The sequence below is a fragment of the Alkalibacillus flavidus genome (assembly GCF_040545925.1).
In the GTDB taxonomy this organism is placed as follows: Bacteria; Bacillota; Bacilli; order Bacillales; family Alkalibacillaceae; genus Alkalibacillus; species Alkalibacillus flavidus.
On sequence record NZ_JBEPMX010000017.1, the window covers coordinates 1 to 41484 of the forward strand.

At 40.4% G+C, this 41484-nt stretch carries 35 protein-coding genes, 9 tRNA genes, 1 rRNA gene, 3 pseudogenes and 1 riboswitch; of the genes and pseudogenes, 33 read left to right on the top strand and 15 right to left on the bottom strand.

Translation table 11 applies throughout. The features are described 5' to 3' along the window. The 3 genes from rrf to ABID56_RS12300 form a co-directional block, all read left to right on the top strand. A 5S ribosomal RNA gene (gene rrf, locus ABID56_RS12290) occupies positions 1–93 on the top strand; the annotation flags it as partial. Between the two features lie 77 nt (positions 94–170). Continuing rightward, a tRNA-Asn gene (locus ABID56_RS12295) sits at positions 171–245 on the top strand. An 18-nt stretch (positions 246–263) separates the two neighbouring features. After that, a tRNA-Thr gene (locus tag ABID56_RS12300) sits at positions 264–339 on the top strand. A gap of 120 nt (positions 340–459) precedes the next feature. On the opposite strand, the pseudogene sph reads toward ABID56_RS12300, so the two are convergent. The 5 genes and pseudogenes from sph to ABID56_RS12325 form a co-directional block, all read right to left on the bottom strand. After that, positions 460–1443, bottom strand: a pseudogene (gene sph / locus ABID56_RS12305) (sphingomyelin phosphodiesterase). Continuing rightward, positions 1440–2504, bottom strand: coding sequence for an ABC transporter ATP-binding protein (locus tag ABID56_RS12310; protein ID WP_354221659.1), 1065 nt, complete (start codon positions 2502–2504; stop codon positions 1440–1442). Before ABID56_RS12310 ends, sph begins: the two are co-directional and overlap by 4 nt. Positions 2505–2533: 29 nt before the next feature. After that, on the bottom strand, positions 2534–4174 hold the full coding sequence (locus tag ABID56_RS12315) for an ABC transporter permease (RefSeq protein WP_354221661.1): 1641 nt from the start codon (positions 4172–4174) through the stop codon (positions 2534–2536). Positions 4175–4286: 112 nt separating this feature from the next. After that, complete coding sequence (locus ABID56_RS12320; RefSeq protein ID WP_354221663.1) at positions 4287–5276, bottom strand: ABC transporter substrate-binding protein; 990 nt, start codon at positions 5274–5276, stop codon at positions 4287–4289. A 21-nt stretch (positions 5277–5297) separates the two neighbouring features. Beyond that, complete coding sequence (locus tag ABID56_RS12325) at positions 5298–6062, bottom strand: HAD family hydrolase (protein WP_354221665.1); 765 nt, start codon at positions 6060–6062, stop codon at positions 5298–5300. 332 nt (positions 6063–6394) lie between these two features. Between ABID56_RS12325 and ABID56_RS12330 the strand changes: the two genes are divergently transcribed. The 14 genes and pseudogenes from ABID56_RS12330 to ABID56_RS12395 form a co-directional block, all read left to right on the top strand. Continuing rightward, a tRNA-Glu gene (locus ABID56_RS12330) sits at positions 6395–6466 on the top strand. Positions 6467–6495: 29 nt separating this feature from the next. Then, positions 6496–6571 (top strand) — tRNA-Val (locus ABID56_RS12335). 11 nt (positions 6572–6582) lie between these two features. Continuing rightward, positions 6583–6659 (top strand) — tRNA-Thr (locus ABID56_RS12340). Between the two features lie 6 nt (positions 6660–6665). Continuing rightward, positions 6666–6751: transfer RNA gene (locus ABID56_RS12345), tRNA-Tyr, on the top strand. A 4-nt stretch (positions 6752–6755) separates the two neighbouring features. Continuing rightward, positions 6756–6830, top strand: a tRNA-Gln gene (locus ABID56_RS12350). Between the two features lie 9 nt (positions 6831–6839). Further along, a tRNA-Lys gene (locus ABID56_RS12355) sits at positions 6840–6912 on the top strand. A gap of 26 nt (positions 6913–6938) precedes the next feature. Beyond that, a tRNA-Ala gene (locus ABID56_RS12360) sits at positions 6939–7014 on the top strand. Positions 7015–7412: 398 nt separating this feature from the next. Further along, positions 7413–8315 (top strand): arginase, encoded by a 903-nt coding sequence (gene rocF / locus ABID56_RS12365; RefSeq protein WP_354221667.1) that lies wholly within the window; start codon positions 7413–7415, stop codon positions 8313–8315. A 236-nt stretch (positions 8316–8551) separates the two neighbouring features. Beyond that, positions 8552–9373, top strand: coding sequence for a diadenylate cyclase CdaA (gene cdaA / locus ABID56_RS12370; RefSeq protein WP_354221669.1), 822 nt, complete (start codon positions 8552–8554; stop codon positions 9371–9373). Beyond that, entirely contained in the window at positions 9366–10607 is a 1242-nt protein-coding gene (locus ABID56_RS12375; RefSeq protein ID WP_354221671.1) for a CdaR family protein, read from the top strand. Before cdaA ends, ABID56_RS12375 begins: the two co-directional genes overlap by 8 nt. Before the next feature lie 49 nt (positions 10608–10656). Further along, positions 10657–12012, top strand: coding sequence for a phosphoglucosamine mutase (glmM, locus tag ABID56_RS12380; protein WP_354221673.1), 1356 nt, complete (start codon positions 10657–10659; stop codon positions 12010–12012). A 428-nt stretch (positions 12013–12440) separates the two neighbouring features. Further along, a complete protein-coding gene (gene glmS, locus ABID56_RS12385; RefSeq protein WP_354221675.1) occupies positions 12441–14243 on the top strand; it encodes a glutamine--fructose-6-phosphate transaminase (isomerizing) in 1803 nt (600 codons plus the stop codon). A gap of 272 nt (positions 14244–14515) precedes the next feature. After that, positions 14516–14638, top strand: a complete 123-nt coding sequence (locus tag ABID56_RS12390; protein WP_354221677.1) for a hypothetical protein — start codon at positions 14516–14518, stop codon at positions 14636–14638. After that, positions 14625–15640 (top strand): annotated as a pseudogene (locus ABID56_RS12395) (aldehyde dehydrogenase family protein); the annotation flags it as partial. The gene ABID56_RS12390 and the pseudogene ABID56_RS12395, both read left to right, overlap by 14 nt. Positions 15641–15682: 42 nt before the next feature. Here ABID56_RS12395 and ABID56_RS12400 read toward each other — a convergent pair. Continuing rightward, complete coding sequence (locus ABID56_RS12400) at positions 15683–16111, bottom strand: YkvA family protein (protein ID WP_354221679.1); 429 nt, start codon at positions 16109–16111, stop codon at positions 15683–15685. Positions 16112–16166: 55 nt separating this feature from the next. Next, on the bottom strand, positions 16167–17354 hold the full coding sequence (locus tag ABID56_RS12405; protein ID WP_354221681.1) for a PD-(D/E)XK nuclease family protein: 1188 nt from the start codon (positions 17352–17354) through the stop codon (positions 16167–16169). Between the two features lie 583 nt (positions 17355–17937). On the opposite strand from ABID56_RS12405, the gene ABID56_RS12410 reads away from it, so the two are divergent. After that, positions 17938–19119, top strand: coding sequence for a class I SAM-dependent rRNA methyltransferase (locus tag ABID56_RS12410; protein WP_354221683.1), 1182 nt, complete (start codon positions 17938–17940; stop codon positions 19117–19119). A gap of 74 nt (positions 19120–19193) precedes the next feature. Here ABID56_RS12410 and ABID56_RS12415 read toward each other — a convergent pair whose 3' ends face one another. Beyond that, positions 19194–19334 carry a hypothetical protein gene (locus tag ABID56_RS12415; RefSeq protein WP_354221685.1) on the bottom strand — a complete coding sequence of 47 codons (141 nt, stop codon included), beginning with the start codon at positions 19332–19334 and terminating at the stop codon, positions 19194–19196. Positions 19335–19518: 184 nt separating this feature from the next. Here ABID56_RS12415 and ABID56_RS12420 point away from each other — a divergent pair, with 184 nt between their 5' ends. Then, a complete protein-coding gene (locus ABID56_RS12420) occupies positions 19519–20022 on the top strand; it encodes a GNAT family N-acetyltransferase (RefSeq protein WP_354221687.1) in 504 nt (167 codons plus the stop codon). A gap of 88 nt (positions 20023–20110) precedes the next feature. Here ABID56_RS12420 and ABID56_RS12425 read toward each other — a convergent pair whose 3' ends face one another. Next, positions 20111–20683: a thioredoxin family protein gene (locus ABID56_RS12425; protein WP_354221689.1), complete on the bottom strand. Its 573-nt coding sequence runs from the start codon at positions 20681–20683 to the stop codon at positions 20111–20113. A 218-nt stretch (positions 20684–20901) separates the two neighbouring features. Between ABID56_RS12425 and nhaC the strand changes: the two genes are divergently transcribed. Continuing rightward, a complete protein-coding gene (gene nhaC / locus ABID56_RS12430) occupies positions 20902–22320 on the top strand; it encodes a Na+/H+ antiporter NhaC (RefSeq protein WP_354221691.1) in 1419 nt (472 codons plus the stop codon). Positions 22321–22401: 81 nt separating this feature from the next. On the opposite strand, the gene ABID56_RS12435 is transcribed toward nhaC, so the two are convergent. Both ABID56_RS12435 and ABID56_RS12440 read right to left on the bottom strand, forming a co-directional pair. Further along, positions 22402–23556 carry an MFS transporter gene (locus tag ABID56_RS12435; protein WP_354221693.1) on the bottom strand — a complete coding sequence of 385 codons (1155 nt, stop codon included), beginning with the start codon at positions 23554–23556 and terminating at the stop codon, positions 22402–22404. A gap of 197 nt (positions 23557–23753) precedes the next feature. Next, complete coding sequence (locus tag ABID56_RS12440) at positions 23754–24404, bottom strand: SDR family oxidoreductase (RefSeq protein WP_354221694.1); 651 nt, start codon at positions 24402–24404, stop codon at positions 23754–23756. Positions 24405–24571: 167 nt separating this feature from the next. On the opposite strand from ABID56_RS12440, the gene ABID56_RS12445 reads away from it, so the two are divergent. Together ABID56_RS12445 and ABID56_RS12450 are read left to right on the top strand one after the other, a co-directional pair. Next, a complete protein-coding gene (locus ABID56_RS12445) occupies positions 24572–25795 on the top strand; it encodes a dicarboxylate/amino acid:cation symporter (RefSeq protein WP_354221696.1) in 1224 nt (407 codons plus the stop codon). Between the two features lie 103 nt (positions 25796–25898). Then, positions 25899–26306: a nucleotidyltransferase substrate binding protein gene (locus ABID56_RS12450; protein ID WP_354221698.1), complete on the top strand. Its 408-nt coding sequence runs from the start codon at positions 25899–25901 to the stop codon at positions 26304–26306. 8 nt (positions 26307–26314) lie between these two features. Here ABID56_RS12450 and ABID56_RS12455 read toward each other — a convergent pair whose 3' ends face one another. Beyond that, positions 26315–26803, bottom strand: coding sequence for a DUF1189 family protein (locus ABID56_RS12455; protein ID WP_354221700.1), 489 nt, complete (start codon positions 26801–26803; stop codon positions 26315–26317). A 39-nt stretch (positions 26804–26842) separates the two neighbouring features. Next, positions 26843–27097 carry a YuzB family protein gene (locus tag ABID56_RS12460; protein ID WP_354221702.1) on the bottom strand — a complete coding sequence of 85 codons (255 nt, stop codon included), beginning with the start codon at positions 27095–27097 and terminating at the stop codon, positions 26843–26845. 241 nt (positions 27098–27338) lie between these two features. Between ABID56_RS12460 and ABID56_RS12465 the strand changes: the two are divergent. The 5 genes and pseudogenes from ABID56_RS12465 to ABID56_RS12485 form a co-directional block, all read left to right on the top strand. Further along, a pseudogene (locus tag ABID56_RS12465) lies at positions 27339–27995 on the top strand (EAL domain-containing protein); the annotation flags it as partial. A gap of 66 nt (positions 27996–28061) precedes the next feature. Then, positions 28062–28304, top strand: coding sequence for a ferredoxin family protein (locus ABID56_RS12470; RefSeq protein ID WP_354221704.1), 243 nt, complete (start codon positions 28062–28064; stop codon positions 28302–28304). 132 nt (positions 28305–28436) lie between these two features. After that, a complete protein-coding gene (locus ABID56_RS12475) occupies positions 28437–28763 on the top strand; it encodes a YrhK family protein (protein ID WP_354221706.1) in 327 nt (108 codons plus the stop codon). 288 nt (positions 28764–29051) lie between these two features. Continuing rightward, positions 29052–29657, top strand: a complete 606-nt coding sequence (locus ABID56_RS12480; RefSeq protein WP_354221708.1) for an alpha/beta hydrolase — start codon at positions 29052–29054, stop codon at positions 29655–29657. 147 nt (positions 29658–29804) lie between these two features. Beyond that, entirely contained in the window at positions 29805–31868 is a 2064-nt protein-coding gene (locus tag ABID56_RS12485) for a methyl-accepting chemotaxis protein (protein WP_354221710.1), read from the top strand. Between the two features lie 183 nt (positions 31869–32051). Here the strand turns inward: ABID56_RS12485 and ABID56_RS12490 are convergent, their stop codons facing one another. Beyond that, on the bottom strand, positions 32052–33092 hold the full coding sequence (locus ABID56_RS12490) for a C45 family autoproteolytic acyltransferase/hydrolase (RefSeq protein WP_354221712.1): 1041 nt from the start codon (positions 33090–33092) through the stop codon (positions 32052–32054). 184 nt (positions 33093–33276) lie between these two features. Here ABID56_RS12490 and trhO point away from each other — a divergent pair, with 184 nt between their 5' ends. The 6 genes from trhO to ABID56_RS12520 all read left to right on the top strand — a co-directional run bounded on the left by trhO (position 33277) and on the right by ABID56_RS12520 (position 40628). After that, positions 33277–34251: an oxygen-dependent tRNA uridine(34) hydroxylase TrhO gene (gene trhO / locus ABID56_RS12495; protein WP_354221714.1), complete on the top strand. Its 975-nt coding sequence runs from the start codon at positions 33277–33279 to the stop codon at positions 34249–34251. 76 nt (positions 34252–34327) lie between these two features. Further along, a riboswitch (SAM riboswitch) is annotated at positions 34328–34440 on the top strand. 90 nt (positions 34441–34530) lie between these two features. Next, positions 34531–35568, top strand: coding sequence for a homoserine O-acetyltransferase MetX (gene metX, locus ABID56_RS12500; RefSeq protein ID WP_354221716.1), 1038 nt, complete (start codon positions 34531–34533; stop codon positions 35566–35568). Positions 35569–35580: 12 nt separating this feature from the next. Further along, a complete protein-coding gene (locus tag ABID56_RS12505) occupies positions 35581–36900 on the top strand; it encodes an O-acetylhomoserine aminocarboxypropyltransferase/cysteine synthase family protein (RefSeq protein ID WP_354221718.1) in 1320 nt (439 codons plus the stop codon). Between the two features lie 12 nt (positions 36901–36912). Next, positions 36913–37887, top strand: a complete 975-nt coding sequence (locus tag ABID56_RS12510; protein WP_354221720.1) for a homoserine dehydrogenase — start codon at positions 36913–36915, stop codon at positions 37885–37887. 89 nt (positions 37888–37976) lie between these two features. Then, a complete protein-coding gene (yfkAB, locus tag ABID56_RS12515) occupies positions 37977–39110 on the top strand; it encodes a radical SAM/CxCxxxxC motif protein YfkAB (protein WP_354221722.1) in 1134 nt (377 codons plus the stop codon). 369 nt (positions 39111–39479) lie between these two features. Beyond that, positions 39480–40628, top strand: a complete 1149-nt coding sequence (locus tag ABID56_RS12520) for a dicarboxylate/amino acid:cation symporter (protein ID WP_354221724.1) — start codon at positions 39480–39482, stop codon at positions 40626–40628. 51 nt (positions 40629–40679) lie between these two features. Here ABID56_RS12520 and ABID56_RS12525 read toward each other — a convergent pair whose 3' ends face one another. Then, positions 40680–41069: an ectoine synthase gene (locus tag ABID56_RS12525; RefSeq protein ID WP_354221726.1), complete on the bottom strand. Its 390-nt coding sequence runs from the start codon at positions 41067–41069 to the stop codon at positions 40680–40682. Positions 41070–41484: the final 415 nt, after the last annotated feature.

A 41484-nucleotide genomic window follows, 5' to 3' on the forward strand; every position in this document is an offset into this window, starting at 1 on the left:
CACACCTGTTCCCATGCCGAACACAGCAGTTAAGCTCTCTAGCGCCGATGGTAGTTGGGGTTCTTCCCCTGCGAGAGTAGGACGCCGCCGGGCAACTCATTTTTCTTATTAGTTGCAAATAAGATTATGTTTGTTATAATGACAATTAGCTTAATAATACTTCATTATATTCCAGCGTAGCTCAGAGGTAGAGCAATCGGCTGTTAACCGATTGGTCGCAGGTTCGAATCCTGCCGCTGGAGCCATTTTTTTATTTTCTATGCGCTTCCATAGCTCAGCCGGTAGAGCACTTCCATGGTAAGGAAGGGGTCAGCGGTTCGAGTCCGCTTGGAAGCTCCAATCCAATATAGATATGTAAACTTATGAGGGCACTTAATCGGTGTTCTTTTTTTGTATTGGTTTCATTATAGTAGAGAAAAAAGTCAACCTATTAATTTGAATAGGCTGACTTTAATACTTTTAATTATTTTGAATTGAACCGAAGACTGGATAATGATCAGAGTAATCATTATATTCATAAGTTGTTCCCCAAGAAGACACAGACCATAATGGTGATTTAATATTTTTAGCTTCTACAGTTAAAGAGTTCGGTTGTGCATGATTATTTGACGTGAATATATAATCTAGAAATTGTGAGTCTAATTCAGGATAATTATATTCAGCAATCGAATTACTTTCTGGGTCCCATGTGGCACCAAACCCTGTGTAAGTTGGTTCTTTTACATTTAATTGATTGATCATTGAATTGTATTCTTCAGAGCTTTTCTTGACGTTTAAGTCTCCACTAATAATAAGCATTTCTGATTCAGGAATATTTTTAGATTCGATAAAGTCTTTTATTTCTTGCATTTGAGCCGTTCTTACTTCTTCTGGCTCACCCTCCGAACAATTAGAATCAGTAGATTGAAGATGTGTTCCAATCACATGATAAGGGTCGTCATTTTTTAGAATTTTTGTGTAAACAAATCCTTTATTACTTAAGCTTTCCGGTCCGCATGCATCATCAAAAACATGCTGTATCTTTTCTTCAATTGGCCACTTACTTAAGACTGATACACCACCACTTTCTGGTGTGATATAAGAGTAGCTACCACGTGTTTCATCCCAGTTGTTTGTCGTGCTACCTAATATGGGTGTTTGATAAGGGTACTGGTTACTTAATTGGTTTAATAATTGATCTGAAGCATTGTTATTAAACAATTCGTTGAGTACCACTATGTCTTGATTCTTCATAAAATCCGCTTCACTTATCAAGTTAGCTCGTTGGTCTTGGCCCTAATTAGGCTCTATAGCGCTAGACATTAAATAGGCATTATATGCAACAATGTCTAGGTTCGTATCATACGAATGCTGATTAGTTGTTTCTGCTGTGAGTAGAGTACTGTTAAATAATAAGCTCATAGCTAAAATGATCATAGTCATTTTAAACAATTTCGTGTTTATACCTCCTTATGGATGAAATGGGGAGTTTCAGGGAAACTGATTGTAATGGAATCGTTACGCTTATACTCTCCCAAACCATGTGCATTAAAATCGTCAACAATTATCTCAGTATCATTGATTAATACGAAATAACGTGTGAAATTGCCGTTATATATAATTCGATTAACGACCCCTTCAAAGTCACCATTTGGGTTGATCTTAATTTTTTCAGGACGAATGACTGCTTTTAATTGTTGGTCATGATCTATGTTATTCGGATGCACTATTCGGAATTGGAAAGAAGGGGTAACGAAATAGGATTGTTCATTTTCGATTGTAATCTTTCCTTCCAAAATATTAGCGTGACCGACAAAGTTGGCAACAAATTCATTGCTTGGTTCATTATAGATGTTATCTGGTCGATCGAGTTGTTGCGCGGTTCCATCTTTCAAAACGATGACACGATCTGAAATACTCAATGCTTCTTCCTGATCATGAGTGACGAAAATAATCGTTAAGTTTAATTCATCTTTTAACCGCCGAATTTCTTCCCGCATAATCATACGTAAGTTAGCGTCTAAATTAGATAAAGGTTCATCAAGTAGTAACACTTTAGGTTGAAGTACCAAACAACGGGCTATTGCTACTCGTTGTTGTTGCCCACCACTTAATTCACTAGGCTGTCTATTTTCATAGCCTTCTAATTGTACTTGTTTTAAAGCTTCTTTAATACGACTATCACGTTCTTGTTTTGGTACTTTTTCAATTTTAAGACCATACTCCACATTTTTATAAACAGACATATGTGGGAATAGAGCATAGTTTTGAAATACCATTCCTGTTGGGCGGTTTTCAGGAGGTAAATGATCAATTGATTGGTTATCAAGGGTGATCGAGCCTTTATCTTGATTATGAAAGCCACCAATCATTCTTAATAATGTTGTCTTACCACAACCACTAGGCCCGATAAATGAAATAAGTTCACCTTGTTCAATATCAATAGAGATGTCATTAACTGCTGTAACATCATCAAAAAACTTATAGAGGTGGCTTAATTGTAAAAACTGTTCTTGTCCGCTCAAGTTATTTCACTCCTTAATTAAACTGTGTTCTATATGCTGACCCCTGTTTTTTTCTCAATATACTTAAGTAGTCCCATACAAGATAAAACAATAACAATTAACACAAATGACATGGCGGAGGCCATACCAATTTGAGCTTGTTCAGCTAGATTTAATATGTGAACAGCTGCTAAGTTTGTTCCTGGTGCAATTAAAAAGATAACAGAACTGATCGATACCATCGCTGTCATAAATGTATAAACAAATCCTGCTATGAACGCTGGACTTAATAGAGGAACAACGACTTTACCGAATGTACGATATGGTCCTGCACCTAGGTCGTTCGATGCTTCTTCCATGGATGAATCAATTTGGTGCATTTTACTAATACTAGCTTCAAGACCAACACCAATTTTTCTGAACGTCATGTTAAGGACGATTAATAGTACGGTACCTGTTAAGAAAAAAGGAGAGCCGTTGAATATAAGTACATAACCAATACCCATAACTGTACCTGGGACTGCTAGACCAAACAAGGTTAAGAATTCTAATGCTTTTTTTCCTGGAATCGGTTTTCGCGCAAATAGATAACCTTGCAGCATTCCAATTGTGGCCGCTAAGATAGCCGCTAAGAACGATACGATTATACTGGTGTATAACGAGTCCCAGCCGTTTCGACTTTGGAAGTGCTCTAGTGTAAAGCTATTATCAATACCAATGATTTTCACAAATGCTCCAAGAACGACCATAATGAACATGAGTACGATAAAAGACACAAACAATGTGTTAATCGTCATAACAACCGATTTAACCCGCTTAGTCAGGGGTGCATTACTTGCGCCTGACTCGCCACTGATCGTCTCTAATCCTGAATCTTTCATGACATAAGTTTGGAATATAAATACGATTAAACTCGGTATAATAAGGAAAACGCCGAGAACAGCTGCTTGTTCTAAGTTTTGTTGTCCTACAACGAGTAGGTAAGCTTCAGCTGCAATAAATGTTTCGCCACCACCGATAATCAAGGGGTTTGAAAAATCAGCCAAAGCCATGACAAACACTAATAACCCAGCTTTCGTAATCCCGGATTGGGAGAGGGGTAGTGTGATCTTTCTTAATGTTTTGGACTGATTTGCACCAAGGTCTCTTGATGCGTTCTCTAAACTAGGGCTCATATTACGCATCGTACTCTCAACTAACATGTAGCCAATAGGGAAGTAACCCAGTATTTGTGCTAAGACGACGCCCCAGAATCCGTAAATACTAAATTCTAACCCAAAGGCATCATTGAGCAGAGAAGTGACGACACCATTACGCCCTAATAATATAATTAAAGACAATGAAAAGATAAAAGGTGGGGCAACTAGTGGTAATAAAGCTGCGCCACGATAGAACTTAGATAAAAAAGATGTTGATCGTGTAACATATAATGAGATACTTACACTTAATAAAACAACCACAATGGTTGAAATAATCGCAGCTCCTAAGCTATTTAACAAAGAATTAAGGTAATAAGATCTTGCGAAGAATTCTTTGTAATACTCAAATGTAAATCCTCCTGATCCTATACCAAAACTTTTAAAGAAAACAGCGAACACAGGGATTACGATAAACAACAGAATTGCCGCAGCTAAGATCATCGTTAGGATCGCAAACCAAGGTTCAGACAAAAATTGGCGAAATTCAGACACGAGTTTCTTACTCCTCGTTGTTCTAGTTGTTTCAGTAGTCAATTAGATCACCTCAGCTTTATTCAATAAATATGGAGAGGCCAGCGCGTGGTGACGCTGGCCAATCTCTTCATTAGTTAGAAAATTTATTCTGCCATTCTTCCATGATACGATCACGATTATCCGCATCCCACTGCGCGTCATAATCAATGAAATTGTCGGAAACATTTGAGTCATCTGTAATGCCAGGCTTAGTTACCATAGAACGGTACTCAGCAGATAATTCCATGAAGTCTTGTGAACCTAAGTAGTCCATGACTTCTTTTGCTTTTTCAGGTTGATCCGTGTTTTCGAAGATCCAAGCAACATCTAAACTGTAACCTACACCTTCTTCAGGCATGACACTTTTAATTGGATAGCCCTCATCAATGTAGTCAAGGACAGCTTGGTCCCAAGATACCCCAATAGCATACTCACCTTGAGCAACTAATTGGGCAGGTGCTGAACCAGATTTAGTATATTGACCAACATTTTTATCTAATTGTTCAAAGTAATCCCAGCCTTCTTCTTCGCCCATTTGTTGCATAATTGTTGAAACGATTAAGAATGCTGTACCTGATGTACCTGGATCCGGTAGTGCAATTTCGCCTTCATATTGAGGGTCTAATAAATCCTCCCAAGATTGAGGGACGTCGAGCCCTTTGTCTTCGATAATATCTTCATTGACAGCAATCATGTTATACCAGAAAGAAGTACCATACCATTCGCCATCTTCTTGTTTAAACTTGTCAGGCACATCTTCCCATTGTTCTGATTCATATGGTAATAAATAGCCTTCTTCTTCAGCTTTCATACCGAATCCGTGAAGCATACCGATTTGCATATCAGCACCAATTTCTGGGGCTTCAGCTTCAATACGGCTCCAACCTTCACCACTTGATAAACGCAGCACGTCTAGTTGGACTCCAGTATTTTCTTCGATATTTTCTACCATTGCATCCATCTCTTCAGAATCATTGTGAGTATAAACTTGTAACGGTTCATCGCTTGAACCTGATTCCCCACAAGCTGTAATGATGACCATTGTTGTCATTAAAACCAAAAACATGATGGTTTTCTTCATGTAAACTCTCTCCCTTTTTGATTAATTTATATAACACCCTCGATAATCTTGGATCACGAGGTCGGTATCGCGTAAATAGAAAGCGTTATCAATACTCGTTTGTGCAATTCCAATTCCGGCTTTTAACTTAGCATTTTTAGCTAAAGTCATGTCTCCATTAGAATCACCAAATAAAATTGTTTGTTGTGGTGAGACTAATAAACGTTGACAAGCTGTATAAGCCATTTCCGGAAATGGCTTGCCTTTTGTTACAGAATCAAATCCAATAACAGTATCGAAATAGTGATCAATTCCGAGTAACTGTAAATGATATAAAGCATTTTGAGTGGAATCAGCTGTAACCACAGCCATTTTGATCTGTTGTTGATTGGCTTCATTGATAAATTCAATTAATCCATCAATGGGTTTAATATATTGTTTCCAATCAATAGTAGATTCAATGTTTTCTAGGCTTTTAGTGAGGTATGTAACAGCTTCATCCCATGGGATCCCAAGTTGATATAAGTAATGAGTTAGTATGGTGGCTGAATCATCAGGGTTACCGATTGCTAACGGACCGACTGGATCCCAAGTTTGGTTCACTATATCAAGACCTATACGTTCACAAGCATGGTGGGGGTCATAATTAATTGTTTCAGGAATCTGAATGGCAATTTCTTTAGTTAATAAGTCGCCCCAAACACCCCATATAGAATAAAAGTTAATGAGTGTGCCGTCTTTATCAAATAATATAGCTTCGGTATCAAAACGCTTTCCCTCTACGGTAATAATAGTGATGGTTGTCACCTCCTCATTTTTTGAAATAGTAAAACGTTAAATTTAAATTTAACAAAATTAATAAACTTAACGTTGCTTAATAGATTAATAAGAAATGTGAATATTGTCAAATCAGTTATGAATTTTTTGTGAAGATAAATGAACGTAACCTCAGTGATGAGCAGGGTTAGAAGATTTTAGAAAAAATCGTTTTTGAAAATAGTATTGTTGGGTTTGTGGGTAAGAAGAGGTATTGTAAGTACAATTCTGAAAGTTAAAAATTTCTTTTTTCCCTTTACAATGTTTTAGGTAGTCGCTATAATAATACTTGTCCTTTTCAGATAAAGGATCGTGATCAACATGGCCCGTTGGTCAAGTGGTTAAGACACCGCCCTTTCACGGCGGTAACACGGGTTCGAATCCCGTACGGGTCATCTACATATTTTTGCACGTTATGTGCTGCGGAGGATTAGCTCAGTTGGGAGAGCACTTGCCTTACAAGCAAGGGGTCGGTGGTTCGAGCCCGCCATCCTCCACCATCTTTTCAAACGCCGGCCTAGCTCAATCTGGCAGAGCAACTGACTTGTAATCAGTAGGTTGGGAGTTCGAGTCTCTCGGCCGGCACCATTGTTTGGAGGGGTAGCGAAGTTGGCCAAACGCGGCGGACTGTAAATCCGCTCTCTCCGAGTTCGGCGGTTCGAATCCGTCCCCCTCCACCACTATTGGGCCATAGCCAAGCGGTAAGGCAACGGTTTTTGGTACCGTCATGCGCTGGTTCGAATCCAGCTGGCCCAGCCATCATATTATGAGCCATTAGCTCAGCTGGCAGAGCATCTGACTTTTAATCAGAGGGTCGGTGGTTCGAATCCACCATGGCTCATTTTTTACATAATAAATAATTGATATGGGGCCTTAGCTCAGCTGGGAGAGCGCCTGCTTTGCACGCAGGAGGTCAGCGGTTCGATCCCGCTAGGCTCCACCATATCTCTTAGCTAAAGTTGTTCTCTGTTGGGGAGCAACTTTTTTATTTGGTTAGCCTGATAATTGGCAATACATAAGTGGAGCCATTTTATGAATCGATCTTAACTAATTTGATTAACTTCTCGATTTGAGCGTCATACTACGTAAATGAGAGACTTTGTGTGTCAAAAGAGCGACTGAGAACGAAATAGTGCGACTACAAATCGTAATTGAGCAAGCTGTATGATAAATGATTGACTATGACCCATAATTGAGTGACTTTTTTAGGGCTGGTTGATTACTGAATCATGCTCATGCAAGGCTGCCGGCGCGTGCATATTTATTCACGTTTTTGTCCAGTTGAACCATTCTGTGCTGGCTTATAAAATGAATGGAGGCAAAATGAAGGAGGAAATGACGATGAACAATAGACTAGGAATCCTTGGTGCTCCGTTAACGGTCGCTCAACCTAATGAAGGCGTTGACTTTGGTCCTGGGTCGATTCGTTATGCTGGCTTGTTTGATCGATTAAATGATTTAGGCCTAGCTTATAAAGATTATGGTGATGTACCAGTTATTAATAAACGGACAAACGGGGTAGACCCGAAGACGAATTTGCGCAATCTAGACCATGTCGCTTCAGCTAATGAAATGATTGCGGATTATGTTTATGATTTAAAAAAACAAGGTGATGTACCTTTAATTTTGGGTGGTGACCATAGTATCGCCATTGGAACACTTGCTGGATTGAGTCAGTTTTATAGTAACTTGGGTGTCATTTGGTTTGATGCACACGCTGATTTAAACCGAGGTGAGACATCTCCATCTGGCAATATTCATGGGATGTCGTTAGGTGTCAGTTTAGGTATGGGGCATGAACGTTTAACGTCGATTCACGGCCAAGAAGCGAAAATAAAGCCTGAACATACCATCATCATTGGGGCGCGGTCGGTTGATGAGGGAGAGCGCCAAGTGATTCGTGAACAAGGAATTCGTGTCTATACGATGCATGATATTGAAACGCACGGTATAACGTGGGTGATGAATGATGCATTAGAATACTTAAACGGGAAAGTGGACGGCGTTCATTTAAGTTTGGATGTCGATGGTATTGACCCAAATCACACCCCAGGAACAGGAACACCTGTCGTTGGAGGTCCGAGTTACCGAGAGGCTCATTTAGCGATGTCGATGTTGTATAATGCTGGTGTGTTGACGTCAGCTGAGGTCGTCGAGGTAAATCCGTTATTAGATGAAGGGAATCGGACGGCAGAAGTAGCTGTTGATATGATCGCTTCATTATATGGTGAAAAACATGTCTAATGATAATCAAGAGTTATGTCTGTCGATTTATGTGATAGCATAACTCTTTTTTTTACGCAAAAAATGTCAGTCTAGAGGCGAATCAATCGTTACCGAGCCATTTCAGATGTAGTAATTTGTGATATAATAGTGACAGATGATTGTGTGTCTCGCAATTTTACGTATCCGTTTTACATATGGACTGTTTCGGGCAATAAATAAAAAGAGACAAAATAGTGCGTGAAGGAAGTGTCAACATGTCGTGGGAAGAGCTTGATTTCCTGCAAGTGTTACGGATTGTCGTTGATATAGCGCTTGTATGGTTTGTTATATATAAATTATTTTCAGTCATTCGTGGGACGAAAGCGGTTCAGTTACTGAAAGGGATCTTTGTCGTCTTAGGTATATGGTTCTTGAGCTCGATTTTAGAGTTGAAAACGGTCCAGTGGCTCGTTTACCAAGCGATTACGTGGGGGTTCCTCGCTGTGATCATCCTTTTCCAGCCTGAAATTCGCCGAGCGTTAGAGCAATTAGGGCGAGGAAGCTTTTTTTCACGTCATACACAATCAGAAGAGAAGGCTGTTTATGATGCGATTGATTCGATTGTGAAGTCGTGTCATTACATGAGTAAACGTCGTATTGGTGCTTTAATGTCGATTGAACGTGAGACAGGTCTAAGTGAATACGTTGAAACAGGTGTGCCTGTGAACGGTCAATTGACGAGTGAGTTGCTGACAAATATATTCATACCGAATGCACCGTTACACGACGGTGCTGTCGTCATTAGCGAAAACCAAATTGTCGCTGCCGCTTGTTATTTACCGTTAAGTGAAAGCCCGTTTATTTCAAAAGAATTAGGTACGAGGCACCGAGCGGCCATGGGGGTTAGTGAAGTCACAGATGCCCTAACGATTGTTGTCTCAGAAGAAACGGGTAATATATCGGCAACGAAAAATGGCGAATTGTATCGCAAATTAGATGAAGACGGGTTACGTCAGTTATTAATGCAAGACTTAAGTCCATCCGAACAAAACGGATCATCAAAGGCATTGAGTTGGAGGGCAAAGCGTAATGGATAATTGGTTGAGAAGTCCTTGGTTTACGAGAATTGTGTCGTTATTTTTAGCCATTTTATTATATACAACAGTTGCCATTGATGATGCGAATACATCACGCTCTAGCGATATTTTCTTACCGTCCGGCTCTACGGAGACGCAGACGGTTGAAAATGTGCCGCTGCAAGTTCAAATAGATGAAGAAGATAATTATGTTGTCCGCGGTGTTCCGGATACGGTCGATGTGACGCTTGAAGGACCGCGCAGCGTGATTACACAAACGGTTAGGCAGCAAAATTTTGATGTCGTTGTGGATTTAAATGATTTGGGGCCCGGTGAACATCAAGTTGATGTGACACATGAAGGGTTTTCGAGTCAGTTATCGGTTTATATTGAGCCGAATGTTGCGAATGTAACGATTGAAGAACGGGCAACAGCAAGTTTTCCGGTTGATATAGATTATGTGGAAAGTGACGGTTTGAATCCGGACAATGTCTTTGCGAGTTCGCCACAACTATCGCCGGCTGAAATTGAAATTACAGGCTCACAAAATGAAATTGATCAAGTCGCGATTGTTAAAGCCATTGTGAACTTGCCTACTTTAGCGCAAAATGGCGAAGTAACAGGTGCGCCTGTTCGTGTATATGACGCTGCCGGTAATGAACTGAGTGTACTCGTTGAACCGTCAGAGGTAGACGTGACAGCAGATGTGTCGATTACGGATAAACGCTATCCTGTTACTTATGAAACGACGGGGGATTTAGACGAAGAGTTAGTGTTACAAAGCATCGATCTAAACCCGGTTTCAGCGACGTTATATGGTAGTGTAGATCGTTTAGATGAGATTGACCGTTTAGAACCTGTCGATGTTGATTTGTCTGATGTAACTGAATCGACGACATTGGAGGTTGATTTGTCAGTTCCGTCGGGTGTTAATCGTATCGAGCCAGAAACAGTTGAAGCAGAAATTGAAGTCGAAGAGGCTGTGGAAACGACGTTAGAAGACGTTGAATTAGAAGTTGATAATTTAGCGGAAGACCGTGAAATAACGTTTATCGAACCAGAAGAACCTCAAATTAACGTGCAATTAGTTGGTACGGAAAACGACCTTAACAATCTGTCGCGTGATGACATTCGTGTGTCGATCGATGTGGAAGGTCAAGTTGAAGGGGAATTTTACGCCGATGTGCAGTTTGAAGGGCCTGATGGTGTCAGATTATCTTCTGAACAAAGCCGAATTAGAGTGAGAGTTGAATAAAACATCTTATTGATAGACATGATTGATAATGTGAAGGAGCGGAAAGATTATGGGAAAATATTTTGGTACTGACGGTGTTCGTGGTATTGCCAATACAGAATTAACACCGGAGTTAGCCTTTAAACTTGGACGATATGGGGCTTATCACCTAACGAAAAGTGCATCTGAGAAAGCGAAATTACTCGTCGGCCGTGATCCGCGCATTTCTAGCGAGATGCTAGAGAGTGCCTTAATTGCTGGGGTATTATCTGTCGGTGTTGATGTCATGCGTCTTGGCGTTATCTCAACCCCCGGTGTCGCTTATTTAACGAAAGCATCAGGCGCGCATGCAGGTGTGATGATTTCAGCTTCACACAATCCGGTTGAGGATAATGGTATTAAATTCTTTAGCGAAAATGGCTTTAAATTGAACGATGAACAAGAGCAAGCAATTGAAGCGTTATTGGATGAAGAAACAGACGACATTCCACGACCGACTGGTGCTGGTGTCGGTCAACCGATGAATTATTTTGAAGCGGGTCAGAAGTATTTACAACATTTAAAACAAACGATTGATACCGACTTTGATGGTATGAAGATTGTAATCGATTGTGCGCACGGTGCGACGTCATCGATTGCGAATCACTTGTTTGCTGACTTAGAAGCCGATATTATATCTATCGGTTCGTCACCTGATGGGACGAATATTAACGACGGCTATGGTTCAACAAGTCCGGAAAATCTTCGTCAAACCGTGATTGAAGAAAAAGCTGACGTAGGTTTAGCTTTTGACGGAGACGGTGACCGCCTCATTGCCGTTGATGAAAAAGGCAATATCATTGATGGCGATAAAATTATGTATATTTGCGGTCAGTTTTTGAAGAAGAAAGGCCGTTTAAAACAAGACACTGTCGTCACAACCGTGATGAGTAATATCGGCTTGTATCGTCAATTTGACCAAATCGGTATCGACACGGTAAAAACATCAGTTGGCGACCGTTACGTGATGGAGAAAATGTTAGAACGTGACTTTAACTTCGGTGGCGAGCAGTCAGGCCATATTATTTTCCTAGATTATAATACAACAGGCGATGGTATGCTGACGGCGTTGCAATTATTGAATGCGATGCGCGAAACGGATCAGCCGTTATCAGCCTTAGCGGACGAAATGGAGAAATTCCCGCAAGTGATGCAAAACATTCGTGTCATCGATAAACAGCAAGTGCAAATTGATCAAACGGTGCAGGAAGCGATCAACCGCGTGGAAGAAGAACTTGGCGATAAGGGCCGCGTGCTCGTCCGTCCATCTGGTACAGAACCAGTTGTGCGTGTGATGGTCGAAGCGCCGACGAAAGAAGATTGTGAGAAATATGTATCTGAAGTTGCGACGATCATTGATGAAACGTATGGCTTAAAAGATGCATAAGATATTAGGGCATAAGGGTGATGGTATTCATTCCTTATGCCTAATTTATGCGATAAAACGATAAAAAGCGTACAAATAATTGACCTGCCAGCGTAATAGCAGTAAAATAATGGGTAGCCGTTTGCACACGGCTTCATTCAAAGAGAGAAAGGAGCGTAGCAGGGGAGAAAAACAGAAAGCGCCAGGGCTATTTCTTAGACCGCTTATTAAGAAATAGTTGACGAGGTGGAGGTTCAATCGAGTATTCGGCGGATGCCTCCCAGTTGCCGCATCTCAACTGTCACGTATGCCGTGAAAACATAGAGGCGACTCTATGCACAACCACGTCATATAAGATGCCTTAAAATACACGAGAAAGGGGCAAACAACTGCCCCTTACGAAAAGGATGCTGTGGTTTGCCTCTTTCAACTACAGGAGGATATACAGTATGTGCGGAATTGTCGGTTATATTGGACAGGAAGATTCGAAAGAGATTTTATTAACAGGATTAGAAAAGTTAGAGTATCGTGGGTATGACTCAGCAGGTATTGCGGTTCGCGATGAAGCGGATATGAATTTATTCAAGGTTAAAGGGCGTATTGCGAATTTACGCGAAGAGGTTGATGAATCCGTATCAGCGAATATCGGGATCGGCCATACACGTTGGGCAACACATGGTGAGCCAAGTACGGCTAACGCTCACCCTCACCAAAGCACGTCAGGTCGTTTCACGTTAGTTCACAATGGTGTGATCGAAAACTTTGAAGAACTGAAACGTGACTACTTAGCTGACGTCAACTTTGTGAGCGAAACAGATACTGAGATCATTGTTCAATTGATTGAGAAATTCACAAATGAATTAGGCGATAGGCTTCAAGCTTTTCGCAAGACGATTAGCTTGTTACACGGGTCTTATGCGTTAGCTGTTTTAGACCGTGAACAACCAGATGTCGTGTTCGTTGCGAAAAATAAGAGTCCATTACTTGTCGGTTTAGGCGATGATTTTAACGTGGTAGCAAGTGACTCGATGGCGATGTTACAAGTAACAGATCAGTTCGTTGAATTAATGGACGGCGAAGTAGTACTCGTTAAACAAGATGAGGTTGAAATTCAGAAACTTGACGGTACGACTGTTGAACGCGATCCATTTACAGCGGAAATCGACGCAAGTGACATCGAAAAGGGCACTTACCCGCATTTCATGTTAAAAGAAATCGATGAGCAACCGTTCGTGATGCGTAAAATTATTCAAGAGTACCAAGATGAAAACGACGACATTAAACTAGAAGAAGACGTCCGCCAAGCGATGGCTGCTTGTGATCGCGTTTATATTATTGCAGCGGGCACGAGCTATCACGCTGGTTTAATCGGTAAAGAATTTTTAGAGAAAATCGCGCAAGTACCAACTGAAGTACACATTGCGAGTGAGTTCTCTTACAATATGCCATTATTATCTGAGAAACCACTCTTTGTGTTCATTTCACAAAGTGGTGAAACAGCGGACTTACGTTCAGTACTCGTTGAAACAAAACAATTAGGTCACCCGGCACTCACGATGACAAATGTGCCAGGATCAACCCTTTCTCGTGAATCAGATTACACGTTACATTTACACGCAGGACCAGAGATTGCTGTGGCGTCGACGAAAGCTTACACAGCACAGATGGCGGTTTTAGCAATCTTAGCTGTTGATACAGCACGTGCAAAAGGTCTAACGCTAGAATTCGATCCATTAAAAGAACTCGGCATCGTCGGTAATGCGATGGAAGCTCTTTGCGATCAGAAAGAAGAATTCGATCAAATCGCACGTGATTATTTATCAACAACGCGCAATTGTTTCTTCATCGGCCGTGGTTTAGACTACTTCGTCGGTTTAGAAGGCGCGTTAAAACTAAAAGAAATCTCATACATTCAAGCAGAAGGTTTCGCAGGTGGCGAGTTAAAACACGGAACAATTGCCTTAATTGAAGACGGCACACCAGTGATTGCCCTTGCGACACAAGAACACGTTGACGGTTCGATCCGTTCCAATGTGCAAGAAGTAGTCGCGCGCGGTGCGAATGCGTGCGTCATCAGCCCAGAGCACTTAACCCGTGAAGGCGATGCATTCTCCATTCCAACCGTGCATCCACTATTAGCACCACTTGTGTCTGTGTTACCAATGCAATTGATTTCGTATTACGCAGCCCTACACCGTGATTGTGACGTGGATAAACCACGTAACTTAGCGAAGAGTGTGACGGTTGAGTAGTAACTGATTAAGGAAGATGGAATGTTGTCTCCCCAAAACTCAAACTTACCAGAAGAGAGTAGAGCGTAGCAGGTAAGAGCAGGAATAGAGAAGGAAAACAGGAAGAGCTGATGTCGTTTCAACAGACGATGTCAGTTCTTTTTTTATATTCAATTAACTTCTGATTTGTCATATTGGCTTTGTAAGGCTCTTCCTTACCTCATGAACGAAAATCATATGAAATCTGTTTTTGGGTATAAATAAAATTAGTGACATCCGAGGAGGGTTAGAGCATGGAACAAGAACAATATATCGCCCATGCGATTATTGATGGTGAGAAATTTGAAACAGAAGAACTGGCTTCAAGGGAAAATCCGACGTATCCAAACCAGGTCGTTGGTCATTACCCTTTCTAGCATCAAAATTGCGCCTGCACTATTAACAGGTAATACCTTAGTACTTAAGCCGAGCCCACTTGCACCTCTTATGCTAAGCAAATTTTTTGAGAACATTGCTGAAGAATATCCCAAAGGTGTTCTAAACTTGGTAAATGGTGAACAGGAAGTAGGCGAAGAACTCACAAGTCATCCAAAAGTCAAAAGATTGCATTTACAGGTGGTACAGAGACAGCGAAACATATTATGAAAGCGGCTACGGATACGATCAAGGATTTAACACTGGAGTTAGGTGGTAATGATGCTGCCGTTATTTTGAAGGATTTTGATGTTAATGATGAAGCCGCTATGCGTCGTTTAGTGATTTCTAATTTCCTAACGGCCGGGCAAATATGTATGATTGCAAAACGGGTTTATGTGGACCGTTCGACTTACGATGAATTTGTTGAGAAATATATTGAAGCGGCGAATGACTGGATTCAAGTCGGTGGTCCATTCCATGATGATGTAACGATTGGTCCTGTTAATAACAAGAATCAAAAGGAATATGTCCAAAAGCTCGTGAATGATGCAGAAGAAAAAGGTGCTAAAGTCATTAAATTAGGTGACATTTTAGACGAGGATTTGATGGGCGAGGGTTATTTCTTACAACTTACAATTGTGTTAAATACTGATTATCGTGACCCGATTGTTGTTGAAGAACAGTTTGGACCAACGCTTCCGATTTTGCCGCTTGATGATGATGAGCATGCTATTGAATTAGCGAATGACAGTATTTATGGACTGACGAGTTCTGTCTGGGGTGAAGAAGAACACGCCATTGAAGTGGCGAAATATATTGAGGCTGGTACGACGATGATTAACACCGCAGCCGTACAAGGGCTGGACGTGGGTTTTCCATTCGGCGGTGTGAAGCAGTCTGGTATTGGACGTGAGTATGGTGAACAAGGGTTGTTAGCTTATACGAATACACATGTGATTAATATACCAAACGATGGCGATTTGCCGTATATCCCAGAGTAGAAAGCGAAGAACTGAGATGAGCTCTCAGTTCTTTTAGTTTCTTTATTCTTTTGTCACAAACTCATTGTTATTTCCATACTTCCAAGCTTTAAATTTATCCAGATCGTCTTTAATGCTTTTATAGACATACCCCAATAAAGCTATATCATCAACATAACCTAGAGGGAGGAAGTCTGGATAGGCATCTAAAGGCGATACAAAATAAAGCAAGGCGACGATAATCCAAACGATTGTTTGTTTTGAGACGTCACGGTATTCATTGTTTTTCCAGGCCTTTAAAAATTCTACTAGCAACTTGATTTGATCCAAGGCGTTCGATAGAGATTTGCTATTTTCGCGCGCTTTTTCTTCAGCATTGTTAGCTAAGGTTTTTAACTTTTGAGGGCTGTTGGCGTATTCTTTAATTTTACCTTCGTTTTTGGTTTTAAAGTCTTCGAACAGTTTCTTCGGGTTAAAGTTCTTCTTATTCATAAAATACCTCCCATAATTATATGTTAATTAATTGTTGATAGCGGACAATCCTCACTCATTGTTTTTCATTAAACGCTTTCACAGCTTCATCGATTGGTTCAATAAAGGCAAGGAAATCTTTGATCATGTCTTGTAAGCATTGTTCTAGTTTTAAGCCGTCTTTTAATGTGTTTTTATCTAGAAAGTGATAAGTTTTGGCTGCGAATGTATCAGCTCGTCTACCTTTAATTTTGGCTCCGTCTCTGTATTGAATGCCGTTCTCATTTAACGTGTCTTTGAGTGACATGATTAAGTCGTTTTCATATGCATGATTAAACTCGTCTTTTCTTTTACCCTCAATATCCACGAGGAAAGAAAGCTTATTCTCTATTAAACTGCTTTGATTTAATGATAGTTCAAAATGAATATCTAAGCCATTTTTCTTCCAGTTTTGTTTGTAAATTTGGTGATAATGTCTTCCGTGTTGAAACTTGATATTCCATTCTTTATTAAAATAATTTTTAATATAAGATTCAATAAAATCAAATATGTCTTTATAATCATCTTCCAAGTTCTGCAGTAAATCGTTGATCATGCCAGAGTAGTCCATTAATAATTCGGTTTTTTTAGATATTTCTAATGTCTTATCATTCAAGAAGTGTCCCTCCAAGTGTCTTATGATTTCGTTATATAATACGGCCTTACGAATATCTCTCAAGACGTCGGTCGTTACTTGTTTAAGTGCATCTACTAATTGAAAATAATCAATTGGAGTAAAGCTCGGATTCAACGGTGTTTTGCCATGTGGTGATAATAAAACATAGTGAATTTCGTAGTGTGAGTTGGGAAATTCATGATTAATTTGTTGTTCGTAATCCCAGGTTTGATCGCCGTGTTCGCCTGTGAAAACTTTGTGTTCTATGGCGATAATGGTTTCGTCACTAATGGTAATAAGAAAGTCAATTCTTCTCTTATTAGTCAACTCATGTTCTCGTTTGATTTCAATTTTATCTGTTTCTGATAAATCGGCAGGGTAGTTTATTAGATTCATCAAATTATTTAACGGCTGTGTCCCTACACCGTTAATTTCAGGGTTTAATATGTAAGCTAAATAATCACTGATGGCATTTTCGTCATGAAATTTATTGCCCATGACAGTAATGATGCTGTCCAATTCTTGCTTAGACTCATCTTTTATATAGCTGTGAATTTCCTTCATTCTATCAAGCTGGTTCTCGGTTTCTTCTTTCGAGATGGAAGACATGTTATCACCTACTAATATAATTTAATATAATATCCACATTCATTTGGGCATACCTGTGCTTCAAACGCGTCTAATATATAATAACCATGCCGATCTTCTGTGACCGTATCCATAAAATCATAAATAAGCTTGCTGTGACACGTTGGACAATGGTCTGTGTGGTGGGAGATAGCCAAATATACCACTTCCGATACGTAATAATAAAATGACACATAATACTTCATATGACATATTTCTACATAAATATATAATATCCTTCTTAAATTTTGGCTCTGTTAAAGTTTAATGTTGAGTTTAAAATGATAGTAGCACTGAGTTGTTGAATTGTGAGGAGTGAAGGTGGCGACTCCAGCGGGAACAGCACGAGTCTCGAGACCCCGCAAGCCCCGCTTTTTGGGCTGAGGAGGCTCGAGCCGTGCCCGCGGAAAGCGTCCACCGAAAGCGGATCACAATATCAACAACGGACTTTAACATAGCCTGAATTTTAAATATTTCATCATTACTTGCAATGTCTTACCATTTTTACTTTTAACCCCCTATGTGGGATAATGATGTGAGAGTTAGAGAGAGGACGGTTAAAAACATGAAGGAATTAGTAATAAATCCGACGTTTGTGAAGCAATTTCAACATAAATTTCCGCTAATCCATAAAGATGCGGTTCAAAATGTGCAAGACCTTAGTGATGAAGGTGAGATCGTTCATTTAGTGGACGGGAATGGTGGCTTTATCGCGAAAGGGTATTATGGTAAGCAAAATAAAGGACTTGGTTGGGTGTTAACGCATAGCATAGATGAGCCGATCGATGTGACGTTTTTCCGGACGAAGATTTTGACTGCGATTAATAAGCGTAAGGCATATTATGAGGACCCTAATACCACAGCGTTTCGTTTGTTTAATGGTGAAGGCGATGGCATTGGTGGTCTAACGATTGATTATTACAATGGCCATTATTTGTTGAACTGGTACAGTGAAGGCATTTATGCGTTTAAAGAGAAGGTCGTGACGGTGCTAACGGAGTATGGTGAGTGCGAATCGATTTATGAGAAGAAGCGGTTTGATACGAAGGGGTCTTATATTGATGATGATGACTTCGTTTACGGCGAACGACCAGAATTCCCGCTCATTATTCAAGAGAATGGGATGAATTATGCGGTTGATTTGAATGATGGGGCAATGACAGGGATTTTCTTAGATCAACGTGATGTGCGTCGTGCGCTTCGTGACCGTTATGCGAAGGGCAAGCATGTGCTCAATACGTTTTCATATACTGGCGCATTTTCAGTTGCAGCAGCATTAGGTGGCGCAGAAAGTACGACGAGCGTGGACCTCGCTAAGCGGAGTGAGCCGAAAACGATTGAGAATTTCAGTTTGAACGGGATTGATTTGGAGCAACAATCAATTTATGTGATGGATATTTACAGTTACTTTAAATATGCTAAGCGCCATAGCCTCATGTACGATACGATTGTATTGGACCCGCCGAGCTTTGCGCGTAATAAAAAGAAAACATTTTCTAGCGCGAAAGACTATCCGTCGCTTATTAAGCATTCAGCTGAGATTATCAATGACGGTGGCATCATTGTCGCCTCGACGAACAATGCCTCATTCGATATGAAACATTTTAAGAAGCTTGTCGCTCAAGGATTTAAAGAAGCGGGTGTGTCTTACAACGTAAAAGAAGAATTCGGTTTGCCGAGAGATTTCCCGGCACATAGTCTGTATAAACAGAGTGATTATTTGAAAGTGCTCGTGTTAGAAGTGTGACTTTTTCAAAACAAAAAATACTAATCTTGGACTCAGTATAATGTGTTGTACTGAGTCCAATTTTTTACGATGACTTAATATAACCAAACTCTGACTAACCACATAATGCCACGGGCCATATATTTAAGCGGTATCACAATTAATTCAGGTATAAATAATAAAATGTCGATCCATTTTTCAATATGGCTTCGGCGCTTCGGTTGGCTTTCACTCACGTTCGTCACCTCATTTTTTGAAATAATCCTTATGGGTCGCTCTGATTGACTGTTTCGTGTTCATTATTATAACATAATTTGGAATAAAGAGTGATAGTTGAATATATCTCATGATAAGATGAGTATGATCATATGAAAAACAGTTATCAGAAAATGCTTCGGAATAGGGAAAGGAGTTGTAAACATGAGCGAGTCATTATCGGTTCAACCACTACAAAAAGATGATCTCGATTTTCTATATCAAATGCGGGTGAATTCGGATGTGATGGATTATTGGTTTGAAGAGCCTTATGCGTCGAAAGCACAAATGATTAAATCGTATGAAGCGAATCTGGAGAGAGACACGCATCGATCGTTTATATTATATTACGGTGAAGTTAGAGTTGGTTTCTTAGGGTTGTTTGATATCGACTGGCGCCATCGTCATGCGGAGTTTGCGATTATGATTGACCCAGCGTTTCAAGGGAATGGGTATGCGACGTGTGCAACAGAATTAATGGTGGACTATGGGTTTTATCAGTTGAATTTACATAAGTTGTTTTTGTTTGTGGCTAAATCGAATGACAAGGCGGTCTACATTTATGAAAAGGTCGGATTCGAACGAGAAGGTGTTCTAAAACAACACTTCTTCATCAATGGGCAATACTGCGATGCGATTATGATGGCGATGCTTCGTGAAAACAACTAAATGTTATACAATATGATTGAATTTCTGCAGTCATATCAAAGGCCCGAACGATTTCCGTGTTAGAATCGTTCGGGCCTTTGTGAAGTCATTAGTGTTTTTGTTTATCATTAATAGCTTGTTGAACGGTTTGTTTAAAGCTTTCGTAAACATCATGCCACAACGTTTCATCTGTTGTGAAGCGGTATGTTAAGGCTTTAATCATATCTTTTTGAGCTGCTTGAAATTCAGGGTCATCTTGATCAGGTAATGCCGCCGCATATTCATCAATGAGTGCTTGTGCTTTCGGCGAGCGAGGTCCCCATTTCCCGATAACTGTCCCATCATAATCTAAAATTAAAATAATCGGAATGGAACGGCTGCTGTTCGTTAAGTGACGATCGATTAACTCGGGTTCTGAATCTCGTAACACGACACGCATCTCCATGTTTGCTGCTTCAGCAATTTGGCGGATAATCGGATTAATCATCATCGCGTCGCCGCACCAGTCTTCCGTAATGACGAGGAAATGAAGTGACTGTTCGCGTAAGGTTTCAGCTAACTCATCGTCAGGTAATGCGAACGATTCGTAAACGGTAAAACTTTTATCTTGTAATTGGCTCATTTTGTTCATGTAGCTTTCAATTGATTCAGCCTCATTAAAATAGTGTTCTTCAGATTTCATCATGTTTGCCCCCTTTAAATCAATGCTTGTATCCCTATCATATCATCTCGCTCATAGCTTGTAGACGAATTAGCTTAAGCCAATAAATTGGTAAAAATGATTGACAAGTGTCTAGAACTCTATTATGATAGCACTTAATTACTTTTATATATAAAAGCGTTTAAGCGTTTAAGTGGTTAAACTATATCATTTTATAAATAGAGAAGGGGGAGTTTACGATGCAAGACAATCATGACTTTCGTATTTCGGGGTGGGAAGCAGCATTTATTCTACTATCGATGTTGGCGATCATTGGGGTGTCGCTTATTTCGTTTAGTGCTGATCCGCACGTGCCGATTTTGTTGATCATTATGGGATTAATTGTATGGGGTAAATTACGTCGATTTGATTGGAAGACGATCGAAAATGGGATGGTAAAAGGTGTGCAATCAGGTATTGTGCCGGTCATTATCTTTCTATTAATCGGTGTGCTTATTGCGGTTTGGATGAAGTCAGGAACGATTCCGACGCTTATTACATACAGCTTTAATATTATTTCGGTCGATTATTTCTTAGTAAGCGTCTTTATCGTCACGTCGATTATTGCGGTGTTTGTCGGCAGTTCATTTACGACGGTATCAACGATTGGTGTGGCTTTCATTGCGATTGCGACGGCACTTGATTTTAATTTAGCCATGACAGCGGGTGCGATCGTGTCAGGTGCGATGTTCGGAGATAAGATGAGCCCGATGTCAGATACGACGAACTTAGCGTCATCGGTTAGCCAAGTTGACTTATTCGAACATATTCGTCATATGCTTTGGACGACGATTCCAGCGTTTGTCATAACGGCGATTGCGTTTGTACTAATAGGTTTTGATGGTGGTGAAGCTAATTTAGGGCAAGTTGAATCGTTAATGCAAGTGTTCCAAACGGAGACGACGGTGCATTGGGTCGCGATTTTACCAGCCGTCGTGATGTTAGTTGCGGCTGTGAGAAAGATGTCAGCGATCCCGACGATTTTGTTAGGTATCGTCAGTGGTTTTGTCGTATCGCTCATCTTACAAGCGGGAGCGGTGAACATCACGGAATGGATGGCTGTCGTTCAAGGTGGATTCGAAGCATCAACAGGCAATGAACAAGTGAATTCAATCGTGAACCAAGGCGGTATTCAAAGCATGATGTGGGCTGTATCGTTACTATTGCTCGCCTTATCGATGGGTGGCATGTTATCGGAATTGAACGTGATCGATTCATTAATGGCGGCGATTCATAGCTGGGTGGAAACGCGTGGCAAAGTCGTTTTATCAACGGTTCTAACAGGAATTGGTGTGAATCTGACGCTAGGTGAACAGTACATGTCGGTTATTTTACCAGGCGAAGCGTATGCGAGCCGTTATAAGGAAATGGGTTATGAAGGCAAACATTTATCTAAAGTGTTAGAATCAGGTGGGACGGTCATTAATCCACTCATTCCTTATGGGGTTAGTGGTGTGTTTATGACGAGTGTACTAAACGTGTCGGTGTTATCGTATATGCCGTTTGCGTTCTTCTGTCTCATCTGTCCAATTATTACGATCGTTTACGGTTTTACGGGCATTTCGATGAAAAAAGAAACGGAATACACTGCGAATTCTCATGCTTCCGTAACTACTTAAAAGATGATAAAACATGGTGTGTTGATAAAAGTTTCGAAAAAGAAAAACCGTTTTGACCAACTAAAGGCCAAAACGGTTTTATTATGCGTGACGTCTGCTTATAACAATGTGGAAAATCGTTAAGCTAATTGTGCCGATTAAGGCAAGACCGGCTAAGATTAAGTAAAGAGCATGAACCCCTAGGTAATCAATGATTGATCCGCCTGCTAGTGAGCCGATAATACCGGAGATCCCGAAGAAGACGGTGTGGAACATTAAGTGCCCGGTACCTTCTACGACTTTTGGAATGAGTCGCGTTATATAATCGAAGGCTGTTAAGTACATGACGGCGAACGTTAAACCGTGCATAAATTGTAGTCCAATAGCGATCCAAGGATCATCGATGATTCCGAATAAGAACCAACGCAACGTGTATAAAGCGCCAGCCGCAATGATGAAGAATAATGTTTTATATTTGCGGAACCAATAACCAGCAGTTGCAAAAATCGCAGCCTCACTAATGACACCGACAAACCATGCGATACCGACTAAACTTTCGGTGCCGCCTAGGTCATTAATATAGATTCCGATATAGCTATCGCTCGTACGGTGTGTAATCGTAATAAACATGATTAAGACGAGAAATGTCATGAGCTTCCCGTTTTTAAACAGTTGTTTTACACTTTGCAAATTCACCGGTTCTTGGGCGGGTTCAGCATCTGTTAATCTAAGAGACACGATTAACGCAATCACGCCGAATAATAGATACGGCCAAATGATGTTTTGAATGTCTGTTAATGTTAAGTACTGGCCAACGACGAGGGATGATGTAGCGAACCCGATGGACCCCCACATTCTAATCGATCCGAATGAAATATGTAATTCATCCGCCCGTCTCTGCGATAAACTATCCCCGAATGCTGTAATCGGAGCAGAGAAGAAATAAAGTAAAAAGGCCAAAAGTAAAATAAGAGCTAAACTATACACATTGAAAAAGACCATACTGACAGGGAGTAAAATGGCCAATAATAAAAGTACAATGCGCTTAACTGTTTTATATTTGTCGCTAACATAACCCCAGAAAGGTTCTGAAATGAGGGCAGCGAGTGGCCCGATAGCAAGAACCCAACCAATCTCGGTCCCAGATAGTTTTAAATCTTCTAGATAGAGAGGGATGTAGCTTAATATAATCGTATGTGTTGCGTAAAACGCGAATAGAAATAGTTTTAATGGTGTTAGTGATTGATTCTGTGCCATAAGTCATCTCCATTATCTATGATTATAAATACTTTAGTTATCGTAACATGTATAGTTGTCACGAAACAGGTATATGTTTTGAATCGCATACGTTATTGGATGAATTAGTGTAAACACGAAAAAGCATAAAGGAAGACGTAATTAAAGGCGGTCGCTTGTTTATAGGCGACCGCCCTTTAATTAGTAGTATTTGCGATTTATAATGATTGAATCGCGTCGTCAATTGCTGTGTCGCCTTGAACGACTTGGAATTCTTGTCCGATTGTATTGTTATGAACAAGGCTTGAGAGAATGACCCGAGCAATATCTTCGCGTGCGACTTCATCCGGTTGTGTTGTCGCAGCAAGGCTCACGTTACCTGTTCCTGCATCATTCGTTAAACGACCTGGATGAATAATTGTGTGGTCTAGGTCTGTATCGCGTAACCATACGTCAGCGTAATGTTTAGCAGCGACATATGGTGAGAACGACTCAGGCGCTTGTTGGATCGCCTCTCGTGTCGTATCAAATGAGCTGATCATCACAAATCGTTTAACACCAGCTGCTTTTGTCGCCTCGATGGTTTTAACAGCGCCATCAAGGTCGATCATCATCGTTTTATCTTTACCCGTGTGCGGGCCTGAACCGGCTGTAAATACGACGGCATCAACATCGTCTGCAGCTTGTTGAATGGCCTTAATATCATCTTCTAAATCAACAACGGCGACTTCAGCCCCTAAGTCTTTGAAGAAGCGGGCTTGCTCTTTGTTACGAATCATCGCCTTCGCTTGCAAGTCGTCATGGTCTTGAATAAATTGAACTAAATGCTTTCCGATTTGGCCGTTTGCGCCAACGACTAGTACCTTCATGTAACCATCCTTTCAATTACCAACTTATTATTTACCTAAACAAATATTTTAGAAAAAGTCTATTATGATGCTTGTTAATCCAAGTGATTGACAATACAAATGATTTAACATAATATAATTTAAGTAATAAAACACATAAGAATAATCGGAATTAGGGGGTGTGATTGATGAAATCAATCTTATCAGCTTATTGGAATGGTTCACTGATTGTTAAAATATCAGTAGCATTAATATTAGGTGTTTTAGTAGGACTCATTTTTGGTGAACCTATCATTGTTTATTTAGATCCGCTAGGCGAGTTACTTATTCGTTTGTTGAAATTTTTAATTTTACCATTGATTCTGTTTACGCTTATTGTCGGCGTCAATCAAATCAATATTCGTGACTTGGGACGTATGGGAGGTAAAGTACTAGGTTATTACACCGTGACATCTTCGGTTGCTATTATAGTTGGTGTATCAATTGCTTTACTATTGGCACCTGGTGAAGGAATGTCATTAAACCCTGATGCAAGCTATGATTCACCGGAGCATCCAGGGGTCGCTAGTGTTTTATTGAATATAGTGCCAGAAAATATTGTGACAGCATTTAATGAGTTGAATTTACTCGGTATTATATTTATAGCAATTACATTCGGAGTCGCTTTGGCATATATGCGTCAGTCAGATGCGATGAAAGAGCAAGGAGATACATTATACCAAGTGATCGAAGCGTTGAACGAAGCGACATTTAAGATTATGCGTGTGATACTTCAGTATTTACCAATTGGTGTTTTTGCTATTATCGCGACAACAATTGCTGAACATGGAATGGATACATTGACGTCGCTAGGTGAATTTATTTTAGTATTATACTTAGCATTAGTTGTTCAATTATTACTGTATTTAGTCTTTATTAAATTGACGGGTCATTCCCCGTTGGCGTTTTTGAAAGGTGCACGAACACCAATGATTACAGCTTTTGTTACTCAAAGTAGTTCTGGAACACTACCGGTAACATTAAACGCTGCTCGTCAAATGCAATTACATCAACCGTTATATAGCTTTAGTTTACCGTTTGGTGCGACTGTTAATATGGATGGTGCGGCAATCCGAATCGCTGTATCAGCAGTCTTTGCTGCAATGGTAATTGGTGAACCTTTGTCTGTGGCTGAGGTACTAACCATTGTTATTATTGGAACGTTGGCATCCATTGGAACAGCTGGTGTTCCTGGAGCAGGAATCGTCATGATTGCAACCGTTTTTGCCCAATTAGGCTTACCAATGGAAGCAGTGGCTCTATTAACTGCTGTTGATGCATTAGTGGGTATGGGCTGTACAGCACTTAATGTGACAGGTGATCTAGCTGGTACGAAGATTATTAATCGAAGCGAAGCCAAGCATCAAACATGATAATGTATGTGATACAGTAGCCTCCCTAAGTCGTTGGGAGGCTTGTTTTATAAGGTTTACTCTATTACAGTAGAATGAGAATAAATATGAATGGAGCATAACAATGGAATCAAGTAAAGACTTACGATGGAAACAACGGTTTGAAGCGTTTGAACAGAGTTTAGTGAAATTAATGCCCTATCAAGAAGAAATATTTGAAAATGAATTGGAAGAAGCGGGGTTTATTCACTTTTATGAAATGGCCTTTGACCTAGCGCTTCAGACGTTAATCGAATACTTAGACGCTCAAGGTGTCACAGTTGAAACTAACCGCCAAGCGATTCAGGAAGCGAAAGACTATCCGTTTATCTCGAACCATAAAATGTGGCTTCAAGCATTGAATCGTTACAATTTAACGTCTTATATACATACGGAAAAGGTGAAAAATGAAGTCATTCGCGACATTCAAGGGGCTTATATTAGTGAGTTGTATGCTTTTTATGACACGTTAAAAAAAGACCTCACTTCATGACAGTGAGGTTAAATCGCGGTTTTTCGTTTTGGGAAAATCGTGATCATGTTGTAGATTAGCGTGTACAACAGTATAAATGGAATGATCCATAACAACCAATGGGACCATTGTAAGATGCGAAATATGGTGATGATTAATATCGGTAACGTTAACGCATACCCTGTCATTTTCCATAACTGTTGAAAAGCTAATTTTCGCTTCGTTAGCGTACGAATGCCATAAGCGATCCCGGCTAAGCTTGTCACACCAGCGACCATTAAAAAGGTAATGATAAACGGCAATAACACGATTAATTGCGTAATAAATAAGTCAGGAGATGCTACCTCTTCCTGCGAGAAAAAATCGTACGTGATGCGTATCGTATCGGGCAAGCAAACGAGCGTCATAAGCAGTAATAAATAAACCATCGTATCCCGCATCGTTTCCCGGTTTAAGGAGAATAAAGCTTGTTTTTTAGGTAGTTTTAAACTGGTTTTAAATATACGTGTGATCGCCATTGTAGGTCATTCCTTTTTCGTTAACAAAATCGTTTATCATTAAAATTCTTCATTAAAAGCAGCGAGTTCTTCATCGATTGCTTTTCGTATCTTGTCGACGCATTGTTCGGGTGTTTTACCGAATATGCGTCGGTTATTGACTAATGCGAACGGACGCATCGCGCACATCCCGCAATTGTTTAAGCAGCTATTTTCTAATACAGCAACATCAGGGTATTCTGATTCGATAATCCCTTCTAAATCCACTTCGGTCATCAAGTTGCCGTCGCAAATTTCGACTACGACGATGCCCATGATTCATCCTCCTAACACATAGAATTGGGCCAACCTTCATTATATCGTGTTTCTTATCTTACACCAAAAGAAAAACTCAAAGCACTCAAAATCTTTATTGTCTAAAAATTCAAATTCAGTTATTGCATGGTGGCTAATATAAGGTTTAATGGTATTAACGAGTTAATCGGTTAAAGGAGTCGTTTTCATGTCTGTAGATGCAGTTCGTCAAATGGTGGATTATTAATCATTTCACCACCAATTTCAACCTATTTTGCGTTTAGATGATTTAACTATTGTGGGATATGAAGCGTTATTACGCTCGGAATGGATTGATGCACCTGATGAAGTTATTAAGTCGATTCATGACCAAGACATGCTTTTACAATTAGATCGCCAATCAATTGCTAAGGCAGTTCACCAGTTTGACCAAAGTGATGTGTCATCAGGGTTTTTGTTTATGAATGTATTACCATCTACGGTGTCTCGGCTTGATTTTACGACATTTTTGCACAATTGCGTTCGTGAGTATCATTTGTCCCCTCAAGATGTCGTCGTTGAATTAGTCGAACTTGAAGCGATTAAGAATTTAGAGGAACTAAAACAATCGGTTAGACAGCTCAAGGAACACGGCTTTTTGATTTCGATAGATGATGTCAGCAAAGGGTCCTCGTCATTTCGTTTAATGATTGAACTTGAACCGGATATTATTAAGATGGATAAATATTTCACTTCGCAATTGACGTACTCCACATTAAAACAGCAAATGATCGAATCGTTGGTTAGTTATTGTCAAAACACGAAAACTCGGTTTGTTTTAGAAGGCATTGAAGGTGAAAGTCAATTACATGTAGCACGTAGATTAGGGGTTGAATGCGGACAAGGGTACTATTTAGCAGGGCCGTTTTGGTTAGCTTAGCTATTTCTACGCTTTGATGTATAGTGAAGATACGATACAATAGGAGTAGAAAAGGAGGGTGTCACAATGGCATTTGTCATTACGAGTCCTTGTCAAACGGAAAAAGCAGCGGAATGTGTCGACGTATGTCCAGTTGACTGCATTGAAGATGGTGGTGACCAGTTTTACATAGATCCAGATATTTGCATTAACTGTGGTGCTTGCGTTTCAGTATGTCCGGTATCAGCTATTGTCGAAGATTTAGAAATGATGCCTGGAGATGAAGCGTATTTAGAGAAAGCCGAAGCATATTTTCGTAATAAATCATGAAGTGAATAGTGATTAATGTAGAGGGATAACCACAACGGTTGTCCTTTTTATTTTAGTGGCGTTATGTTTGAGTGTGGGGAAATAAGGTAATAAGGAATATACTGTTGTTAGGTGTAAGGGAGAGGATAAACGATGGAAGCTAAACAAGACCAATATGACGTGCATAATCAAACGCGTGAAGAATATATCGATAGTCGAATGCAAAACCATAATCGCTTTTACAAAGATATTTATAATTTGCTATATACGATCAATGATTTCACGATTGCGTTTTGGTTTTTAATCGGCAGTATTTTGTTTTATTTTGAATCGCTTAAAGTATGGGGCGTAACGCTATTTGTTGTCGCAAGTTTTCAGTTTATGATCAAACCGACGATTCGCCTCGTCCATGAAATTAAAGCCCGTAGCCATTATGGAGAGGAATATGATCGATTAACTGGTAAACACAAGCGATCATAAGATAGATGTTATACCATGTTAAAACGCCTTCAATCTTATAGGTGATTAAAGGCGTTTTCTGTATTAAATCATTGATAAGATCCAACTAATGACGACAATAGCACCAATCACCATAAGAATTGTGCGTAACATCTCATCACCACCTCAATGGATTGTTATCGATACGTTTCCCGAGATGGCGTAAATACAAACATAAGCATTTGTTTTGAATTTAAGATTTCTTGTGTGGTAAAATAATTTTTAACAGGTCACGGTAGTCATATGGTTAATTTAGAAAGGGGTGGCAATGTGAAGCATATTTTTAGAGAGGGCGATGATTTGAAAGGCCCTACGTTGTTATTGTTGCATGGAACTGGTGGTACAGAAGAAGACTTGTTACCATTAGTTGATTATATTGATTCAAAAGCGAATGTGTTAAGTGTACGTGGTAATGTGTCGGAAAATGGTATGCCTCGTTTCTTTAAACGTTTAGCAGAAGGTGTTTTTGATGAGGAAGACCTCATTTTCCGCACGCAAGAGTTGTATGAGTTTTTGGATCAAGCAGCTGAGGATTATGGGTTTGACCGACAAAATGTGATCGCAGTTGGTTATTCTAATGGCGCTAATATTGCAGGTAGCTTATTGTTCCATTATAAGGATGCTGTGCGAGCGGCGAGTTTACACCATCCAATGGTGCCGAGACGAGGCGTTGAGTTACCTGACTTAACTGATAAAAGCGTGTTTATCGCTGCAGGGACGAATGATCCTATTTGTCCAGCACAAGAATCAGAAGATTTACAAGCGTTCTTAACGGATGCTGGCGCAGATGTGACTCTACACTGGGAAAGCCAAGGTCATCAGTTGAACTTAGGCGAAATTAAAGCATCGATGAATTGGTATCAGCAGTTATCTTAAACAGAAAGCTCTGAAGCGATTGTGCTTCAGAGCTTTTTTGGATTTTGTTATCGACAATTTTCACGAAAATGTGACGGAAACGTTTACTTAATCCTAGTCGTTTAGTATGATATAAGTGATTATTTATACTAAGCAGGGGGATATGGCGTGAAAGGAAAATTATCAAGCATTCGTTTTAAGACGTTAGCTGTTTTCTTGCTGATAGCGTTAATTCCATTAATTGCGCTTGGCTTTTTCGTGAATTACTTAATGAGTAATACGATTGAGGACCAGTTTGAGAATGCGACGTCACAAGAAATTCAACAAGTCGATCAAGGGATTGAATTGTTTTTTGATGTTGTGAAGCAAAATACGAATATGCTTGCAACGAATGAGACGGTCATGCAAGCAGATGATTCGATTGAATCGTATGTGGATACAGATGAGCCACAGCAACTGAATTCATCGACTAGTGGAGGCATCGAACAAGAAATTTTCGAGATTTATGAGCACTATGCCGAAACACATCCTGAGATTCGCTATGCTTATTTAGCGACAACTGACGGTGGTTATATTCAGTATCCAGAAGGGGAAGTGACAGCTGGTTATGATCCGAGTGAACGACCTTATTATACGCAAGCGATGGAAAATCCGGATGAAGTCACGTTAACAGATGCTTATTATTGGGAAGCCGATGATGAAGTGATTATTAGTTCAGTGATTCCGATCCAAAACCAACAAGGTGACACGATAGGTGTACAAGGTGCAGATGTGAGTTTGGGTGGTTTGACGTCTATTATTGAAGACGTCGAGATCGGTGAGACTGGTTATGTTGTACTTGTAGAAGATACAGGGACAGTGTTGTCTAATCCGAATGATAGTTCAATGAGTTTCCAAAATGTTTCAGAATTAGGGATTGAGGAAGTCTCCGATATAAATAATATCAATGATACATTTTTTGAAACATCGATTGATGGCGTTAATCATTACGTGAATACATACACGTCTGAATCGAGTGGTTGGACGTATTTAGCTGTTGTGGAAAGCTCAGAATTAATGGGGCAAATAGATAGTGTGAATACGACACTCATTATTGTGACTGTGATTATAGCTGTTATTGTCGTGATCATTGCTTATGTCTATGCGAAACGGTTAACGAACCCGATTTATGCGATGAATGATCAATTAGCGGAAATGTCAGATGGTGATTTCACGTCAGATGTGCCAGAACATCTGACTAAACGTTCGGACGAGTTCGGTCTGTTAGCTAATCAAATGAAAACGATGAAAGGTGACGTCCGCGGATTAGTCGAAACCATTCACGATGTGACGAATTCCATTAGTCAGTCATCTCATACGTTGTCGAATAATACAAAAGAATCGTCAACGGCTGCGAATGAAGTTGCGACATCTGTACAAGAAGTGGCAGACGGAACCACTCAACAAGCTGATCAACTTGAAACAGGTCAAGAAACAGTTAAGCAGTTGAGTGATAACATTACAGAAGTCGTCAAAGAAAACAAAGGTATTGATGAGAAATCAAGTGAAATGAGTCAGTTGAGCGAAAATGGTCGATTGACGATTGGCGATTTGATTAATAAAACAGAACAGAATAAAACCGCGACAAATGAAACATCTTCAGTGATGCATCAGATGAATTCATTTGCCCAAGAAATCAGTCAGTTTACGAAACATATATTAGAAATTACAGAACAAACGAATTTGCTAGCATTAAACGCGTCGATTGAAGCGTCGCGTGCAGGTGAACATGGTAAAGGTTTTGCTGTCGTTGCAGAAGAAATTCGAAAACTTGCGGAACAATCGTCTAAAACGACAGAAGATATTAATCGACTTGTGACAAACATTCAAGAACAATCACAAGTGGCTGTAGATTCGATTAAGAAAACACAGTCGTTTACCGAGGAAAATGAAGCCGCAGTTAAGGAGACGCAACGTATTTTTGATGGAATTAATGAAGCGGTGAACAATTTAGCCCAAAATGCAAAACGTGTGATGTCATATTCTGAAGATATGGAAGCGCGTAAAGAGGATTTAAGTGAAATGATTCAGACAATATCAGCTTCTGGTCAAGAAACAGCAGCGAGTGCAGAAGAGATCTCAGCTTCGACCGAAGAACAATTGTCGAGTATCGATGAAATGGATCAACACGCATCACATTTAGTTGGCCTGGTTGACCAATTGCGCGATGAAGTGAAAAAATTTAAAGTGTAAGTGAAAACAAGCTGTGGGCATGCCCACAGCTTGTTTTTGGTAAGATTATCTAACAATGTCGGAACATTGTTAGATAATCAGCTGACATTGTCAGATAAAGTAGCTGGATTGTTAGACATTGAATTAACATTGTTAGATAAAGTAGTTAGATTGTCTAACAATCGATTGAAACGGCAACATCTGTTAATCCATATGTGCGAAGGGTAGATCGGTGTCGACTTCGCCGTGCATGGTTGTTCGTTCAACATCTTCACCGCTTAACCAATCGGCGAAATTAAACGTCGTTACCTCAGCGTCACCACCGAGTGCGAACCAGACGCCTAAGTCTTTTGGAAAATAGACTGATGTGTGAATCGTGCCGGACCAGCTTTTGTAGTTATCGGCAAAGATACCGCCATCGCGGTCATTCATGAGTTGAAAGGCGATATCGGCAGGCATGTTTGGATAACGTTGGTCATTAATCGCCTCTTGTCGTTTGTAGGAATCGACTAAATGGTGACGGTTTTCGCTCGTCAGTTTTTCAAAATGATTCGTACAGACGTTGGCTTCCCTTACTGCAACGCCACGAGGGCTTGCTTCTACAACATATGTTTCACCATTTGGGTCAAGCAAAATATAACTAAATGCATTTCGGTGTGGCACTTCTTGTAGAAATTGCTTGGCTTCCTCGACGTTACGACAATTTTCTAAAATCATCCGTCCGATCATGTAACAGACAAATCCATCTTCAGGCGTTTTACGGTGTGTGAAATTATAAGCCATGACGAGTCCGTGTTCATTCATGCCATCCATGCGTCCCGTTAATCGTGATGTCGGCCCAATTGTCGCTAAACCTCCATCGTTAGGCTGGAATAAACTGAAGCGTCCTTCATACGTTTGCGGGTGGTAATCGTAGTTACGAATCATATAATCACGCTCGGTTAAAATCGAGCAGCCACTTCGATTGATCTCAACGCGGTATCCTCCAAAATCGCGAAGCACATCTTCCATTGGCATCTCTAACCCGTCGCGCAACCCTTCTAGTTCACGCCACATTTGCGGGGCGAAATCCATGAACTTTTGTTTCGTTTCTTCAATATTAATGTGAAACCGCGGTCGTCTAACATTCCAATGTTTCAAGCGGTTATGTATGATTTTCGACTCTTTTAAAGCTTGCCCTTGTTCAAAACCGAAATCGCCATGACTGCCACGGTATTGAACAATATGACTTTCGATTGGCTTCATCGTATCACCTCATTTTCACTGTCAAACATAACTCTATCACGGACTAGAAAACTTTTAAATGTGAACGCTTTTGAACACTTACGCAAATTGATTTCGTTGCTGAAATGGCTATGATATTATATAATACAGTGTTGATGAATTTAGCTAATTAATAAATAAAAAATATATAAGCAAGGTGGTCATTATGTCTAACAAGGATTACAGAGTATTGCTTTATTACAAGTACGTTCCAATTGACGATCCGGAAACGTTCCGTGATGAGCATTTACAATTCTGTTTCGACCTCGGATTAAAAGGTCGGATTTTAGTTGCTGAGGAAGGGTTGAACGGAACCGTTTCAGGTACAGTTGAACAAACGAATAAGTATATGGAAGCTTTGCGTGAAGATCCACGTTTTGCGGACATGGAATTCAAAATTGATGAAGCGGACGATCATGCATTTAAGAAAATGCACGTCCGTCATCGCGACGAAATCGTTAATTTAAGTTTGGATGAAGAAGAGGATGTGTCGCCGATCGAAGACACAGCTGAATTCCTCGATCCGAAAGAATTTTACGAAGAAATGCAGCGTGATGATGCGATTATTCTCGATGCGCGAAATGATTATGAATATGATGTCGGTCATTTCCGTGGCGCAATTCGTCCGGATATTCGTACATTCCGTGAATTACCTGAATGGATTAAAGAAAATAAAGACATGCTTGAAGGTAAACGTGTCTTAACGTATTGCACAGGTGGAATCCGTTGTGAACGATTCACTGGTTGGTTGAAAGAAGAAGGCATTGATGATGTCGGACAATTACATGGTGGTATCGTCACTTACGGCAAAGACCCTGAAGTGAAAGGCGATTTGTGGGACGGTCAATGCTATGTGTTTGATGAGCGCATTACAGTGCCGATCAATCAGGTTGAACATAATGTTGTCGGCCGCGATTATTTCACAGGTGAACCATGTGAACGTTATATTAATTGTGCAAATCCTGACTGTAACGAACAAATTCTTTCCTCTGAAGAGAACGAGCATTTTTATTTAAGAAGTTGCTCACCTGAATGCCGTACGCACCCTCGCAACCGTTATATCGAGGAGCACGGTTTAACAGAGGAAGAAGTCCAAGCTAAATTAGCGAAGATTGAAGCATCGAAAAAACAAGAAGTTTAATCTTTTTGTTGACGTTCGTATAACGGCATGGTAAGGTGCATATAATCAAATTAACAAAATTGTATAACAAATTAAACTCTTATCAAGAGTGGCTGAGGGACTGGCCCGACGACGCCCGGCAACCTTCAAACAACGGTTTGAAAGGTGCTAATTCCAGCAAAGCGAATGATTTGCTTTGGGAGATAAGAGAGACAAATGGATTCGTCTATTTACACCTCTCTATCTTTAAAAGATAGGGAGGTTTTTTTATGGTTTTGAAAGCGAAAGGATGACAGCAATATGAACCGAGTCACTGATCGTGTAGCTATTCCGAACGTGACGTTAGAGTCAGGGACGTTTCTTGAAGAAATTGAACTTGTTTATGAACGCGCTGGAACAAAAGGTAAACCCATCATCCTCGTTTGCCATGCTTTAACAGGCAATCATATCACAGTAGGTACAGAAGATTCCCCTGGATGGTGGCGAGGGTTAATCCATGAAGGAGGTTATGTTGATCTCGATCAATATGAGGTGATCACTTTTAATACATTAGGTGGATGTCATGGCTCTACAGGGCCCTTATCGCTAAGTCCAGAAACGGGCCAGATATATGGTGCTGATTTTCCGACTTTAACAGTCCGTGACTTAGTCGAGATTCAATTTTTAGCTTTAAAAAAGTTAGGTGTTCATCAACTCCATTCTGTTATGGGAAGTTCATTAGGGGGCATGCAAGTGCTGGAGTGGGCGGTGATGTATCCGTGGTTTATTAAATCGATTATTCCACTAGCAATTACTCCTCAGTTCAGTGATTACGCAATCGCGTTTAATCATATTTCGGCTCAAGCGATCCGCCAAGATCCTAATTGGCAGCAAGGAAAAATCCCGAAAGACGGACTTGGTTTAGCACGTTCGATTGGCATGATTACCTATCGTTCTGCGCCGTTATTCCAATCGCGGTTTAACCGAGAGCACGATGGTGATCAATATCAAGTCGTGCATTATTTAAACTATCAGGCAGAAAAAATTGCCGAACGTTTTGATGCGAATAGTTACTTAGTTTTGTTAGAGGCGATGAACAGTCATGATCTTAGTCGAGGACAGGGTGATTTAGAACAAATATTTTTTGATTGGCAAGTCCCTGTATATGCATTTGGTTTTGAACATGACTTGTTATATCCGCCAGAAGATATCCAAAAATTTATCCAAGATCTTCAAGCATTTGATAAGGAAGCCCGTTATATACATGTTGATACAGCATTTGGTCATGATGGATTTTTAGTTGAATTTGATCATTGGGGACCAGAAGTTGAAAAGGTCCTTCAACAAATAGATAAATAAGGAGCGATTAATATGAGTAATCAAGAACAGTATCGAGTCGAAACAATTGGAATTCACGGTGGTTTAGAAGCAGATCCAGCAACGGGAGCACGCGCATTACCGATCTATCAAACGAACTCTTATCAGTTCAATCATACAGAACACGCAGCAAATTTATTTTCTTTACAAGAAGAGGGCTTTATCTATTCACGTATTGGCAACCCAACAGTCGGAGTGTTTGAAGATCGAGTGGCTCAGTTAGAAGGAGGCATTGGTGCTTTAGCTTTTTCCAGTGGTATGGCGTCGATTTCAGGTGCGATTTTTAATTTAGCTGAAGCAGGAGATGAGATTGTAGCAGCTTCTACGTTATACGGAGGCACATATAATTTATTTTCAACGACATTGCCGAAGCATGGCATTACGACACACTTTGTCGATCCAACTGAACCGGAAAATTTCCGCCAAGCAATTACACCGAATACGAAAGCGGTGTTTGCTGAGACGATTGGAAACCCTGGTTTACACGTATTAGATATAGAAAAAGTAGCAGAGATTGCGCATGAAGCAGGTGTACCATTAATCGTTGATAATACATTCCCGACACCTTATTTACTTCGTCCAATCGATTATGGAGCAGACCTCGTCGTACACTCAGCAACGAAATGGTTAGGTGGCAATGGCACGACACTAGGTGGTGTGTTAGTTGATGCTGGTAAATTTGATTGGAATTCGTCAAAGTTTCCGGGCTTTACGGAACCTGATCCGAGTTACCACGGCATTGTATATGCTGAAGCACTACCTGAGGCCGCATTTATTACGAAGGCGCGTGTTCAAGTGCTTCGTGATACTGGGGCGACATTAAGCCCATATAATGCCTTCCAATTAGCGCTAGGGCTTGAAACATTACATGTGCGTATGAAAGAACATGTTGCGAATGCCCATCGCATTGTCGAATATTTAGATCAACATCCAGCGATTGATTGGGTGCTATATCCAGAAAAAGATGACCATCCATCACAGTCATTAGCGGCTAAATATTTACCTAAAGGTGCTGGATCAATTGTGGTGTTTGGTATCAAAGGTGGAAAAGAAGCAGGTGCTTCTGTAATTGATAACGCTCAATTATGGTCGCATTTAGCTAATGTCGGTGATGCGAAAAGTTTAATTATTCATCCAGCAAGTACTACGCATCAACAGTTAAATGAAGAAGAACGCAAAGCATCTGGCGTAACTGAAGATTTAATTCGCTTATCTGTTGGCATCGAACATGTCGATGATTTAATTGCTGACTTAGAGCAAGCGATTGAAACAACGACTGGCAAAACATCACAGGTAAGTGAGGTTCATTCATAAAGGAGGCTTGTTATGGAGCCGATTCGTGTTGCATTATTAGGTTTTGGGACAGTGGGTCAAGGAGTTTATGATCATATAGAAAAAGAACAACAATCATTAGCGCAAACGTTAAATCGCCCAGTTCAAGTAACGGCAGTACTCGTCAATGATGAATCGAAACATCGTGACGTGGCGAACCATGTCTTACTCACGACCAATATAGATGATGTGCTAGCTCAACCGATTGATATCGTGGTTGAAGCAATCACAGGGGTTGAGTCAGCGTATCAATACGTCACAGAGGCCATTGAACAAGGATGCCACGTGGTGACTGCCAATAAGGCTATGTATGCAGCAAAAGGCGGGCAGCTACAAGACCTAGCTGAAGAGCATAGGGTGAACGTAAAATACGATGCTGCTGTGGCTGGTGGCATTCCGATTATTGACACGCTAAACCAGATTCATCAACTTGAATCCGTTCATCGGATCGAAGCGATTTTAAATGGAACATCCAATTATATCTTAACCGCGGTTGCTAAAGAGGGATTAACTTTTCATGAAGCGTTAACTCAAGCGACACGACTCGGTTACGCAGAAGCGGATGCAAGTCATGATATTGATGGATTTGACGCCTTGAATAAAGCTTATATATTAGCCGATTTACTTCGAAAAGATCATCAGGAGATCACAGTCATTCGTCGAAAAGGCCTTGATCAATTGCAATTAGATGAAGTTCTGAATAACCCAACTAATCAAGTATTAAAGCCAATTGTAACGATTAATGCTACATCAGAATCTGCGATTGAGGTTGTTATTGAGCCGACGTGGGTTGATGAAAGCCATCCACTATCTTCGGTTGATGGCGTACAAAATGCGATTGTTATATCTAGTGATCGACTTGGATCTTTAAAATTAGAAGGAGCAGGAGCAGGTGAGAAACCAACTGCTCATGCAATTGTGCAGGATATTGTCAAAACGGTGAAAGAAGATAGTCGAATCTTAGTCTAGTTTTATACAGTATGGGAAATCGTCCGTTAGTAATCTATTCGTTATGTTAGAATGATGATAGATTATGACGTTTAGAAAGGACGAAATTTATGCAATTGAGTAATCAACACCGAGAATTATCACCTAGTTATGATCCGTGGGAAGCGTATATGGACGTTGATGAACACGGAGAACTCGTGCTCTCTAATATTGAATTCACGACAACGCATTTATGTAATATGCGTTGTCGTCACTGTGCGGTTGGCGATACATTAATGACTCGCGACCCTGATGCACTACCGATTGATTTACTTTTAAAACGATTAGATGAAGTACCGCATTTACGGACTTTGAGTATTACGGGTGGCGAACCGATGTTATCGAAAAAGTCTGTGGAACAATACGTCGTCCCGTTATTACGTTATGCCCATGAACGTGGGGTTCGCACGCAAATTAATTCTAATCTAACACTACCTTACGAGCGTTACGAGGCTATTATCCCTTATTTAGATGTCCTACATATTTCACATAATTGGGGCACCGTTGATGAATTTGCGGAAACGGGTTTTGCTTTAATGGAACGGACGCCTTCATTTGATAGTCGTGCCATGTTTTTCGATCGGTTAGTTGATAATAGTCAACGCCTTTCTGCAGAAGGTGTCATGGTCTCAGCCGAAACCATGTTAAATGGCCGCACGTACCCACATTTACAAGAAATTCATGAACATGTCTTACAAATGGGGTGTACCCGTCACGAGATTCACCCGATGTATCCAGTCGATTTCGCGAAAGATTTAGAGACATTATCGCTCGATGAGATGAAACAGGGGATTCGTCATTTACTAGATATTCGTGATCAAGATGTCTGGATGCTTTTCGGAACACTGCCATTTTATCCATGTAGTCAGTCAGATGATGATTTAGAATTACTGCAACGTCTAGATCAAGCGAAGAATGTCACAGTCCGTAATGATCCTGATGGGCGGTCACGATTAAATGTGAATATCTTTTCTGGTGAAGTGACGGTGACAGACTTTGGGGATGAGCCAAGTCTTGGTAATATTCAACATACACCTTTAGTTGAAAGTTTCGACCAGTGGATGGCATCTAATCTAGCGCAGTCATTGAATTGCCATTGCCCAATGGCGAAATGTTTAGGTCCGAATGTGTTAGTCAAAGACACGTATTATCCAAACGTTGATTTCCAGAAGCGACAGGCTAAAATTTCTCTACAAAATCGATAGTTTTTGATGCAGGGCGGATGGTCATACCATTCGCTCTGTATTTTTGACTCTGTTAGGTTTAGTGGAGATTTTCAAAAAATACAGCACTTAGTTGTTGAATTGTGAGAAGCGAAGGTGGCGACTCCTGCAGGAACAGCACGAGTCTCGAGACCCCACAGGCCACGCTTTTCGGCCGAGGAGGCTCGAGCCGTGCCTGCGGAAAGCGTCTACCGAGAGCGGATCGCAATTCAACAACGGACTGTATCAAAGTTTTATCTTTCAACAAATAATCTTATTATTCCGATTATTTAAAATGGCATTGTGATTTCGATTTTAAAACGGTATGATATCCCTTAATACTTATTAGTGGGAAAGGAGTCGACCAATCAAATGAAACTCATATTAAAATTATTAACAGGTATTATTCTCGGTACGATTATTGGATTAATAGGGATTGAATGGTTAACGCGTTCCCTTGTAACAGTCAGTGACCTATTTGGACAGTTTATTGAATTCATGATTCCGCTCATTATTCTATTTTTTATTGCTTCAGGCGTATCCCATTTAGGTCAAAATTCTGGAAAATTAGTCGGGGTAACTTTAGGAACGGCTTACACCTCAACCATTTTAGCTGGTACGGCAGCTTTCTTCGTTGCGACGATTATTATGCCGTTCGTGGCACAAGATGGTACAGCTCCGGAAGAAGGGAGTGCGCCTGAAAGTTTTCTTGATTTAACGATTGATCCGTTAATGGGGGTTATCACCGCCCTAGTGTTAGCATTTACGTTTGGTATTGCTATGGCGAAGCTTAAAAGTGAAGCTTTAATTAAGGTTTTTGACGAAGGTAAGGCGGTCGTTGAATTTGTGATTATGCGTGTTATTATTCCAATTTTACCGTTTTTCATCGCGGGTATATTCACTGAAATGGCTGCTGAAGGCACAGTCTTTGATACATTATCTGTGTTTGGCATCGTGCTAGTGGTTGCAATCGTCATGCATTGGATATGGTTATCCATTCAATATACAATTGCAGGTTTCTATACTGGACAAAATCCATTCAAGTTAATTAAGACCATGTTACCAGCCTATTTCACAGGGTTAGGTACGATGAGTAGCGCGGCAACGATTCCGGTGACATTGAAACAGGCGAAACAAAATCGCGTGCAAGACGATGTGGCTGATTTCACCGTTCCACTCAGCGCTAATATTCATTTATCAGGAAGTATGATTACGATTGTGAGTTGTACGGTGGCTGTTATGTCTGTCATGGACGGCATGAGTATGCCAAGCATCGTGGACATGTTCCCCGTTATTGCAACGCTCGGTGTCATTATGATTGCAGCTCCTGGTGTGCCAGGTGGCGCGATTATGGCAGCGATCGGAATTCTTGGCTCTATGCTAGGATTCACTGAATCAGCTATTGCCTTAATGATTGCCCTTTACATGGCGCAAGACAGCTTCGGCACAGCAACGAATGTAACAGGTGACGGCGCAATCGCCATTCTAGTTGATAAAATGACTAGCAAACTAAAAAGTTAAATTAAAAGCGTGCTAGACGATTCACTCATCTAGCACGCTTTTTTGATGTTATTAGTCTTCATCAACTGGGTATACACCATTTTCATCATGAATTTCTTTACCTGAAAGTGGTGGGTTGAAGACACATACAACACGCATATCTTCTTTACCGCCACGCAGTAAATGCTCATCATGTTCATCGAGCGCATAAACAGTGCCTGGCGTAATCTTGTAAACTTTGTTATCCTTCAATGTCTCGACTTCGCCATCTCCTTCAATGCAGTAAACAGCTTCTAAGTGGTTTTGATACCAAATATGCGTTTCCGTTCCTGCTTTGATGACCGTATCGTGTAAGGAAAAGCCCATACCGTCTTTCTTTAAAAGAAGACGACGACTGTCCCAATTTTCCCCTTTAACTTCGTTTTCTGAACCAATAATGTCTTGTAGTTTAACTGTTTTCATAATGCAAGACTCCCCTTTCAGTTTTCTCTATAAAATCTCACTTAAAACTCTTGCGTACGTGGGTATTGTGGTGATTCAAAGAGTTGTTGAGGCTTTCCTTCATCCATAAGCATTATACGACCCCGAACTTCAAGAGTGACCCCCAGTTTATGTGTAGCAACAACTATCGTCATCACTTCGCAAGCTAAATATTTCATGAAATTTATAACATTTCAAACTAACTTTTAAGCTAGAACCGTTGGTGTGTCATCTTTTGACGAGAGTGTAAAATATTTTGTGTAAATAGAATATGACCACGTGATGGTATAGAAAAAGGAAGCCCCTTTCTGTAGAATAAAGTTAGCACACAACATCCACAGGAGGTCTTCCTATGAACCATCTTACTACAGATTTAGTTGAAGCACTAGCCCAAAAA

Excerpts from the sequence above, each read along its gene's own strand:
- ABID56_RS12505 (WP_354221718.1), top strand. The coding sequence starts at position 35,581 with ATGAGTAATCAAGAACAGTATCGAGTCGAAACAATTGGAATTCACGGT.
- ABID56_RS12405 (WP_354221681.1), bottom strand. The coding sequence starts at position 17,354 with ATGTCTTCCATCTCGAAAGAAGAAACCGAGAACCAGCTTGATAGAATG.
- ABID56_RS12410 (WP_354221683.1), top strand. The coding sequence starts at position 17,938 with ATGAAGGAATTAGTAATAAATCCGACGTTTGTGAAGCAATTTCAACAT.
- ABID56_RS12425 (WP_354221689.1), bottom strand. The coding sequence starts at position 20,683 with ATGAAATCTGAAGAACACTATTTTAATGAGGCTGAATCAATTGAAAGC.
- metX (WP_354221716.1), top strand. The coding sequence starts at position 34,531 with ATGAACCGAGTCACTGATCGTGTAGCTATTCCGAACGTGACGTTAGAG.
- cdaA (WP_354221669.1), top strand. The coding sequence starts at position 8,552 with ATGTCGTGGGAAGAGCTTGATTTCCTGCAAGTGTTACGGATTGTCGTT.
- ABID56_RS12470 (WP_354221704.1), top strand. The coding sequence starts at position 28,062 with ATGGCATTTGTCATTACGAGTCCTTGTCAAACGGAAAAAGCAGCGGAA.
- glmS (WP_354221675.1), top strand. The coding sequence starts at position 12,441 with ATGTGCGGAATTGTCGGTTATATTGGACAGGAAGATTCGAAAGAGATT.
- ABID56_RS12375 (WP_354221671.1), top strand. The coding sequence starts at position 9,366 with ATGGATAATTGGTTGAGAAGTCCTTGGTTTACGAGAATTGTGTCGTTA.
- ABID56_RS12390 (WP_354221677.1), top strand. The coding sequence starts at position 14,516 with ATGGAACAAGAACAATATATCGCCCATGCGATTATTGATGGTGAGAAA.
- ABID56_RS12490 (WP_354221712.1), bottom strand. The coding sequence starts at position 33,092 with ATGAAGCCAATCGAAAGTCATATTGTTCAATACCGTGGCAGTCATGGC.
- ABID56_RS12475 (WP_354221706.1), top strand. The coding sequence starts at position 28,437 with ATGGAAGCTAAACAAGACCAATATGACGTGCATAATCAAACGCGTGAA.
- glmM (WP_354221673.1), top strand. The coding sequence starts at position 10,657 with ATGGGAAAATATTTTGGTACTGACGGTGTTCGTGGTATTGCCAATACA.
- ABID56_RS12400 (WP_354221679.1), bottom strand. The coding sequence starts at position 16,111 with ATGAATAAGAAGAACTTTAACCCGAAGAAACTGTTCGAAGACTTTAAA.
- rocF (WP_354221667.1), top strand. The coding sequence starts at position 7,413 with ATGAACAATAGACTAGGAATCCTTGGTGCTCCGTTAACGGTCGCTCAA.
- ABID56_RS12420 (WP_354221687.1), top strand. The coding sequence starts at position 19,519 with ATGAGCGAGTCATTATCGGTTCAACCACTACAAAAAGATGATCTCGAT.
- ABID56_RS12455 (WP_354221700.1), bottom strand. The coding sequence starts at position 26,803 with ATGGCGATCACACGTATATTTAAAACCAGTTTAAAACTACCTAAAAAA.
- ABID56_RS12460 (WP_354221702.1), bottom strand. The coding sequence starts at position 27,097 with ATGGGCATCGTCGTAGTCGAAATTTGCGACGGCAACTTGATGACCGAA.
- ABID56_RS12525 (WP_354221726.1), bottom strand. The coding sequence starts at position 41,069 with ATGAAAACAGTTAAACTACAAGACATTATTGGTTCAGAAAACGAAGTT.
- ABID56_RS12320 (WP_354221663.1), bottom strand. The coding sequence starts at position 5,276 with ATGAAGAAAACCATCATGTTTTTGGTTTTAATGACAACAATGGTCATC.
- ABID56_RS12450 (WP_354221698.1), top strand. The coding sequence starts at position 25,899 with ATGGAATCAAGTAAAGACTTACGATGGAAACAACGGTTTGAAGCGTTT.
- trhO (WP_354221714.1), top strand. The coding sequence starts at position 33,277 with ATGTCTAACAAGGATTACAGAGTATTGCTTTATTACAAGTACGTTCCA.
- ABID56_RS12440 (WP_354221694.1), bottom strand. The coding sequence starts at position 24,404 with ATGAAGGTACTAGTCGTTGGCGCAAACGGCCAAATCGGAAAGCATTTA.
- ABID56_RS12520 (WP_354221724.1), top strand. The coding sequence starts at position 39,480 with ATGAAACTCATATTAAAATTATTAACAGGTATTATTCTCGGTACGATT.
- yfkAB (WP_354221722.1), top strand. The coding sequence starts at position 37,977 with ATGCAATTGAGTAATCAACACCGAGAATTATCACCTAGTTATGATCCG.
- ABID56_RS12435 (WP_354221693.1), bottom strand. The coding sequence starts at position 23,556 with ATGGCACAGAATCAATCACTAACACCATTAAAACTATTTCTATTCGCG.
- ABID56_RS12445 (WP_354221696.1), top strand. The coding sequence starts at position 24,572 with ATGAAATCAATCTTATCAGCTTATTGGAATGGTTCACTGATTGTTAAA.
- nhaC (WP_354221691.1), top strand. The coding sequence starts at position 20,902 with ATGCAAGACAATCATGACTTTCGTATTTCGGGGTGGGAAGCAGCATTT.
- ABID56_RS12510 (WP_354221720.1), top strand. The coding sequence starts at position 36,913 with ATGGAGCCGATTCGTGTTGCATTATTAGGTTTTGGGACAGTGGGTCAA.